Annotated in this window: 56 protein-coding genes, 1 pseudogene, 1 riboswitch and 1 other annotated feature (2 of these 59 running past the window's edge); of the genes and pseudogenes, 34 read left to right on the top strand and 23 right to left on the bottom strand. The window is 45.1% G+C overall.

Features of this window, described 5'->3' with window-relative positions; translation table 11 throughout:
- From NL646_RS07470 to NL646_RS07440, 7 genes and pseudogenes are all read left to right on the top strand, one after another.
- Positions 1–425: the 3' portion of an SDR family oxidoreductase gene (locus NL646_RS07470; RefSeq protein WP_020840375.1), read on the top strand. It extends 301 nt beyond the left edge of the window; only the last 425 of its 726 coding nucleotides appear in the window; its start codon lies beyond the left edge, outside the window; its stop codon occupies positions 423–425.
- Between the two features lie 11 nt (positions 426–436).
- Positions 437–1729: an NAD(P)/FAD-dependent oxidoreductase gene (locus NL646_RS07465; RefSeq protein ID WP_063517350.1), complete on the top strand. Its 1293-nt coding sequence runs from the start codon at positions 437–439 to the stop codon at positions 1727–1729.
- 1 nt (position 1730) lies between these two features.
- Entirely contained in the window at positions 1731–2549 is an 819-nt protein-coding gene (locus tag NL646_RS07460; RefSeq protein WP_253664045.1) for a DUF1365 domain-containing protein, read from the top strand.
- Positions 2543–3799, top strand: coding sequence for a cyclopropane-fatty-acyl-phospholipid synthase family protein (locus tag NL646_RS07455; RefSeq protein WP_140079276.1), 1257 nt, complete (start codon positions 2543–2545; stop codon positions 3797–3799). The genes NL646_RS07460 and NL646_RS07455 overlap by 7 nt, the downstream gene beginning before the upstream one ends.
- Before the next feature lie 5 nt (positions 3800–3804).
- Positions 3805–4317, top strand: a complete 513-nt coding sequence (locus NL646_RS07450; protein WP_069546099.1) for a DUF2878 domain-containing protein — start codon at positions 3805–3807, stop codon at positions 4315–4317.
- The gene (locus NL646_RS07445) at positions 4277–4870 is read left to right on the top strand and encodes a chalcone isomerase family protein (protein WP_023585434.1); all 594 of its coding nucleotides are present in this window, start codon (positions 4277–4279) and stop codon (positions 4868–4870) included. The genes NL646_RS07450 and NL646_RS07445 overlap by 41 nt, the downstream gene beginning before the upstream one ends.
- Positions 4867–5406, top strand: a pseudogene (locus NL646_RS07440) (DUF3833 domain-containing protein). The gene NL646_RS07445 and the pseudogene NL646_RS07440 overlap by 4 nt, the downstream one beginning before the upstream one ends.
- 126 nt (positions 5407–5532) lie before the next feature.
- Here NL646_RS07440 and purB read toward each other — a convergent pair.
- From purB to mnmA, 3 genes are all read right to left on the bottom strand, one after another.
- Complete coding sequence (gene purB / locus NL646_RS07435) at positions 5533–6903, bottom strand: adenylosuccinate lyase (RefSeq protein WP_005460028.1); 1371 nt, start codon at positions 6901–6903, stop codon at positions 5533–5535.
- A gap of 141 nt (positions 6904–7044) precedes the next feature.
- Positions 7045–7662 carry a high frequency lysogenization protein HflD gene (hflD, locus tag NL646_RS07430; RefSeq protein WP_005459996.1) on the bottom strand — a complete coding sequence of 206 codons (618 nt, stop codon included), beginning with the start codon at positions 7660–7662 and terminating at the stop codon, positions 7045–7047.
- A 10-nt stretch (positions 7663–7672) separates the two neighbouring features.
- Positions 7673–8797 (bottom strand): tRNA 2-thiouridine(34) synthase MnmA, encoded by a 1125-nt coding sequence (gene mnmA, locus NL646_RS07425; RefSeq protein WP_005459992.1) that lies wholly within the window; start codon positions 8795–8797, stop codon positions 7673–7675.
- A gap of 189 nt (positions 8798–8986) precedes the next feature.
- Between mnmA and NL646_RS07420 the strand changes: the two genes are divergently transcribed.
- On the top strand, positions 8987–9256 hold the full coding sequence (locus NL646_RS07420) for a hypothetical protein (protein WP_005459999.1): 270 nt from the start codon (positions 8987–8989) through the stop codon (positions 9254–9256).
- 117 nt (positions 9257–9373) lie between these two features.
- Positions 9374–10678 carry an inosine/guanosine kinase gene (locus NL646_RS07415; protein ID WP_005459989.1) on the top strand — a complete coding sequence of 435 codons (1305 nt, stop codon included), beginning with the start codon at positions 9374–9376 and terminating at the stop codon, positions 10676–10678.
- A gap of 125 nt (positions 10679–10803) precedes the next feature.
- On the opposite strand, the gene NL646_RS07410 is transcribed toward NL646_RS07415, so the two are convergent.
- Complete coding sequence (locus tag NL646_RS07410; RefSeq protein ID WP_005460020.1) at positions 10804–11211, bottom strand: DNA-binding protein H-NS; 408 nt, start codon at positions 11209–11211, stop codon at positions 10804–10806.
- A gap of 597 nt (positions 11212–11808) precedes the next feature.
- A riboswitch (Lysine riboswitch) is annotated at positions 11809–11989 on the top strand.
- Positions 11990–12102: 113 nt separating this feature from the next.
- Between NL646_RS07410 and tet(35) the strand changes: the two genes are divergently transcribed.
- Positions 12103–13704, top strand: coding sequence for a tetracycline efflux Na+/H+ antiporter family transporter Tet(35) (tet(35), locus tag NL646_RS07405; RefSeq protein WP_005495724.1), 1602 nt, complete (start codon positions 12103–12105; stop codon positions 13702–13704).
- Between the two features lie 105 nt (positions 13705–13809).
- Here tet(35) and NL646_RS07400 read toward each other — a convergent pair whose 3' ends face one another.
- Both NL646_RS07400 and NL646_RS07395 read right to left on the bottom strand, forming a co-directional pair.
- Positions 13810–16182, bottom strand: coding sequence for a hypothetical protein (locus NL646_RS07400; protein WP_076664264.1), 2373 nt, complete (start codon positions 16180–16182; stop codon positions 13810–13812).
- A gap of 176 nt (positions 16183–16358) precedes the next feature.
- Positions 16359–17312 carry a sigma-54-dependent Fis family transcriptional regulator gene (locus NL646_RS07395; protein WP_023585438.1) on the bottom strand — a complete coding sequence of 318 codons (954 nt, stop codon included), beginning with the start codon at positions 17310–17312 and terminating at the stop codon, positions 16359–16361.
- A gap of 364 nt (positions 17313–17676) precedes the next feature.
- Positions 17677–17814 (top strand) — a sequence feature (His leader region).
- Between the two features lie 54 nt (positions 17815–17868).
- Between NL646_RS07395 and hisG the strand changes: the two genes are divergently transcribed.
- The 8 genes from hisG (at position 17869) to hisIE (ending at position 25039) form a co-directional block, all read left to right on the top strand.
- Positions 17869–18765 (top strand): ATP phosphoribosyltransferase, encoded by an 897-nt coding sequence (gene hisG / locus NL646_RS07390; protein WP_005480403.1) that lies wholly within the window; start codon positions 17869–17871, stop codon positions 18763–18765.
- 5 nt (positions 18766–18770) lie between these two features.
- Positions 18771–20066 (top strand): histidinol dehydrogenase, encoded by a 1296-nt coding sequence (hisD, locus tag NL646_RS07385; protein WP_025516359.1) that lies wholly within the window; start codon positions 18771–18773, stop codon positions 20064–20066.
- 15 nt (positions 20067–20081) lie between these two features.
- Positions 20082–21122 carry a histidinol-phosphate transaminase gene (gene hisC, locus NL646_RS07380; protein WP_253664044.1) on the top strand — a complete coding sequence of 347 codons (1041 nt, stop codon included), beginning with the start codon at positions 20082–20084 and terminating at the stop codon, positions 21120–21122.
- Between the two features lie 65 nt (positions 21123–21187).
- The gene (hisB, locus tag NL646_RS07375) at positions 21188–22261 is read left to right on the top strand and encodes a bifunctional histidinol-phosphatase/imidazoleglycerol-phosphate dehydratase HisB (protein ID WP_005460048.1); all 1074 of its coding nucleotides are present in this window, start codon (positions 21188–21190) and stop codon (positions 22259–22261) included.
- 26 nt (positions 22262–22287) lie between these two features.
- The gene (gene hisH / locus NL646_RS07370) at positions 22288–22902 is read left to right on the top strand and encodes an imidazole glycerol phosphate synthase subunit HisH (protein ID WP_021453955.1); all 615 of its coding nucleotides are present in this window, start codon (positions 22288–22290) and stop codon (positions 22900–22902) included.
- 12 nt (positions 22903–22914) lie between these two features.
- Positions 22915–23652: a 1-(5-phosphoribosyl)-5-[(5-phosphoribosylamino)methylideneamino]imidazole-4-carboxamide isomerase gene (hisA, locus tag NL646_RS07365; protein WP_005495717.1), complete on the top strand. Its 738-nt coding sequence runs from the start codon at positions 22915–22917 to the stop codon at positions 23650–23652.
- Entirely contained in the window at positions 23634–24407 is a 774-nt protein-coding gene (hisF, locus tag NL646_RS07360; RefSeq protein ID WP_020840389.1) for an imidazole glycerol phosphate synthase subunit HisF, read from the top strand. The genes hisA and hisF overlap by 19 nt, the downstream gene beginning before the upstream one ends.
- Positions 24404–25039 carry a bifunctional phosphoribosyl-AMP cyclohydrolase/phosphoribosyl-ATP diphosphatase HisIE gene (gene hisIE, locus NL646_RS07355; protein ID WP_005460001.1) on the top strand — a complete coding sequence of 212 codons (636 nt, stop codon included), beginning with the start codon at positions 24404–24406 and terminating at the stop codon, positions 25037–25039. The genes hisF and hisIE overlap by 4 nt, the downstream gene beginning before the upstream one ends.
- A gap of 67 nt (positions 25040–25106) precedes the next feature.
- Here the strand turns inward: hisIE and NL646_RS07350 are convergent, their stop codons facing one another.
- The 4 genes from NL646_RS07350 to NL646_RS07335 form a co-directional block, all read right to left on the bottom strand.
- The gene (locus NL646_RS07350; RefSeq protein WP_033904930.1) at positions 25107–25610 is read right to left on the bottom strand and encodes a YchJ family protein; all 504 of its coding nucleotides are present in this window, start codon (positions 25608–25610) and stop codon (positions 25107–25109) included.
- A gap of 73 nt (positions 25611–25683) precedes the next feature.
- Entirely contained in the window at positions 25684–26898 is a 1215-nt protein-coding gene (locus NL646_RS07345) for an EAL and HDOD domain-containing protein (RefSeq protein ID WP_005459985.1), read from the bottom strand.
- A gap of 108 nt (positions 26899–27006) precedes the next feature.
- Entirely contained in the window at positions 27007–27735 is a 729-nt protein-coding gene (gene lpxH / locus NL646_RS07340) for a UDP-2,3-diacylglucosamine diphosphatase (RefSeq protein ID WP_025522418.1), read from the bottom strand.
- A gap of 60 nt (positions 27736–27795) precedes the next feature.
- The gene (locus NL646_RS07335) at positions 27796–28290 is read right to left on the bottom strand and encodes a peptidylprolyl isomerase (RefSeq protein WP_005487618.1); all 495 of its coding nucleotides are present in this window, start codon (positions 28288–28290) and stop codon (positions 27796–27798) included.
- 203 nt (positions 28291–28493) lie between these two features.
- Here NL646_RS07335 and cysS point away from each other — a divergent pair, with 203 nt between their 5' ends.
- Together cysS and NL646_RS07325 are read left to right on the top strand one after the other, a co-directional pair.
- On the top strand, positions 28494–29876 hold the full coding sequence (gene cysS / locus NL646_RS07330; RefSeq protein WP_005478905.1) for a cysteine--tRNA ligase: 1383 nt from the start codon (positions 28494–28496) through the stop codon (positions 29874–29876).
- Between the two features lie 82 nt (positions 29877–29958).
- Positions 29959–30537, top strand: a complete 579-nt coding sequence (locus NL646_RS07325; protein WP_005450744.1) for a thymidine kinase — start codon at positions 29959–29961, stop codon at positions 30535–30537.
- A 72-nt stretch (positions 30538–30609) separates the two neighbouring features.
- Here NL646_RS07325 and NL646_RS07320 read toward each other — a convergent pair whose 3' ends face one another.
- Genes NL646_RS07320 through NL646_RS07310 form a run of 3 tightly spaced genes read right to left on the bottom strand, consistent with a single transcriptional unit; the run spans position 30610 to position 32965 of the window.
- Positions 30610–31248, bottom strand: coding sequence for a YdcF family protein (locus NL646_RS07320; protein WP_020903966.1), 639 nt, complete (start codon positions 31246–31248; stop codon positions 30610–30612).
- A complete protein-coding gene (locus tag NL646_RS07315) occupies positions 31245–32072 on the bottom strand; it encodes an NAD(P)H-binding protein (RefSeq protein ID WP_069503256.1) in 828 nt (275 codons plus the stop codon). The genes NL646_RS07320 and NL646_RS07315 overlap by 4 nt, the downstream gene beginning before the upstream one ends.
- 8 nt (positions 32073–32080) lie before the next feature.
- Complete coding sequence (locus NL646_RS07310; RefSeq protein ID WP_161607568.1) at positions 32081–32965, bottom strand: LysR family transcriptional regulator; 885 nt, start codon at positions 32963–32965, stop codon at positions 32081–32083.
- Between the two features lie 88 nt (positions 32966–33053).
- Here NL646_RS07310 and NL646_RS07305 point away from each other — a divergent pair, with 88 nt between their 5' ends.
- Positions 33054–33476 (top strand): PACE efflux transporter, encoded by a 423-nt coding sequence (locus tag NL646_RS07305; protein ID WP_253664043.1) that lies wholly within the window; start codon positions 33054–33056, stop codon positions 33474–33476.
- Positions 33477–33560: 84 nt separating this feature from the next.
- On the opposite strand, the gene NL646_RS07300 is transcribed toward NL646_RS07305, so the two are convergent.
- The gene (locus NL646_RS07300; RefSeq protein ID WP_005462432.1) at positions 33561–33797 is read right to left on the bottom strand and encodes a TIGR02647 family protein; all 237 of its coding nucleotides are present in this window, start codon (positions 33795–33797) and stop codon (positions 33561–33563) included.
- Positions 33798–34096: 299 nt separating this feature from the next.
- On the opposite strand from NL646_RS07300, the gene focA reads away from it, so the two are divergent.
- Positions 34097–34957 (top strand): formate transporter FocA, encoded by an 861-nt coding sequence (focA, locus tag NL646_RS07295; RefSeq protein WP_005462425.1) that lies wholly within the window; start codon positions 34097–34099, stop codon positions 34955–34957.
- 72 nt (positions 34958–35029) lie between these two features.
- Here focA and NL646_RS07290 read toward each other — a convergent pair whose 3' ends face one another.
- Both NL646_RS07290 and NL646_RS07285 read right to left on the bottom strand, forming a co-directional pair.
- Positions 35030–35167 carry a hypothetical protein gene (locus tag NL646_RS07290; RefSeq protein WP_005462421.1) on the bottom strand — a complete coding sequence of 46 codons (138 nt, stop codon included), beginning with the start codon at positions 35165–35167 and terminating at the stop codon, positions 35030–35032.
- 237 nt (positions 35168–35404) lie between these two features.
- Positions 35405–36217 (bottom strand): ABC transporter permease, encoded by an 813-nt coding sequence (locus tag NL646_RS07285; RefSeq protein ID WP_005495697.1) that lies wholly within the window; start codon positions 36215–36217, stop codon positions 35405–35407.
- A 461-nt stretch (positions 36218–36678) separates the two neighbouring features.
- Between NL646_RS07285 and torE the strand changes: the two genes are divergently transcribed.
- From torE to NL646_RS07265, 4 genes are all read left to right on the top strand, one after another.
- Positions 36679–36858: a trimethylamine N-oxide reductase system protein TorE gene (torE, locus tag NL646_RS07280; RefSeq protein ID WP_253664042.1), complete on the top strand. Its 180-nt coding sequence runs from the start codon at positions 36679–36681 to the stop codon at positions 36856–36858.
- Between the two features lie 50 nt (positions 36859–36908).
- A complete protein-coding gene (gene torC, locus NL646_RS07275; RefSeq protein WP_005462368.1) occupies positions 36909–38093 on the top strand; it encodes a pentaheme c-type cytochrome TorC in 1185 nt (394 codons plus the stop codon).
- 24 nt (positions 38094–38117) lie between these two features.
- Complete coding sequence (gene torA / locus NL646_RS07270) at positions 38118–40580, top strand: trimethylamine-N-oxide reductase TorA (protein WP_005462326.1); 2463 nt, start codon at positions 38118–38120, stop codon at positions 40578–40580.
- A gap of 244 nt (positions 40581–40824) precedes the next feature.
- Entirely contained in the window at positions 40825–42564 is a 1740-nt protein-coding gene (locus tag NL646_RS07265; protein ID WP_021453812.1) for a glycoside hydrolase family 36 protein, read from the top strand.
- Positions 42565–42649: 85 nt separating this feature from the next.
- Here the strand turns inward: NL646_RS07265 and NL646_RS07260 are convergent, their stop codons facing one another.
- Positions 42650–43864: a putative manganese transporter gene (locus NL646_RS07260; protein ID WP_025635830.1), complete on the bottom strand. Its 1215-nt coding sequence runs from the start codon at positions 43862–43864 to the stop codon at positions 42650–42652.
- Positions 43865–44058: 194 nt separating this feature from the next.
- On the opposite strand from NL646_RS07260, the gene NL646_RS07255 reads away from it, so the two are divergent.
- A complete protein-coding gene (locus tag NL646_RS07255) occupies positions 44059–44964 on the top strand; it encodes a manganese-dependent inorganic pyrophosphatase (protein WP_005462364.1) in 906 nt (301 codons plus the stop codon).
- Positions 44965–45039: 75 nt separating this feature from the next.
- Entirely contained in the window at positions 45040–45429 is a 390-nt protein-coding gene (locus NL646_RS07250; RefSeq protein ID WP_005478908.1) for a DUF2750 domain-containing protein, read from the top strand.
- Between the two features lie 75 nt (positions 45430–45504).
- Here NL646_RS07250 and NL646_RS07245 read toward each other — a convergent pair whose 3' ends face one another.
- The 6 genes from NL646_RS07245 to pspF form a co-directional block, all read right to left on the bottom strand.
- The gene (locus NL646_RS07245) at positions 45505–46287 is read right to left on the bottom strand and encodes an ATP-binding cassette domain-containing protein (protein WP_005462331.1); all 783 of its coding nucleotides are present in this window, start codon (positions 46285–46287) and stop codon (positions 45505–45507) included.
- A complete protein-coding gene (locus NL646_RS07240; protein ID WP_005462378.1) occupies positions 46284–47279 on the bottom strand; it encodes an oligopeptide/dipeptide ABC transporter ATP-binding protein in 996 nt (331 codons plus the stop codon). Before NL646_RS07240 ends, NL646_RS07245 begins: the two co-directional genes overlap by 4 nt.
- Positions 47279–48166, bottom strand: a complete 888-nt coding sequence (locus NL646_RS07235) for an ABC transporter permease subunit (RefSeq protein WP_005462338.1) — start codon at positions 48164–48166, stop codon at positions 47279–47281. The genes NL646_RS07240 and NL646_RS07235 overlap by 1 nt, the downstream gene beginning before the upstream one ends.
- Positions 48153–49115 carry an ABC transporter permease subunit gene (locus NL646_RS07230; protein ID WP_005478933.1) on the bottom strand — a complete coding sequence of 321 codons (963 nt, stop codon included), beginning with the start codon at positions 49113–49115 and terminating at the stop codon, positions 48153–48155. Before NL646_RS07230 ends, NL646_RS07235 begins: the two co-directional genes overlap by 14 nt.
- Complete coding sequence (sapA, locus tag NL646_RS07225) at positions 49115–50734, bottom strand: ABC transporter substrate-binding protein SapA (RefSeq protein WP_193240676.1); 1620 nt, start codon at positions 50732–50734, stop codon at positions 49115–49117. Before sapA ends, NL646_RS07230 begins: the two co-directional genes overlap by 1 nt.
- Before the next feature lie 226 nt (positions 50735–50960).
- Positions 50961–51971, bottom strand: coding sequence for a phage shock protein operon transcriptional activator (pspF, locus tag NL646_RS07220; RefSeq protein ID WP_005495684.1), 1011 nt, complete (start codon positions 51969–51971; stop codon positions 50961–50963).
- 233 nt (positions 51972–52204) lie between these two features.
- Between pspF and pspA the strand changes: the two genes are divergently transcribed.
- From pspA to vmeI, 6 genes are all read left to right on the top strand, one after another.
- Positions 52205–52876 carry a phage shock protein PspA gene (gene pspA / locus NL646_RS07215; RefSeq protein WP_005462360.1) on the top strand — a complete coding sequence of 224 codons (672 nt, stop codon included), beginning with the start codon at positions 52205–52207 and terminating at the stop codon, positions 52874–52876.
- A 14-nt stretch (positions 52877–52890) separates the two neighbouring features.
- A complete protein-coding gene (pspB, locus tag NL646_RS07210) occupies positions 52891–53124 on the top strand; it encodes an envelope stress response membrane protein PspB (protein WP_005495682.1) in 234 nt (77 codons plus the stop codon).
- Entirely contained in the window at positions 53117–53506 is a 390-nt protein-coding gene (gene pspC, locus NL646_RS07205) for an envelope stress response membrane protein PspC (protein WP_025498752.1), read from the top strand. The genes pspB and pspC overlap by 8 nt, the downstream gene beginning before the upstream one ends.
- 161 nt (positions 53507–53667) lie before the next feature.
- On the top strand, positions 53668–54699 hold the full coding sequence (vmeG, locus tag NL646_RS07200) for an efflux RND transporter periplasmic adaptor subunit VmeG (protein ID WP_031854080.1): 1032 nt from the start codon (positions 53668–53670) through the stop codon (positions 54697–54699).
- A 1-nt stretch (position 54700) separates the two neighbouring features.
- Positions 54701–55786, top strand: a complete 1086-nt coding sequence (gene vmeH / locus NL646_RS07195; RefSeq protein ID WP_253664041.1) for an efflux RND transporter periplasmic adaptor subunit VmeH — start codon at positions 54701–54703, stop codon at positions 55784–55786.
- Positions 55783–57373, top strand: partial view of an efflux RND transporter permease subunit VmeI gene (gene vmeI, locus NL646_RS07190; protein ID WP_005462306.1) — the 5' portion only. 1511 nt of this gene lie beyond the right edge of the window; only the first 1591 of its 3102 coding nucleotides appear in the window; its start codon is at positions 55783–55785; its stop codon lies off the right edge, out of view. Before vmeH ends, vmeI begins: the two co-directional genes overlap by 4 nt.

The raw sequence follows: 57373 nt of genomic DNA, 5'->3' as shown, positions 1-57373 counted from the left end.
ATGTTAATGTCGTAGGTGTAGCTAACTGTATAGAAGCTTGCCAACCGTATTTTCAGCGAGGGCACCGCGTTGTCATTGTTGGCTCCATTGCCTCCGAAGTCGCGCTGCCAAGAGCGGAAGCGTACGGCGCGTCAAAAGCGGCAGTGAGCTACTTTGCGCGCACGCTCGCTGTGGATCTTAAGAAGAAAGGCATCAAAGTGATTACTGTGTTTCCTGGGTTTGTTGAAACGCCCCTAACGGATAAAAACACCTTTGAGATGCCTATGATCATTTCAACCAAGCAAGCGTCTCAACTATTGAGAAAGCAGCTAGCGGCGAATAAAAGCCACATTTATTTTCCGGCGAGATTTACAGGCATTCTCCGCTTTATCTCGTTGCTTCCATACAGTTGGCAAGCAAGGCTGACAGCTAAACTCGTATCTTAAAAGGAAGAAGCATGAAAATCGCTATTGTAGGCACTGGAATTTCTGGACTGACATGTGGGTACTATCTGCACCAACAACACGATATCACTTTGTTCGAAGCCAACGATTATATTGGTGGTCATACGGCGACGGTTGATGTACGCGTCGGGAATGAGGATTATGCGATTGATACAGGGTTCATTGTATACAACGACCGTACATATCCAAACTTTATCAAAATGATGAACGAAATTGGCGTGGAAGGTATTCCGACGCAAATGAGTTTCAGCGTGAGAAACGATGGCAACGGTTTGGAATATAATGGCCACACATTAACAACATTGTTCGCTCAAAAGCGAAATTGGCTTAATCCAAAATTCTATCGCTTTATTCTTGAGATTTTACGCTTCAATAAACTAGCAAAAGCGTCTGCTACTGAGCAAATATCGAGTTCTCAAACGCTGGGTGCATTTTTGGATGAGCACCAGTTTAGTGATTTCTTTTCTGACAACTATATTCTGCCAATGGGCGCGGCGATTTGGTCATCTTCCCTCGCTGACATGCGTGCATTTCCATTGATGTTCTTCTTACGCTTTTTCCTCAATCACGGTTTGTTAGACGTGACGAATCGTCCGCAATGGTACGTTATCAAGGGTGGTTCACGTGCTTATATTCCACCTTTAACGCAAGGATTTGCAGACAAGATTCGATTGAATAGTCCGGTTGAAAAAGTTGTTCGCAGTGAACAAGGTGTAGCGATATATGCAAATGGGCAGTGTGAGTGGTTTGATGAAGTCATTTTTGCTTGCCATAGCGACCAAGCTTTAGCGATGCTCAGTGATGCCTCGTCATGTGAAAACGACATTTTGTCTAATATGGCTTACCAAGCAAATGATGTGGTTCTTCACACTGACACGAGTGTATTACCGAAACGAAAATCTGCATGGGCATCGTGGAACTATTTGCTGGAAGGAGGCGAAGATGAGCTGAAACGATTGCCGTCCCTGACGTACAACATGAACATTTTGCAGCATATCGACTCTTCACACACATTCTGCGTCACCTTAAACCGTACTGAAGATATCGACGAGAACAAGATTCTGCGTCAGTTCACCTACCATCACCCTGTCTTTACGATGGAGTCTATCGCTGCCCAGCAACGCAAAGAAGAAATACAAGGAGCTCAACATACGTGGTTTTGTGGCGCTTATTGGTACAACGGATTCCATGAAGATGGCGTGCGCAGTGCTTTGGATGTTGTGAAAGGAATTGCCGCTAAACATAACGAGAAAAGTGACACACTTTATGAACAAGGTGCTGCGTAATATGAGTATCCCTTCTCACAGTCAGTTATTTATAGGCAATGTAAGACATCGTCGTTTTACGCCCGTTAAGCACGAGCTGAATTATTCAATGTTTATGCCAGCGATTGATTTGGATGAAATTGGCTTACTTGAGAAAAAAGTTTGGGGCTTTGGGACTCGCTGGTGGCATTGGGCTCGATTCAAACGCGATGATTACCTCGGTGAAGGGAGTTTGAAAAAAGCGGTGCAAGATAAAGTCGCAGAACTTACGGGCGTACGTTGCAGCGGCAAAGTGCTGGCTGTCTGTCATTTGCGTTATCTCGGGCTCTATTTTAGTCCAGTGAATTTTTACTACCTGTATGACCAAAAAGGTGAATGGCAATATCTTCTCGCCGAAGTCAGCAATACACCTTGGAATGAGCGCCATTATTACGCGATAGCTGCTGACCCAAAGGATGAAGATTTTGGTTGGGAGCAAGACAAAGCATTCCACGTGTCACCGTTCAACCCGATAGACCAATTGTACCGCTGGAAAATAAAGCCGCTTACAGACAAGTTAAATATCCATCTTGAATGCCATAAAGGTGAAAAACACTTCGACGCCACAATGGCTATGAAAGCACAGCCATTTTCCAGTGGTTCTTTATTGAAGTGCTTGATCGGAACACCAATTCAAACAGTAAAAGTGATGGTAGGAATCTACTGGCATGCGTTGAAGTTATGGGTTAAAGGTGCGCCATTTTACTCCCACCCTAAATATTCGACGTCCAATGAACGTCAAGCCTCTAGCGACGAATCAGATAAGAAAAATAATAAGCACAAGGAGAATTCTGCATGTTAAATACGACTTCTATAACATTGCCGCGCAAACTGACGACGACTCAGAAAGCGGCTCGCGGAGTTATTTTTCAATGTCTGCAAAAGATGGAAATGGGTTGCTTAACCATTATTGAATCGTTTCATACCGAGACAAAGGAGCGCAGTGAACGTTTTACTGCGCCAAACGGAGAATACAGTGGCCAACCTGTCGTTGCGACCATTGAGGTTAAGCACCCAGGTTTTTACTCCAGAATATTGCAAGGCGGTAGCATCGCTGCTGGTGAGGCGTACATGGATGGCTGGTGGGACAGTCCAGATTTAACGGCATTGATGAAGCTCATGGCGCTCAATATGCGAGCCCTTGATAAGCTTGAGGAGCAGGGTAGTTGGCTTACCAAGTTACTTTACAAGTTTAGCCATTGGACGAATCGAAACTCGCAAGAAAACTCTCGGAAGAACATCCATGCTCATTACGATTTAGGCAATGATTTGTATGAAGCTTTTTTAGATACCAACATGCTGTACTCATCAGCGCTTTACCACACAAGTGCGGACTCCTTAGAGCAAGCTCAAATCAATAAAATGGAACGCTTGTGCCAGCAGTTGGACCTTCAATCTACCGACCATGTGATTGAGATTGGCACAGGGTGGGGGGCGATGGCGATATACATGGCTGAGCAATACGGTTGCCGCGTGACAACAACGACCATTTCGGAAGAGCAGTATGAGTATGCTCGACAGCAAATCGTACAACGAGGTTTAGCCGATCGAATTACTTTACTTAAAGAAGACTACCGCAACCTTACTGGGACGTACGATAAATTGGTTTCTATCGAGATGATTGAAGCCGTGGGGAAACAGTTCTTAGCTTCCTACATCAAAAAATGCGAGTCGTTATTAAAACCTCGCGGCCTGATGGCTATCCAAGCGATTACGATTGCGGACCAGCGTTACGACTATTACAGCAACAATGTCGATTTTATTCAGAAATACATTTTCCCTGGCGGTTTCTTGCCGTCGGTGACGTCTTTGACACAAGCGACCACTAAGCACAGTGATTTGGTAGTTCGTGATTTGTTTGACATCGGCCTAGACTACGCAAAAACACTGAATGAGTGGCATCGCCGTTTTAACCGCGCAGAGAATGCTGTGCGAGGGTTTGGGTACGATGACCGGTTTGTCCGCATGTGGCGTTATTACCTTAGTTATTGTGAAGGCGGTTTTCTTGCACGTACGATCAGCGCCGTTCACATGACTTTCCAGCGCCCATAACAATTATGAGAGTGTTGATTGCGTCCACTTGGTTTCAACTGTGCTGGTTTATTGCTGTGCTTGGTACTTTTGAGTGGCAATGGTTGATGATGATACTGGCGTTGGCGACCTTGGTGTATTCCATTCTGACGGAATTCCACTCGGTGAAAGCGATCGCCTTTGTCACCATTTTCGGGCTAGTTCTCGATACGCTAAATCAACACTTTTCGCTTTTGGTTTTCCCTACCCCTTGGCTCCCTGTGTGGTTGATTGGTCTATGGGTATTGTTTGCATGGTATGCCTACCAACTGAAAGTGCTTTTGCACCGCTTCGCCAAAATCTACGTATCAATATTAGGTGGGCTTGGAGGAATGCTCAGCTACTTCGCTGGCTACAAGCTTCAAGCGGTAGAGTTTGGATTCGATACAAGTATTACGTTACTGGCCTTGTTTGTTGAGTGGTTGGTGTTAATGCTGGTGATTCTCAAGGTGTATGACAATGGCAAGCTTAAAGAGAAAACTCCTAAGGGGTATGGGTAGCGGTATCTTGTTTGTGTTTGCAATGGGCGCAATACCTTCGCAGGCACAAGATATAGGAAGCACTGACAGACTTAATGTAGAAAACTGGCAGGAATGGGAAACAGTTGGCGAAGCGCAGCTCACTTGGTTTGTGTTTGATATTTATCGATCTCGCCTAAAAGCACCCAATGGACAATACCTTGTTTCTACGGATGTTTCTCCGCATCCATTTGCTTTAGAGATAAACTATCAACGAGACATAAGCAAGCAGCAGTTGCTTGAGGTGACGGAGGAACAGTGGCAAAAACTGGGCTTCCCTAAGTCGAGCCGCCAACAATGGATTACCCAATTGAGCTTTATCTTCCCAAGTATCAAAAATGGCGATGAACTGACCTACGTCACTGATGGAGATAAGGGACAGATCATCTATCGCCAAGCAGGAACTAAAACGCAAAAAATGGTTGGCGAAATAACGGACGAACGTATGAATGATGCATTCCTGTCCATTTGGTTGTCACCAAAAACGGAATTTCCAAAGCTGCGTAAACAACTTATAGGACAAGTCAGACCGTGAACATCTTTAAAACATTATTGCGATACTTTGCTGTGTGCGTTGTTATTACGTTGAATGCTTGCTCGGCGGATATAGACAATTACCAAGCATCTACGCCGCCATTTAATTTATTTGAATATTTTGATGGCAATGTGAAGGCATGGGGAATGGTGCAAGATTATTCCGAGAAACAAACACGCCGCTTTGAGGTTGATATTGTCGGTACGATAACGGGTGATGAATTGGTTCTTGTTGAGGACTTTGTTTTTGACGATGGTGAAACCGACCAGCGTGTTTGGACTATTTCTCGTTCAGAGGATGGCAGGTATACAGGCAAAGCAGATGACATTATTGGTTTCGCAAACGGAAAAGAGCAGGGTAACGCTCTGTAATGGCAATATGACTTTGAGTTAAAAATGGACGACTCGACAGTGACCGTTGCCTTTGATGATTGGCTTTACCGACAAGATGACAAACACGTATTCAACCTGACCAAAATTAAAAGATTTGGCGTGGAGGTGGGGACAATAACCTTATTTTTCCACAAACAACCCTAAATCCGCGATGCTCTACACCTATTGGGCGAAAATGCTCTATTGGAATGCCTCGGTTGGTAAGCTTCCAAACAAAAAGGTTGACGCTTTCACGTCAACCTTTTTAGTTATTCGCTCATTATTGAGAGATTATAGCTTGTCAGTTAGCTCGATTGCTTGACCGATATAGTTCGCTGGCGTCATCTCTTTTAGACGTGCTTTTTCGTGTTCAGGAAGCTCAAGGCCGTCAATGAAGTTACGCATTGCTTCACCGTCTACGCGCTTACCGCGAGTTAGCTCTTTCAACTTCTCGTATGGCTTCTCGATACCGTAGCGACGCATTACCGTTTGTACTGGCTCTGCTAGAACTTCCCAGTTTTTGTCTAGTTCAGCAAGAAGCGCGTCACGGTTCACTTCCAGTTTGCTGATGCCTTTTAGCGTAGAAGTGTAGGCGATGATTGCGTAGCCAACACCAACACCTAGGTTACGTAGAACCGTTGAGTCAGTTAGGTCACGTTGCCAGCGAGAGATAGGCAGTTTCTGTGCTAGGTGACCGAACACGGCGTTCGCAAGACCTAGGTTACCTTCAGAGTTTTCAAAGTCGATTGGGTTAACTTTGTGTGGCATTGTCGAAGAACCGATCTCGCCAGCAATGGTTTTTTGCTTGAAGTGGCCTAGTGCAATGTAACCCCAAACGTCACGGTCGAAATCGATCAGAATAGTGTTGAAACGTGCCACAGCATCGAACAGCTCAGCGATGTAATCGTGTGGTTCGATTTGTGTTGTGTAAGGGTTCCAAGTTACGCCTAGAGATTCAGTGATGAACTCTTCAGAGAACTTGTGCCAATCTAGTTCCGGGTAAGCAGATAGGTGCGCGTTGTAGTTACCTACCGCGCCGTTGATTTTCGCTAGGATTTCAACGTTTTCGATTTGCTTGTATTGACGCTCCATGCGGTACGCCACGTTTGCCATTTCTTTACCCATTGTTGATGGAGAAGCTGGCTGACCGTGTGTACGAGATAGAAGAGGGATGTCGCGGTACTCAACAGCAAGTGCTTTGATAGCGTCAATAAGGTTGCGGATTTCTGGAAGAATCACGGTTTCACGCGCTTCTTTTAGCATTAGAGCGTGTGATGTGTTGTTGATGTCTTCAGAAGTACATGCAAAGTGGAAGAACTCGTTTACTGCGTGCAGTTCAGGAACGTCTGCGACTTTCTCTTTTAGGAAGTACTCAACCGCTTTTACGTCGTGGTTAGTTGTGCGCTCGATCTCTTTGATACGTAGTGCGTCTGCTTCAGAGAAGTTTGCAGCAAGGTCGTCTAGGAATTGGTTTGCTTCTGCGCTAAACGCTGGCACTTCTGCAATTTCAGCAGTAGCAGCAAGCTTTTGTAGCCAGCGGATTTCAACGATAGTACGGTATTTTAAAAGACCGTATTCACTGAAGATTTCGCGTAACGCAATTGTCTTGCTTCCGTAGCGGCCGTCTACTGGTGAAACAGCAGTCAATGCTGACAGTTCCATGATGTTCTCCTGAATTGGGTTTCTAAATTTCGTGAGCTTTATACCAATAACTGTGGCAATTGTCACGAATATTGCGCAAACGTTTGCGCGAGATTTGTTTTAGTCAAAAAAATTAGCTCGCGATGAACGCGAGCTATGGAATTACATTCTGGCTAACAGGATTTGAGCCTGTTCAACCATCTTCTTGCGTCCGAAGATTAAGTGGCGACGTTTGCCACCCACTTGACGCCAAAGTACCGCGCTACGGATGCCTGATAACAACAAAGCGCGAACTTTGTGTTGGTTGGCGGTTTGCTGCAATACCGATGGGGTGCCAGTTACTTGAATACGAGGGCCGATTGGGCTCACTACATCAAGATAAATGCTTGCTAGGTTGCTGATCATTTGATCTTCTAGCAATTCAAAGTGTTCTGTTTGGCGTTTCGCCATTTGGATGCGATCACCAAGCTGAGACATGGCATCAGTGCGTGCGGTTAGTTTACGCTCTAATGCCATAAGGCTAATGATGTAGCGGGTGATTTCACTGCCAGATGGGGTGCTATCAATCCCTTTCACCAAACACTCAAGGCCAAGTTTTAGGTCGGCTTCGCGACCGAATACGCCAATAGTATTGGCTGGGTTTGTGTTCAAAATGGCGTTCATGGATGTTTCAAAAGCATCTTGATCACAATGTCCGTTTCTCGCAACTTGTTGAACCAAAGCAACAGCTTGGCAAATACCAGCGAAAGCGATAGTACGGTCATAAAGTGTATTCGCCACGTAACAACTCCTAAGCTTGAGAATATTTAATGCGTTGCTCGATGATACCACCACCTAAGCAAACGTCATCTTTGTAGAACACGGCTGATTGACCTGGAGTCACGGCAATTTGTGGCTCATCAAAGATCACTTTAATGTTCTCGTCGTCGATAGGAATGATTGTACAAGGAATATCTTGTTGACGGTAACGAGTTTTCACTGTGCACTTCATAACATCGCGAATTGGTTCACGATCTACCCAGTGAAGTTGTGATGCAAGTAGACCTTCTGATTTTAGCATCGGGTGGTCTTTACCTTGAACGGCGATAAGCACGTTGCGGTCGAGATCTTTCTCACCTACGAACCATGGATCTTCATTACCACCGCCGCCTTTACGACCACCGATATGAAGGCCTTTACGTTGACCTAGTGTGTGGTACATCAAGCCTTGGTGCTGCCCGATAACTTCGCCTTCTGGCGTTTCGATGTTGCCTGGCTGAGCAGGAAGGTAACGGCCTAGGAACTCAGTAAATTTACGCTCACCGATGAAACAGATGCCTGTTGAATCTTTTTTCTTCGCTGTGATTAGACCTTGTTCTTCCGCGATACGGCGAACTTCTGGTTTTTCCAAATCACCCACAGGGAATAGGCTACGAGCAACTTGTTCGTGGCTTAGTGTGTACAAGAAGTAGCTTTGGTCTTTGTTGCTATCTAGGCCACGCAGCATTTGTGGCTTTTCGCCGTTTTCAGGGAAAGAACGACGCACATAATGACCCATGGCAATGTAGTCTGCCTCAAGCACTTCATCAGCGAATTCAAGGAATGCTTTGAACTTGATTTCTTTGTTACAAAGGATGTCTGGGTTTGGAGTACGACCTGCTTTGTATTCTGCAAGGAAGTATTCGAATACGTTATCCCAGTATTCTGCTGCAAAGTTGATGGTGTGTAGGTGGATGCCTAGCTTGTCACATACTGCTTGAGCATCGGCTAAATCTTCTGCTGCTGTGCAATATTCTTCGTTGTCATCTTCTTCCCAGTTCTTCATGAACAGGCCTTCTACTTGGTAGCCTTGTTGCTTTAGAAGATACGCAGAAACAGATGAATCAACGCCGCCGGACATACCGACGATGACTTTCTTTTGGCTGTTATCAGACATTACTAAACACCACTAAAATAAACGGGACGCAGATTCTAACAGAATCCACAGACCGGTGACAGATCCGAGATCGAAATCACAATTCGTTTTTGCTGCCTTTTTCCGCAACAGCATCACTAAATAGTAATTTCATAAGTATAGAGAGAATATATATGGCATAGTTGGCGAAAATCCAAGAGGACAATATAAATGAGTGACGAAAACCAATTTATGCAAGAAGCTGAGTTGATTGAAATTGTTGAGAATCAGCTTGAAGATGGGAACCCTATCAAAGTTAAAGAAACATTGATGCGTTTGATGATGACGGGTACACCAAGAGAAGAAGCGGTAGCTATGATGGCATGTGCTATGTCGATTGAAATCTTTGATGTAATGAAAAATGAAGGGGAGTTCAATTTAAAGCGTTACACTGAACACCTAAATCAGCTGCCTGATTTGAGCTTCATGGAAGGCGAATAAGTAACCCGGAAGAAAAAAGCATCCAGCAAACGTTTGCTATAATTGCTTTTATTGCCGCTTTATTATTAGCGGTATAGAATCCGTTCTCCTTTTCATCCCCTTACTCAGACTAACAATATGAAATTTCCTGGACAACGCAAATCGAAGCACTATTTTCCTGTTCATGCTCGTGATCCTTTGGTGAGCCAAGCACAAGAAAGCAAGAAGATGACGCGCACTCACATCATCGGTATTGACCAAACTTTGGTGGATATCGAGGCAAAAGTAACGTCAGATGTGATTGAAAAGTACGGTTTGAGTAAAGGTCACTCGCTGGTTATTGATGATGTAAAAGCAGAAGAGCTATACCAGCAACTAAAAGAAGAGAATCTGATCACTAACGAATACGCTGGTGGTACGATTGGCAATACACTTCATAACTACTCGGTTCTTGCAGACGATCGTTCTACGCTGCTTGGTGTGATGAGCCAGGATATCAAAATCGGCAGCTACGGCTATCGTTACCTTTGTAATACATCGAGCCGCATGGATCTGAATTACCTGCAAGGTGTTGATGGTGCTATCGGTCGTTGTTTTGCTTTGATCACTGAAGACGGTGAACGTACTTTTGCGATCAGCGAAGGTCAAATGAACCAGCTTCATCCAGACAGCATTCCTGAGAAAATTTTCAAAAATGCTTCTGCACTAGTACTGACATCTTACTTAGTTCGTTGTAAAGAAGGCGATCCAATGCCTGAAGCAACAATGAAAGCCATTGAGTTTGCGAAGAAGAACGACGTTCCTGTTGTATTAACGCTAGGTACTAAGTTTGTTATTCAAGATGATCCTAAATACTGGCAAGACTTTATTCGTGAACACGTTTCTGTTGTCGCAATGAACGAAGACGAAGCAGAAGCGCTAACAGGCGAAACTGATCCGCTAGCCGCTTCTGATAAGACGCTAGAGTGGGCTGATATGGTGTTATGTACCGCAGGTCCTGTTGGTCTGTTTATGGCGGGTTACACTGAAGACAGTGCGAAGCGTGAAACCACGTTGCCATTACTTCCTGGCTCGATTGCTGAATTTAATCGTTACGAGTTCAGCCGTCCGGCTAAAAAAGATGCTTGTCAGAATCCAATTCGAGTTTATTCGCATATTTCTCCTTACATGGGTGGTCCAGAGAAAATTAAGAACACAAACGGTGCGGGTGATGCTGCGTTGTCTGCTGTTCTTCATGACATGGCGGCGAATAAATACCATAAAGAAAATGTGCCTAACTCTAGCAAGCACAGCAATGAGTATTTAACTTACTCATCTTTTTCTCAGGTTTGTAAATATGCGAACCGTGCGAGCTACGAAGTTCTCGTGCAACATTCTCCTCGTCTGTCTCGTGGCTTACCAGAGCGAGAAGACAGTTTGGAAGAAGCATACTGGGAACGTTAATTCATATCGAATTAACCACTTTATAACTAATGTTAAAATGGCGTGTTTGAAAAAATACGCCATTTTTTATTTGCGCAAGACAAATAAAAAAGGCTCCCAACGGGAGCCTTTTTAAACAAGAACGATTAGATTAGGAAATCGTCTAGTGATTTACCTGCGTCAAGTTGCTCTTGAATTGCAGAAGGTGTACGACCTTGGCCTGTCCAAGTTTTTTCTTGGCCATTTGTGTCGATGTACTTGTACTTAGCTGGGCGAGGAGCGCGCTTAGATTTTGCTTTAGTCTTAGTTTCGCCAGATAGTGCGCTAATTAGTGCTTCAACGTCGATACCGTCTTGAGCAATTTTTTCTGCAATCTCTGCTAGCTTAGCTTCTTGTTGTGCTAGTGCTTCACGCTCTGCTTCTTCAGCTTCACGACGCTCTTCAACAACAGTAGTTAGTTTATCTAGAGCTTCTTCCAATTGTTCTAGAGTCAGCTCACGAGAAAATGCACGAAGGCTACGGATATTTAGAAGTGTTTTAGTCAGCTCTGACATAACGATTCCTATTAATAGGTTAACGTGTTTGGCATTTTTAATCGTTACGATTAAATAATACCAATCTACAAATAAAGATAAGTCCTTATATTTAACTTTATCTTTTCCTTATGTGCAAATGCTAAATCATGATTTTGTTTAAATTGAGCTATTTTTTGACTGAAAACTAATATTAATTAACTCGAAATAAATCTTAATAGATAGTGAATTCAAGTTTTACGTGATTATTCTAATCAAGCGAGTTATTGAATGGTGTTTTTTATAAAAGGCACGCTTTGTATTTGCGCAACAGAAAACGAAAGCTGTAATGTGTACGGTATTTGTTATTCATATTTCTTTAAATTATCGATATTAGATAATCCATGATATTTTTATGGTAGTAATAAAGTTTCATAAACAACCCAATTAACGTGATTTCAGTTGCACAATACTCAATTTGTTTGTTCGACGTTTATAAATTGAGTTGGCGATTATTTATTAGTTTAATTTAGTTTGATGTGTTGCATTGGTTCTCATCATAAGTACAATGGCTGCTACCTGATGCAATATTGCAGACAATTTGTTGTTAATTTGTACAATTAACGGTTAATTGTTTGTTGTTGCCGTAGAGGCGCAGTCTCGAAGAGTAGCTATTATTGGGGTGATGCCAATGAATAATAGTGGAAGGCGAAGATTGCCGAAGTAAGTCGTATATCAAAACGCCTTGCTGGGGTTGTATCTGAAAGGAACAACACTGCCATAGTATATTTACATTAAACTATGGAGCGCTACTGTAGGGTTGGGTGGAGTGTTCGCTTCCCTGTCGCTAAGTTCAACATGAGCACGTTTCTTATAAAGAAGGCGTGACTTGTCTGCAGTAGATCTCTAGCCAAACTTTGGTTTTTGAAGATCATGAATTTAATAGATTTTTCTCATTCTCCTGTTTCATTATTGCCTCCTATTGTTGCTCTGACATTGGCGATTCTGACTCGACGTGTATTAGTTTCTCTTGGTGTAGGTATCGCGCTTGGTGCGGTTCTACTTAACAGCTGGTCAATTGGTGGTACTGCAAGCTATGTAGGTACTCAAGTGTCTTCTGTCTTCATTGAAGATGGTGGAATTAACACTTGGAACATGAGCATTGTTGGTTTCCTAATTCTATTAGGCATGACAACGGCTCTATTGACACTTTCTGGCGGTACTCGCGCATTCGCTGAATGGGCACAGTCTCGTGTGAAAAGTAAACGCGGCTCTAAACTTCTTGCAGCCTTTTTAGGCGTATTCATTTTTGTCGACGATTACTTTAACAGTCTTGCTGTAGGTGCGATTTCACGCCCAGTAACGGATCGCTTCTATGTATCTCGTGCGAAACTGGCTTACATCCTAGATTCAACCGCTGCACCTATGTGTGTCATCATGCCAGCTTCTAGTTGGGGTGCTTACATCATTACTATCATCGGCGGTATTTTAGTATCACATGGTATTACTGAGTATTCAGCGCTTGGGGCGTATGTGCGTCTTATACCAATGAACTTTTACGCTGTATTTGCGCTGTTAATGGTGTTTGCAGTAGCGTGGTTTGGTCTGGATATCGGCAAGATGCGCGAGCATGAAATTGCAGCGTCTCAAGGTCGTGGTTTTGACAAAGACAAAGAGAACGACACTCAAGAAGCGCATGAGCTTAACGAAGAGTTGGACATTCGTGAGAGCGAAAAAGGTAAAGTCTCTGACTTAATCCTACCGATTGTTACGCTTATCATTGCGACAATTGCTTCGATGATGTACACCGGTGGTCAAGCGTTGGCTGCTGACGGTAAAGAGTTTGCATTGTTAGGTGCATTCGAGAATACCGATGTGGGTACGTCTCTGATTTACGGTAGCTTGCTTGGTTTGGCCGTTGCTCTGTTTACTGTTCTAAAACAAGGTCTACCACTGACTGAGATTACTCGTACACTGTGGATTGGTGCTAAATCGATGTTTGGTGCGATTCTTATCCTTGTGTTTGCGTGGACAATCGGTTCTGTTATCGGTGACATGAAGACGGGTTCGTACCTATCGACTATGGCTCAAGGTAACATTAATCCGCATTGGTTACCTGTAATCCTGTTCTTGTTGTCGGGTCTAATGGCGTTCTCAACCGGTACTTCATGGGGTACATTCGGTATCATGTTACCAATCGCTGGTGATATGGCGGGTGCAACTGACATCGCACTAATGCTTCCTATGCTAAGTGCAGTTTTGGCCGGTGCAGTATTCGGTGACCACTGTTCACCAATCTCGGACACGACTATTTTGTCTTCGACAGGCGCTCGTTGTAATCACATTGACCACGTATCAACTCAGTTACCTTATGCGCTGTCTGTTGCTTTGGTTTCATGTGTCGGCTTTATTGCACTTGGTATGACAACGTCAATCGCGTTCTCTTTCATTGCAGCGTCGATTACATTCGTTATCGTCTGTGCTGTTCTATCCTGGTTGTCGAAATCGAAAATAGCATCATGTCAGAGTGCTTAATGGCAATATGATTTGTTGAAAAGAGGAAGCTCCGCTAGTAACTAGCGGAGCTTTTTTTTAACGCGATTTAGGTGAGGGGGGCAATCGCGTTTTTGGGGATAACCTTTAAGATTCTGGCTGTGTGAAGTCAGGTGTTGGACAGTCTTCATACGACGATGGCAGAATTGGAACATCATCGTTGTTATTCAAACCATCCAAAACCGTCTTGATCTGATCAATTTGATTGATGTCTGAACCTTCCCAAGCACTGACCGCGTTACTAATGATATCTCCAATAGACATCCACTGATCGCCAAACCAAATAACGGTAGTTTGGGTTAAACCTTCAGAGGTTGGACGATGTCGAGTGTTAAAGATAAATGCGAGTAGTTGCTGAGCTAGCTGCTCTTTATGCTCGTTAAGGTCCGCGTTGCCATTGCTATCGACCAAGAATTGTGACACTTCGGATTGCCAAGTCCCGGCCATCCAAATAGCAGAATCGCCGCTAAATGCTGCTTCAACTGGCTCTCCACCAGTAAATTTACCGTCAAATGGCTCGTCACCAGCTCCAAAGTAGTTACTTGGAGAGGCGTAAGGGGCTAATCCATTCACATATACTCTGTCGGCTTCAGTTAGTTCACTTAAGCCATTTTTGTTGTGCCAGTAACCTTTGGTGTCAAAGTCTGCAGTGATTTCACAAATGTTATTGAAGTGCACTTCATTACCATTAAGTGCGTCACTGCGGTTGTAAACTTCACCGATAATGAGAGGGACGCCATTTTCCATTTTCATGACAGATTTTACGTCGAACGAAATGGTGTGATCACTGGTATTGTTCCATGCAGCAGAAAGGCTTTCGCTCACTTCATAAGGCGCGGGATCTTCACCGCGAACATTTGGAACGAGAACGAAGAATGTGGCACAGCCATCCTCTCCTGTCATCCGCTGTACGTAACCATTGGCATCGACTTCCGCTAAATTCTCGCCTTCTGGAAGAACACCGGCATCAAGAAGAAGTTGTTCTATCACTAAGAATTCACCATTTTCTGGATACCCAGGGTTGAATGGTTTAGGAACGGGTACACTGTCAGGTATGTAAAGGTTGACCGGCCAATTCGGAATCAAGCCTTCGCCTTCATCATGAATACCGTTACCGTTCATATCGAACGACTTACACACTTTAAGATTGGCAATACCGATAGAACCAAAACGGATGGTTAACACGGGATCATCATCAAAGGTTGGTTGAGCCCAAGCACTAGGCATGAAACCAACGTCATTCTCCTCATTACCGCTGGCTTCATCTGTGTCCTCACCAGCAGAACGTTTGATGGTTTCGTCGAAGTTGGTTTGACATGCTAGAGCGTTTGCAAAGCCTATATGCAGATCGCCATCTTCGAACGTCGGTGCAAAGTCTCTTAAATCTGCGAAGGTTGTGAAGTGAGTGAATGGGGTGTTCATTGCGGTAAAGCCAACTTTTTTCGCCCACCACATGAATTGGTCTAAGCTCCATTGATGGTCTTCAACCCCAAAAACACTAAACGTAATTGGCTCGTCAGGAGAATCATTGGAAAGTTTAGTATTACGCATACCACCCATTTCCATCGCTAAGTCACGAATACCGAACTCCCAATTAGGAATAACTTCATCGATGATAGGATCATATTGGCAGTTCAGGTTTCTGTCGTGGAACGCACGAAAAGCAATATCAAAGTTTGGCGGTTCTGGCTCTGCAGTCTTCGCTTTGAAGTTATCTGTTTTCGAGAATCGAGGGATAAATCCAAAGAACCCGGCACAGTTTTCACCAGTTTCTTCGCCATACAGGTCAGTACCTTCACAAGCGGCTTCTACGCTCGCTGCTGTGGATACCCAAGCTTTGTAAACCCCACCGGAGTTAGGTGTGTTGGCAAATGGAAATAGCTGTATGGTTTCTCCATCAGGCAGAGAAGTTGGGTCGACATCTAAATACTCACTTCCCAATTGATGTCGACATTCTATGTCTATCGATTGGGTGACCATTTTGCCGCGAACTTTAACTTCTTGAGTGATGGTGACGACGTCATTCATATATGTCACACCACCTTCACCGTCGAAATAGAAAAGACGACAGGCTAATGGTTCTGCGTAAAACTCTTCGGCGTTTCTAGCGTTCTTGCCTTTGATTTTTACATCTTGATAGCAGGTACCACCGTTGGTGTCTGCGCTATCTAAAGTACTTGATAACAAACATTTACCTGATGGATCGGTAACTTGAAAATAATACAAACCAGCAGGCAGTGCTGCGGCTGTTCTTGGGGCGTTAGGCCCTGGGCCTCCATCTAAAAATACTTCTTGTTTAGACTCGTAGCGGACATTTTCATTGACGATATCACCAGCAGGTGTCGTCGTGAATATTGCGCCGTCTAATCTAGCGAAAGCTGGTACAGCAAACATGATAGCTAACGAAGATATCGCAAGAGTTGTTGTCCTTAATTTGGATAAAAACCTGTTGATATTCATTTTTTGCTCCTGTGTCATCATGAGTGACGACACAGGATACAAAGGCAAAGAGTATGCCTATTTTAACTTATTGATTTAAAAGAGCCTTACATGACGTGTTTTATATGAAAAAGCTAAGTAAATGATATGCCGTGATTTCGTTGTTACACTGTGTTGCGTTACACATGTACACATTGTCAGATGTTGATATTGTACTTCTTAATCAGCCGATAAAGTGTTGTTCTAGAAATACCTAGATGGCGTGCGGCTGCGCTCATATTGTGTTTATTTTCTTCGATGGCCTGTAACAAATAGTCGAGGTCAATTTGATCAACAGAAGGGAGTAATTGCCTTTCACTGTTCTCAAGCCCTAAATCAGCAACGAGTAGGGTATTGTCTTCACACATGACAATTGCTCGCTGAATCACATTACGCAGCTCACGCACATTTCCAGGCCAACGATGTTTAAGCAGTTTTGCTTTCACTTCGTCGGACATGTTGTGTACTTGACCATGAGATAAATCTGTTAAAAAGTGCTCAGAAAGCATCAAAATGTCTTTGCCTCTTTTTCGAAGTGGAGGAATGGTCAGCGGTAATATATTGAGTCGATAAAATAGATCCTCCCTAAATTCTCCTTGTACGACTTCGCTTTTTAAATCCACGTGGCTGGCGGCAATCACACGACAATCAACATCGATAAATTTATCCGCACCTACTTTGTGTATTTGTTTGCTTTCTAAAAAGTGAAGGAGATGTATTTGAAGATCCGAAGGCATATCTCCAATCTCATCGAGAAATAAAGTGCCTTTGTGTGCTTTTTGAATAAAACCAATCCGGTCAGAAATGGCACCTGTAAATGCACCTTTTTCGTGGCCAAAAAGTTCGGAAGCAATCAGGCCACTTGGAATCGCACCGCAGTTAACCTCTACAAAGGGTGATGAGCGTCGACTAGATAACTGATGGATGAGTCGAGCACACAACCCTTTACCCACACCAGTTTCACCTTGTATGAGTACTTCAGCGTCACATTGCGCGTACTTTTTAATGGCATTTCGAAGCTCGTGGATACAAGCGCTATTCCCAATAAGAGGATATAGCTCCGCCTCGCTGAATTGCACCGTTGGTTTGGTACTACCTTTTCGCAGTTTCATCATTAATCACTATTTTTGCCCCACTGAAATAATAGTTTTGAATTAGCCGTCTCAATCGTGAGTGAATGTCTCTTTATTGAGAAGTTTGTTAATTACTGTGGATGGTAAAGTCTAAATGTTTGTTTCGGGGAAAATTTATACTAGGGACTTTTTTTGCTAGGAAAATCGTTGTATAGCAACTTCATTTCTTGCACTCTATCGCAATGAAACTAAAAATAAATACTTAAAAAACATAGACTTGAAAAAATAGTTAAGAAAAGTTCAATTTCGGTATTGAAAAATTAAGAATCCTTGGTTAGTGTGGTTACTAACGAAGCAACTAACTAAAGTCTTAAATAAGTATGCGTAATTTTGTAATGAACATTCATCACCATCATCACCCAGCCTAGTCTTTCGGGAGATGTACGCATACCCGGGAGGCAGGAAACTCCCGGAGGTGAAAATCAAAGTAAGAACAGATTTTAAACCCTCGGGAGACGCCAATCTCTCGAGGGTTTTTTAGTTTTACTGGTTTAAAAATTACTTAGATATCAAAATCTTGCACAGGGATAAAGCAATGCAAACACAACGCTTGAGAATCGCAATTCAGAAAAAAGGTCGTCTTAGCAAAGAGAGCCAAGCTCTACTAAAGCAATGCGGCGTGAAATTTAACGTAATGGGTGAGCGTCTTGTTGTTCACTCAGAGAACATGCCAATTGACTTGCTTTTGGTTCGTGACGACGACATCCCTGGCTTGATCATGGATGGCGTGGTTGACCTTGGTTTCATCGGAGAAAACGAACTAGAAGAAGTTCGTCTTGATCGCAAAGCTTTGGGTGAGCCATGTGAGTTTGTTCAACTTCGTCGACTGGATTTTGGTGGCTGCCGTTTGTCCATCGCCATCGATAAAGATGAAGAATACAACGGTCCACAAGATCTCGCAGGCAAACGCATCGCAACGACTTACCCTCAACTTCTTAAAGCGTACATGGATGAAGCCGGCGTGCCATTCTCAACCTGTATGCTCACTGGTTCTGTGGAAGTTGCGCCACGAGCGGGCTTAGCGGATGCGATTGCAGATTTGGTTTCTACAGGTGCAACATTAGAAGCAAACGGCCTGAAAGAAGCCGAAGTCATCTTCAGATCCAAAGCGACGCTTATCCAACGCATTGGTGAGTTCGACGCAGACAAAGCAGAGTTGATCAATAAATTGCTAACTCGCATGCAAGGCGTTCAACAGGCAAAAGAGTCAAAATACATCATGCTGCACGCACCAGCTGGAAAGTTGGAGCAAATTAAAGCATTACTGCCGGGCGCAGAAGATCCAACTGTTTTACCACTATCAGCAGACAAACAGAAAGTTGCCGTTCATTTGGTGAGTACAGAGAATTTGTTCTGGGAAACCATGGAACAGCTAAAAGAACTGGGTGCGAGCTCAATTCTAGTACTACCAATTGAAAAAATGATGGAGTAACGGCAATGAGAACTGTTGTATGGCAATCACTGAGTGAAGAGCAACAAGATGCAATTTTAGAGCGTCCTGCCATTGCGGAAGGCGCGAATATTACCGCTGCAGTTGCGGATGTGATCGCAAAGGTGCGTACTCAAGGTGACGCAGCGCTATTAGAACTTACAGAAAAGTTTGACCGTGTAAAACCGGAATCAATCCGAGTTCCATCCAAAGAAATTAATGCGGCTTCAGAGCGCCTTTCTGCGGAAATGAAACAAGCACTAGAGCAGGCTTACAGCAACATTGCTAAATTTCATAAAGCGCAAAAGCCACAACCAATTAAAGTGGAAACACAACCTGGTGTGATGTGTGAGCAAGTGACACGTCCCATTCAAAAAGTAGGGTTGTATATTCCTGGTGGTAGCGCACCATTGCCATCGACAGTATTGATGCTGGGCGTGCCTGCAAAAATCGCTGGTTGTCGTAAAGTGGTGCTTTGTTCTCCTCCGCCGATTGCAGATGAAATTTTGTACGTTGCCAAGTTGTGCGGCATTGATGAAGTTTACAATGTCGGTGGTGGACAGGCGGTCGCTGCTATGGCTTACGGTACGAAAAGCGTCGCCAAAGTGGATAAAATTTTTGGCCCGGGTAACGCCTATGTGACGGAAGCAAAACGTCAAGTAAGCAATGACTTCCGTGGTGCTGCGATTGACATGCCGGCTGGCCCTTCTGAAGTTCTTGTGATTGCAGACGAAACCGCAGATCCAGACTTCATCGCAGCAGACTTGTTAAGCCAAGCTGAGCACGGCCCTGATTCACAGGTGGTTCTTGTGACACCATCACCAATTGTCGCGGATCAAGTAACGGATGCTGTTCAGCGTCAACTAAAAGCCTTGTCTCGAGCAGACATCGCGCAGAAGGCGTTGGCTTCAAGTCTGATTATTATTTCTGAGTCAATCACACAAGCGGTTTCTATCTCTAACTACTACGGCCCTGAGCACTTAATTGTGCAAACGAAGAACCCGCGTGAGCTACTTCCACTACTAGATAATGCGGGTTCAATCTTTCTTGGCGATTGGTCTCCTGAATCTGCAGGTGATTATGCGTCGGGAACTAACCACGTGCTTCCAACTTACGGGTATACTCGTACTTACTCAAGCCTTGGCCTTGCCGACTTTTCTAAACGAATGACAGTGCAAGAGTTATCGGCTGAAGGTTTACAGAATCTCGCTCCGACTGTGGTTACGATGGCGGAGGCGGAAGGTCTCGACGCTCACAAACGTGCAGTCACCATCCGAGTAGAAAAGCTGACCAAAAATAGATAATAAGAGAGTAAAGAGATGGAAAAGCTAGCACGCAAACAAGTTCAAGAATTAACCCCGTATTTATCTGCTCGCCGAATTGGCGGCACGGGTGACGTTTGGCTCAACGCCAATGAATCTCCATTTAATAATGAGTATAAAACGGATTTTGCTCGCCTAAACCGCTACAGCGAATGCCAGCCAAAAGCGCTTATTTCTGCTTACGCTGCCTACGCGGGTGTAAAGCCAGAACAGACGCTTACTTCTCGTGGTGCTGACGAAGGTATCGAGCTGTTAGTTCGCGCTTTCTGTGAGCCAGGACAAGACGCGATTTTGTACTGCCCCCCGACTTACGGTATGTACGCAATCAGTGCTGAAACCATTGGTGTTGAACGTAAGATTGTACCGCTAACATCGGATTGGCAGCTTGACCTTGCTGGCATCGAATCCAATCTCGATAACGTCAAGCTGGTTTTTGTTTGTTCGCCAAACAACCCAACCGGTAACCTCGTTAAGCGTGAAGATATTGTCTCTCTGCTTGAGATGACAAAAGACCGAGCAATCGTGGTCATGGATGAAGCGTACATCGATTTTTGCCCTGAGGCGTCAACGGTGGATTTGTTAGCTCAATATCCAAATCTCGCTATTCTACGTACGTTATCAAAAGCGTTCGCGCTTGCAGGCTTACGTTGTGGTTTCACGCTTGCAAACGAGGAGCTAATCAACGTCCTACTTAAAGTCATCGCGCCGTACCCAGTACCAGTGCCTGTTGCTGAAATTGCGGTTCAAGCCTTGTCAGAAGCAGGTTTGGCTCGAGCGAAATTCCAAGTCCTCGACCTTAATGCAAACCGCGCTTATCTGCAGGTTGGTTTGTCGATGATTCCAGGATTGCAAGTTTTCGAAGGGTGGGGCAATTATCTATTGGTTAAATTCCCAGATGGTGATGCGCTGTTTAAAGCGGCGTGGGATACCGGAATCATTCTACGTAACTCACCAATTGAAAACTGCGTGCGTATCAGCGTTGGTAACCGCGACGAGTGTGAAAAGACACTGGGTTTCATTAGAAACTACTATTCATAAATAGAATTCTCAACGTTCTCGGTTTATGCCGAGAACGAAACAAGATTAGTAATAAGGAAGTTCGAGTGAGCAAGCAACAAAAAATCCTATTTATCGACCGAGATGGCACGCTGATTGTCGAGCCACCGATTGATTTCCAAGTTGACCGCTTGGATAAGTTAAAACTAGAACCGTTTGTTATTCCAAGCCTGTTGTCGTTGCAGGATGCGGGATACCGTCTAGTGATGGTGACAAACCAAGATGGTCTAGGCACAGACAGCTACCCTCAAGAAGACTTCGATGCGCCACACAACATGATGATGGAGATCTTCGAGTCTCAAGGTGTGAAGTTCGATGATGTGCTGATTTGTCCGCACTTTGAAGAAGACAACTGCTCTTGTCGTAAGCCTAAATTAGGCATGGTGAAAGAGTATCTTCAAGGCGGTAAAGTGGATTTCCAAAACTCTGTCGTGATTGGTGACCGTCAGACGGATCTGCAATTGGCGGAAAACATGGCGATTCGCGGCATTCAATACAATCCAGAAACCATGGGTTGGAAGCAGATCTTGAAAGATCTAACGGTAAAAGCACGGGTTGCCGAAGTGATTCGTACTACTAAAGAAACCGACATTAAAGTTGCCGTTAATCTGGATGAGCAAGGTGGCAATGATATCTCAACAGGTCTTGGTTTCTTTGACCACATGCTGGATCAAATTGCCACTCACGGTGGTTTCCAAATGGTGTGCAAAGTCGACGGTGATTTACACATTGATGATCACCACACGATTGAAGATACCGCATTAGCCCTTGGTCAGGCATTAAAAGAGGCGTTGGGCGATAAGCGCGGCATTGGTCGCTTTGGTTTCAGCCTGCCGATGGATGAGTGCTTGGCGCAATGTGCGTTGGATTTGTCTGGTCGTCCTTACCTGAAATTTGACGCGAAATTTAGCCGTGATCAAGTTGGAGACTTGTCGACAGAGATGGTGGTTCACTTCTTCCGTTCTTTAACTGACACACTAGCGTGTACGCTGCACCTTTCTTCTGCTGGCGATAATGATCACCACATCATTGAGAGCCTATTCAAAGCGTTTGGTCGAACGTTACGCCAAGCAATCAAGGTGGAAGGTACGGAGCTGCCAAGCAGCAAAGGCGTGCTTTAAGGCTCACGTGAGCAAGGAGAAAAACAGTGACAGAACAAAAAGTTGTCATTATCGATACGGGCTGTGCCAACGTTTCTTCGGTGAAGTTTGCCATTGAACGCTTAGGCTATGGCGTAACGATTTCCAAAGATCCTCAAGTGGTGTTGTCAGCAGACAAGTTGTTCCTACCTGGTGTGGGTACAGCAAGCGAAGCGATGAAAAACCTTGAAGAGCGTGATCTTATCAATCTCGTTAAGCAAGTTGAAAAGCCATTGCTTGGTATCTGTTTAGGTATGCAGTTATTGGGTAAGTTTTCTCAAGAGAAAGGGCAGAAAGCCGACGAGTTAGTTGAGTGTCTTGGACTTTGTGATGGCGAAGTGAAGCTGCTACAAACTGGCGATTTGCCACTGCCACACATGGGGTGGAATACCGTTTCTGCAAAAGCAGGCAATCCGTTGTTCAAAGACATTGAAGAGGGTGAGTACTTCTATTTTGTGCACAGCTTTGCGATGCCTGTTGGAGACTACACCATTGCAGAATGTGATTACGGAAATCCATTCACTGCTGCGGTTCAAAGTGGTAACTATTATGGTGTGCAATTCCACCCAGAGCGTTCTTCAAAGGCGGGCGCGAAGCTTATTCAAAACTTCTTAGAATTATAAAAGGGATTTAGTGTGATTATTCCAGCTCTTGATTTAATTGAAGGACAGGTGGTTCGCCTTTATCAAGGTGATTACGGCCAAGTAACCGAGTACAAAGTCGACCCAGCAGAGCAGTTCAACTTGTATCACCAAGCAGGGGCTAACTGGCTGCACTTGGTGGATCTGACGGGCGCGAAAGATACATCTGCGCGCCAACTTGATTTGATTGCAAAGCTATTAGCAAGCACGCCTGCGAACATCCAAATCGGTGGCGGTGTGCGTACCGAACAAGACGTTGTGGACTTATTAGAAGCGGGTGCACAGCGCGTTGTGGTTGGTTCAACCGCAGTAAAACAGCCTGAGTTAGTAAAAGGTTGGATGGAAAAATACGGTGCAGAGAAAATCGTTCTCGCGTTGGACATCAACATCGACCAAGACGGCACGCGTAAAGTGGCGATCTCTGGTTGGCAAGAAGATTCAGGCGTGACTATTGAAGCTCTGATCAATGATTACTTAACGGTAGGTCTACAGCACGTGCTGTGTACTGACATTTCTCGTGACGGTACGTTAGAAGGCTCAAACGTAGAGCTTTACGTCGACCTATGTAAACAGTACCCACAAGTGCAGTTCCAATCTTCAGGTGGTATCGGCTCATTAGCGGATATCGAAGCGCTAAAAGGCAGCGGTGTTGCAGGCGTGATCGTTGGTCGCGCGTTGTTAGATGGCAAGTTCACAGCAGAGGAGGCATTTGCATGCTGGCAAAGCGAATAATTCCATGTCTTGATGTTCGTGATGGACAAGTGGTGAAGGGCGTTCAGTTTCGCAACCACGAGATCATCGGTGACATTGTTCCTCTCGCTAAACGCTACGCTGAAGAAGGTGCTGATGAGCTGGTATTTTACGACATCACTGCATCAAGCGATGGTCGTGTAGTAGATAAAAGTTGGGTGGCTCGTGTCGCGGAAGTGATCGACATTCCTTTTTGTGTGGCTGGTGGTATTAAATCCGCAGAGGATGCTGCACGTATTCTGGAGTTTGGTGCAGACAAAGTCTCTATCAACTCGCCTGCGTTGGCTAACCCGCAGCTTATTACTGATTTAGCAGATAAATTTGGCGTTCAGTGTATTGTTGTTGGTATCGATTCCTACTACGACAAAGATACTGGTAAATATCAGGTTTACCAGTTTACTGGCGACGAAGAACGTACAAAGGCGACGAAGTGGGAAACGCGCGATTGGGTACAAGAAGTGCAAAAGCGCGGCGCTGGTGAAATCGTACTCAACATGATGAACCAAGACGGCGTGCGTAACGGTTACGATATTGAACAGCTCAATATGGTACGCGAAGTGTGTAAAGTTCCTCTGATCGCTTCCGGTGGTGCAGGTGCCATGGAGCATTTTGCAGAAGCATACCAAAAAGCAAACGTGGATGGTGCGCTGGCCGCTTCGGTATTCCACAAACAAGTCATCAATATTGGTGAACTAAAGCAGTATTTGAAACAACAAGGCATTGAGGTACGACTATGAGTTTTAAAGCCGCCGAAGTCAGTTCGCTGTCGGAGCGAATCAATTGGGAAAAGGTGGATGGCTTGGTACCAGCCATCGTACAAGACTTCCAATCGAGCCAAGTTCTTATGATGGGTTACATGAACCAAGACGCGCTAGCAAAAACGGGTGAAACGGGGCAGGTGACATTTTTCTCACGCACTAAAGAGCGTTTATGGACTAAAGGTGAAACGTCTGGCAATGTTCTTCAACTCGTGAATATCTCTCTAGATTGTGACAATGATACTTTGCTGGTTCGAGTGAATCCGATTGGGCCAACTTGCCACACAGGCACAACAACGTGTTGGGACGGCGATGCGCAAGAGGAATCACAAATGGTGTGGCTTCATCAACTTGAGCAGCTACTGGCTGCCCGCAAGAGTGCCGATCCAGACTCCTCTTATACAGCCAGCCTTTATGCCCGTGGTACCAAGCGTATTTCGCAGAAAGTGGGCGAAGAAGGCGTTGAAGTCGCGCTTGCGGCGACGTCGGGCGATAAGGCGGAGTTAGTGTGTGAATCTGCAGATTTGATCTATCACTTGTTGGTGCTATTACAAGACCAAGGTTTATCAATGAACGATGTGGTGAATAAGCTTAAAGAGCGTCACAAGTAGTTCAAATCAAAGAAATAAAACAAAGGCTTCCATTTGGAAGCCTTTGTTTTTTCTTGATAGTGCGATTTTATCCGCAGCACTTTTTAAATTTCTTACCGCTGCCACAAATACATGGATCGTTACGGCCTACTTTTAAGCTGCTGATGGATTGATTAAGTCGTGGATCTTGCTCTGGTTCTTCTTTAGGGAAGGTGCCATCAATGTAATACCACAACCCATCTTCTTTCACGAAGCGTGAACGCTCGCTCAGGCAGTAGCGTTGGCCGTCTTCATTGAAATAGGCGTTGAACTCAACAAAGCCTTCATTTTCATGGCTGCCAGCTTCTGCTTTGACGACTTCCAGTTTGCACCAATCGCTGTCGATCGATTGTGCGATACCTTCACGTTGTTCTTCTGCGTTACAACTTGGGTGATATGTTTTCACAACGTAGTCAACGAGGCCTAGCACATGAGCGCTATAGCGAGAGCGCATTAACTGTTCTGGTGTTTTGACGTCAGCGTGATTGTTGTGCGCAATTTCGCAACACTGTTGGTAGGTACGGTTAGCGCCGCAAGGACAAGAAGAAGCCATAAGATGAAATCTCGTTAGGTAAAGCGATGAAACAAATAATCCCAATAGAGTGGGAGAGAAGCATTATAGCGAGTTAAGGTGTTTGAGAAAGCAGTTCTTGAGCCCACTCTGTCGATTCATTGAACGCATCAGCTAGCTGAGTTTCCGTTAACTTCAATACAGAGCAGTATCTTTCAGCCAGTTCCCAATCTGCTTGTTCGTAAGCAATACACATAGAAAGGAGATACCCAAGCACACCTTTTCGACTTGTCAGGGCGAGCTTGATGTCTTCATCGACGGGAATGTCTTCAATCACATCCGACAGAGGCTGATCGAGAAGCGAGCCTAATAATGAGAACATACCAGTCAGAAAGGCTTGTCCAGGATCGTACTTGGTTTTCATTTGGCTAAGCAAAATTTCACACATACGAGCGCGTTGAATAGCAAGCGAGTAGAGTGAATCGGGCTTGTCCTCTTGCACAGAAGCGATTGCAACCAGTGAAATAAAGCGTCGTAAACGTTCTTCGCCCAGATAAATCAGCGCCTGTCTAAACGATTTGATTTTGGTTGTGAGCGTGTAACCCGAGTTGACGTAAGTGAGCAACTTATAGGAAAGCGTCACATCAATAGAGAACAGACGCTCCACTTCATTGAAGTCGATGGGCTTATCAGCAATCTCTTTACACAACTGGATGACGGTTAAAAACGCCGGGTTGAGGCGCTTCTTTTGGATCATTTCTGGTTTACTAAAGAAGTAACCTTGAAAGTAGTTAAAACCAGCGTCAAGCGCTTGTTCAAACTCTTCATAGGTTTCGACTTTTTCAGCCAAAAAATCGATATTAAACTGGCTCAATGCTTGGATGAAAATTGCCGCTTTTTCAATTGGTACTAAACGAATATCAAATTTGATCATCGATACGTACGGAAGAAAGCGTTTCCAAGCCTTAGTTGGTACAAAGTCGTCGAGTGCAATTCGGTAGCCGCATTCGTGCAGATGTTTTATTGCATCGAGAAGCTCTTGCGTAGGCTCACAATCTTCGAGCACTTCAATGACCAGAGAATCTTTCGGAAACAGTGTCGGAACAAGGTTGACCAAGCTTTGGTGGGGAAAGTTAACAAAACCGAGTTTGTTACCTAAGGTGTTGTAATGCGTCGACAAAAAATGATCAGATAGCAGTCGACTAGTAGCAAGCTCAGGTTCTACTTCAGGGAAGGTATTTTTGGGGCCGTCTCGAAAGAGAAGTTCGTAACCTATGGTTCGCTTTTCTCTGTCTAGAATCGGTTGGCGAGCTACGTAAGAATACTTCAATTAGGTACTTCGTTCTGTTTAACTTAGTAATATGATAATAGCGATTTTTTACAAAATATCTACGCTTTGAATGCGAATCTTCTACATGTTCGACATGCTTAGCGTAAATTATGTGTTGAAAGGCCGGTTTTGCAGTTCAAAACCATCAGAATTCACTTGTAAAACTGAGCCTTGCGTATACCAGTCCCCTAAGACGATGCGCGTGTTTTTAGCACCATTTGCGTCAAAAAAATGTGTATTTGGGCGATGAGTGTGACCATGAATCATCAAGTTGACGCAATTCTGAGACATCACTTTTTCAACTTCGCTTTGATTCACGTCCATGATATCTAAAGACTTCATCTGTTTATCGTCGCGAATGTCTGATTGAACTTTAGAGACAATTTTTTTCTTTAAACACCATGGGATGCGTTTAAAGATCCATTGTAACCAAGGTTGATGCACAGTTTTACGAAATTTCTGATATTCCACGTCATCAATACACAGGGTATCGCCGTGTAAAATCACCGCTTTTGTGCCATATAAGTCGACGGTGCAAACGTCATCAAGCAAAGTGATGCCCGTCTCTTTACAAAAGCGTTCGCCCAACAAGAAGTCACGATTGCCTTGAATAAAGAAAACCGGGACACCTTGGTCGGTGAGCGTTTTGAACTCGGTACGAATTTGGTTTGCAAACGGTGTTTTGTCATCATCACCGACCCAAAACTCGAAAAGATCGCCTAATACATAAAGAGCTTCGGCATTTTTGGCTTCCGTACGCATAAATGTAATGAAACATTCTGTGATGTCAGGACGTGACGGCGTAAGGTGCAAGTCTGATATAAATAATGTCGTCATAGAAATAAGGGGAGGCGAAGCCTCCCCAATTACTTATCTCTTGGGAATAATTCGCAAGAATTACTCTGCGATTGTAGTACCAGTGATTACCACGTCTTCTAGTGGTACGTCTTGGTGCATGCCGTAAGAGCCAGTGCTAACGCCCTTGATCTTGTTTACAACGTCCATACCTTCTACAACTTCACCGAATACACAGTAACCCCAACCATCTAGGCTTTCGCTACGGAAATCTAGGAAAGTGTTGTTGTTTACGTTGATGAAGAACTGAGAGCTTGCAGAATGTGGTTCCATCGTACGAGCCATAGCAATCGTACCTACTTTGTTGCTTAGGCCGTTGTTTGCTTCGTTCTTGATAGGTGCACGTGTTGATTTTTCACGTAGACCTGATTCCATGCCGCCGCCTTGGATCATGAAACCGTCAATAACACGGTGGAAAAGAGTGTTGTCGTAAAAGCCGTCGCGGCAGTACTGAAGGAAGTTTGCGCTTGTCTCTGGCGCTTTCTCTTCGTTTAGTTGAATCTTGATGTCACCAAAATTAGTGTGAAGGGTGATCATGCTACTTTCCTTTACTGTGTTGTGTTGAGTCCGAGATTCTAGCCTAAGTTATAACGCATTAAAAACTCGAGAAGAGTAAATTCTTCGTTTTGTGCTTGAAGTTTAGCCGATTATCGTTTTATCGGTTAATTGCTATTACCTAATAAGGTCGGACTTGATATACTCGACGTTCTTGTATTCATTCACAATCATAGATAGAGATCATGTTAAAGATATATAACACACTCACAAGACAGAAAGAGGAATTCAAACCAATTACAGCCGGTAAAGTTGGCATGTATGTCTGTGGGGTAACCATCTACGATCTCTGTCATATCGGCCACGGCCGCACCTTCGTTTCTTTTGACGTAGTATCACGTTACCTGCGCTACCTTGGTTACGACCTAACGTTTGTTCGCAATATCACAGATATTGATGACAAAATCATCAAGCGTGCAGCAGAAAACGGCGAATCTTGTGAATCACTTACAGAACGTTTGATTGGCGACATGCACGCAGACTTTGATGCGTTGAACATGAAGCGTCCTGACGTTGAGCCGCGCGCAACGCAATTTATCGCAGAAATCATCGAATTGGTTGAAAAGCTTATCGAACGTGGTTTCGCATACGTTGCAGACAACGGCGACGTCATGTTTGAAGTAGGTAAGTTTGACGAGTACGGCAAGCTTTCTAAGCAAGATCTTGATCAGCTTCAAGCTGGTGCGCGCGTTGATATCGAAACAGCAAAACGTAGCCCACTAGACTTCGTTCTTTGGAAAATGTCTAAACCAGGCGAGCCAACATGGGAATCTCCATGGGGTCCAGGTCGTCCAGGTTGGCACATTGAATGTTCAGCAATGAACTCTACGATCCTAGGCGATCATTTCGATATTCACGGCGGTGGCTCTGATCTACAGTTCCCACACCACGAAAACGAAATCGCACAATCTTGCTGTGCTCACGACACTAAGTACGTAAATACTTGGATGCACAGTGGCATGGTGATGGTAGATCGCGAAAAGATGTCTAAATCTTTAGGCAACTTCTTCACTATTCGTGACGTTCTTGGTCACTACGATGCTGAAACCGTGCGTTACTTCCTAATGTCTGGTCACTACCGTAGCCAATTGAACTACAGTGAAGATAACCTAAACCAAGCACGCGCTTCTCTTGAGCGTCTATACACTTCTCTGCGTGGTCTGGATTTAAATGCAGCACCAGCGGGTGGTGAGGAGTATGTATCTCGCTTTACTGCTGCGATGAACGACGATTTCAACACACCAGAAGCATACTCAGTTCTGTTTGATATGGCGCGCGAAGTTAACCGCCTTAAGACTGAAAGCGTAGAGAAAGCGAGTGAACTTGGTGCGCTAATGCGCGAACTAGCAGACGTGATTGGTATTCTTTATCAAGATCCTGAAGCTTTCCTAAAAGGTAATGCTGGCAACGATGATGAAGTCGCTGAAATTGAAGCGCTAATCAAACTGCGTAACGACTCGCGTGCTTCGAAAGATTGGGCAAACGCCGACATGGCACGTGATAAGCTGACGGAAATGGGCATCGTCCTTGAGGATGGCCCAGAAGGCACAACGTGGCGTCGTAAGTAATTGAATCTTTTAAAAGGGCTGATGATTCAGCCCTTTTATTTTCCAATTTCATCAATAAAATTTTAACTTTAGGTAATGCTCTGTGGCTCAGATGTATTTCTATTACTCAGCAATGAATGCGGGTAAATCGACAACTCTTCTTCAATCTTCATTTAACTACCAAGAACGCGGTATGACGCCAGTGATTTTCACTGCGGCGTTGGACGACCGCTATGGTGTAGGCAAAGTAAGTTCTCGTATTGGTTTACAGTCGGACGCGCATTTGTTCCGTCCAGATACGAACCTATACCAAGAGATTGCAGCCCTGCATGAAGTCGAAAAACGTCACTGTATTCTTATTGACGAGTGTCAGTTCCTATCGAAAGAGCAGGTTTACCAACTTACAGAGGTAGTGGATAAGCTGCATATTCCAGTACTTTGCTATGGTCTTCGTACCGATTTTCTTGGCGAACTTTTTGAAGGCAGTAAGTACCTACTCTCTTGGGCTGATAAGCTGGTTGAGTTGAAGACGATTTGCCACTGTGGCCGAAAAGCAAACATGGTTATCCGCACCGACGAACACGGAGTCGCAATCAAAGAAGGTGACCAAGTGGCAATTGGTGGCAACGACCGTTATGTCTCGGTTTGCCGTCAGCACTACAAAGAAGCCCTAGGTAAATAAACCTATCCATTCAGCTTCAAAGCAATACAGAAAAGCCACCGAATTCGGTGGCTTTTTAATTGTTCATTTCGCTCAGACGAGATCAAAACCGAATCGCTCTAACAAGACTTGATAAGATGAATCCACTTGATTTGGAATGTCTTGCTTAGTTTGAAATCCTTTTTCGGGATAGCTTTTGACGCGGGAAAAATCTTCCATCAGCGCTTCTAACACCATCATTAGCGGCATGTCTTCGTTGATGTATTCGAAGAATGGATGAGCGGTAGAACTGACTTGCACTCGCGAGTAGGGCGATTGCCATTGCTTCTCAAACGTAGCGATGGCGCGGCGTTCCATAAATGGCTTTTGCACTAAAATAATAGATTCGCATTGGATGCCTTTCTCTTTTAATAACTGCTCGGTGAAACGGACGTTTTCTCCACTATTGGTTGAACGTGTTTCTACTAAAATGGCATCGCTTGGTACGCCAGCTAAACGCGCAATGTCTGCAAATGTTTCGGCTTCACTTTTTTCAAACAACCCATCCGTAAAACGGCCTTCACCACCGGAGAACACAATCAATGGTGCGAGTTTTTGGTGGTAAAGCGCAGCGGCGTGCTCAGCAACTCGCACGTCGTTACTGCACATAACAAACAAGCAGTCGGCAGGCTTTAAATCCTGTTTTAGCTGCATGTAATCCCAAAGCGTTTCTATATGTTGATATAACTTCATAGTGCATCCAGCGTTGAATTGAATCGGAATTGATACCCAAGTGAAACCAGTTTGTCCGTTAAAATGCGTTTATCGGCATCTTCTGTAACGGGAGGTAGCGAAATCTCTGCGCCACTTTTGGTGATTGCTGCTTGGTAAAACTCAGCTTTGCTCACGGTGTGAGGCGTTGTGACATTAATGATCTGATTACTCAGGTGATCCAATGCAAATTGTGCCACAGCGACTGCGTCACTTTGATGAAGCATGTTGGCTGGGGCTTTACGGCTGACTTGTTTTAGGCGCATGGCAAAGCGAGCGGGGTGTCTGTCTGGGCCAATCAAACCACTGCAACGTAAGATGGCGTAGTTTATGCCAGAGTCGATGACGGATTGCTCCGCTTCGAGCATGATTTTCGCATTGTCAGAAAAGTGAGGGTGGGTTTGCGCGAGAGCGAGCGATGCGGATTCTTCTTTCATATCCGTTGGTAAATTAGGGTAGACCGTTGTAGAGCTGATCATGACGAGCTTTTCAATCGCATGCTGTTTTGCTGCTTTAACTAACGTTGACCATTGCTGCGCATACTCTCGACCAGACCCTCGACGAAACCCAGGTGGAAACGCACCAACAATACGCTCAATATGATTCGACTGAATTATTTCATCCAGTTTTTGCGCTGCGTTTTCATCGTTGAGATCAAGCAGGGCGGCGTTAGCAATAGTGGATGGCCGTTCATCTAACCGAGCTTGGCTACGACGTGTAATAACTACATCATGTCCCTCGACTAACAAGGCTTGCGCTAGTGGAGTACCAAGCCAACCTGCACCTACAATCAATGTGTTTGCCATTATTTATCCTACTTAACTGTTTGCTCAAAGAGAGTAATGAGCTCTGCTTTGGCTTGTTGATGGAGGGGATCAGAATGCCATTTTTGATGCTGAATCAGGTCAACATTGACTTGCCAAGCCAGCTTTGTGAAATCATCCCCAACTTTTTTTAACGTGTTTGGTGAGTCTGCGACTAAGTGCTCCGGTAGGAAGCACCATCCAAACCCTTTGTTCGCTAATTCCAACAAAATGTAGTAGTTATCAGCGTACCAGATATCTGGGCTCAATGCTTGGTTGAGGCTACCTGGCTCTGCACTCTTTGAGCGTATCACCAGTTGGCGATATTGTTTGAGTTGATCGATATGGGTAATTCGCTGAGCCGCTAATGGGTGATCGGAAGAGACATACACATCGAATGCGATATTACCAAGATTGGTGAAATCGATATGCCTAGGCATTTGCAGATCGCTCAGAATAATTCCGGTGGTCGCACGTTCAGATTTCACCAGTTCAATAATGTCTGGGCTAGATGCCGTTAAACATTCGACTTGTAGTTGCGGAAATTGTTGCTCTAGGCTTTTAAGCACATCCGGTAATCGAGTCAGCGGAATCCCTTCATCAATCGCGAGAACAAGCTCGCTCGCCTGCGCAGAAAAGAGCTGAGTTGCTTTATTGTTTAATCGGTCGAGTTGACTGATCGCCGCTTGCGCGTAAGGCATCAGAGCATGGCCGTTCTCAGTCAGTTTGGGATAACGGCCGGAGCGATCAAACAGATCGACACCACAGTCGAGTTCCATGTTCATAATGTGTTGGCTTATCACGGATTGGGCTCGACCTAACTTTCTCGCTGCTGCGGAAAATGAGCCGGATTCGGATGTGGCAACAAACGCCTGCAATTGTTCGATAGTAAACATATCGCTTTTACCGATGGTATCTAACTTTTTATTATCTCAATCATAGATAAAATTTCAGTCATTGAGTAGAACAAATGGGTAGATAATCATGACTCGTAACGAACGAATTTTCCACGCAGTACTTTTTGAATTGATGGCGTTAGCGATCATTGTGCCTGCAGCTGCGTTGATTACAGGCAAAGGTTCAAGTGATTTGGCGCTAGTAGGGATCGGTTTGAGTTTGTACACCGTAGTTTGGAACTACATTTACAACTTGTACTTCGATAAGTGGTTTGGCAGCAACCGAGCAGACAGAAGTTTAGCGATGCGCCTTGGTCACACCGTTGGGTTTGAAGGTGGGTTGATCTTTATTTCTATACCTGTGATCGCATGGTTCTTGGAGATTACGTTTCTTCAAGCATTGATGCTCGAAGCGGGATTTCTAGTCTTATTCTTGTTTTACGCCACAGGCTTTAACTGGTTGTACGATAAAGTTCAACCGTTTGGGAAAATGAGAAAGTTACTGGTGTAGCCGAGTGAGATTCCCCAAATGCGATTGGCGTAACTAGAAAAAAGCCACCGTATTTCGGTGGCTTTATTGGTCAGTGGGCGGTAGTTATTCTGCAGAAAGTACGCGTAAGATTTTGTCTGCGTGTTCTGCAACTTCAATGCCTTCGTCGGTTAGATAACCACCATCAGGTTGCGTACACAATTGCTTTTGGTAAAGACGCGCAACTGCTGCTTGCATCTCTTCTGAGGCATCTGAATGGACTTTAATGCCTGTCGCTGCACTGCTTAAATCGAATTGAAGAAGAAGGTTCAGTTCGGCGATGTGTTCAGCTGAATATTTCATAGATAATTCCTTTGCGCTTTTTTATCCAAGCTAGTCTTAAAACCAGTGTTGAGCAACACAAAACAACAAGAAGTGTTAACTGCATTGCTATCAGACTGATATAACGTGGAATTTTTGTTCGAACGCTGAGTATCTTGTTTAATATCAATGATAGTTAAGACAACAAACTATAGTTGAGTTTTATCGATTCCTGTCTCACCAACAACATTTTTAGTAAACATGAGAAATAGCCCTTGAAAAAGTCAGGAAATGGAGCGATTATCCGCGCCTCTTTAATTGTTTCTAAATGTTACACTTCCATGAACTTCAATCAGTTTGACTCTTTATTGCCACCTCAGGCTGCTGAACGTGCCGCCGAAGTAGGTGTAGGCAAAGCAACGAAAGCTCCAATCAAATCTTTTCTGCTCGCCATTTCTGCGGGGCTTCATATTGGTATTGCTTTCATTTTCTATACCACAGTAACGACAGGTGCGGGTGATCTGCCTTGGGGCATCACACGACTCATTGGCGGTCTAGCATTTAGCCTTGGTTTGATTTTGGTGGTGGTTACTGGCGGCGAGCTTTTTACCAGTTCGGTTCTGACTCTGGTTGCGCGTGCGAGTGGCAAAATTTCATGGAAAACGCTGGTTAAAAACTGGTTTGTGGTTTATTTCGGCAATATGGTTGGCGCTATTTTGCTGGTGGCGTGTATGTTGGTGACAAAGCAATACATGTTCGATCACGGTCAAGTTGGTTTGAATGCCATGGCCATTTCACAACATAAATTGCACCATGGTTTTTTTGCGGCGGTTGCACTTGGCATCATGTGTAACGTGTTAGTTTGTATTGCGGTTTGGATGACATTCAGTGGCCGTACATTAACAGACAAAATCGCGGTAATGATTTTGCCAGTAGCGATGTTCGTCTCCGCTGGTTTTGAGCACTGTATTGCGAACATGTTCCAAGTTCCAATGGCTATTGGTATCAAATACTTTGCGCCAGAAGCCTTCTGGCAAATGACAGGTGCTGATATCGCAAATTATGCGGACTTGAACATGATGGGCTTTATCGTTAACAACCTTATCCCAGTCACGATCGGTAACATCATCGGCGGCGGTGTGTTCGTCGGTATGTGGTACTGGATGATCTATCTACGTGATGAAGACAAGCATCTGCGATAGAGCCCAAAGAAAGAGAAAGGCGAGCTAGGTAGCTCGCCTTTTTTGTACGTCGTATTTGGGTGAAAGTGCTTTCTAAATCAGCTCTTCATTGATTCCAAATTCGTTTGGCAACCAGTGAGATGTTATCTCTTGTGGCTCTTGCACAAGCCATTCAACCGGCAAGTCAGACAGTAACTCATCGTGTTTTTCCGCCATGATCAATACGTCCATGATATCTGCTCCATTTTGTATCTAAGCACAATGTAGAAGCCGAAGATGTCAGTGAGTTGACTGAAATATGACCATTGCATGTTGATAAGACAGGAGACTCAGAAATGTGGCTATGTTTCTGGTTGCGTATATCTTTTGGTGGCTTATCCACATTTTCTGTGGATAACCTGTATCAAAGATCGTGAGTATCTCTGAAGATCCAGAAAATTTCATAAAATTAGGGGGTTATGTGGCCAATTACTGACCTCGCTTCATTCCATCAACTGGGCGTACTTTGACCGTAACACGGCCTTCTTTTGTTTGTACAAAGCTCAATGTCATTTCAAGTGTGATGGCAACAGAGACGCTCATCATGACAAAAATAGCTAGCATGATGACCAGTTGATATTTAATGGCAACCAATGGGCTTGCGCCCCCTAGGATTTGCCCCGTCATCATACCAGGAAGTGTGACAAGGCCCATCGTGGTCATTGAGGCTAGCGTTGGCGCTAACGATTTTCTCAGAGCCTCCTGAACGAAAGGAAAGGAAGCGTATTTAGGGGCGGCACCCAGTGAGATGGCAGCTTCGTACTCAGATTTACGCTCTTCAAAAGCAGAGAATAAGTTTTGTAGCGCGATGATATTACTGCTCAGACTATTGCCTAACAGCATGCCTGCCAATGGGATCATATATTGTGCATTGTAAAGCGGAGTAGGACGCACCAAGCCAGCGGTGATCGCAATTAGTAGTGGAAACAAGCCACATACAAGCCCAGTTAGAAGTGGCAGCATGAGCGGCTTTTTCGGTAAACGTGCTTTCCCTGCAATGGAACTTGCTCCTACGACGAGCATAATCGCAAGCCAAAGTAAGTTGATGATCAAACTGTTTAATTGAAAGAGATATTCAAGATAAACCCCGATCAGAACGAGCTGTAAAGTCATACGCACAACGCTGACTGATGCATCTTTCGCGATGCCTAATCTATAGCGTGCATTGATCGCAAGTGGCACTAACAGAATCAAACTGAAAGCCGCTAATTTTGCCCAACTAATGTCCACCACACTGTTCATAATCACTCCTTGAAATTGCCGCTTAGAATTGTAACCAACCCCATTCTCTATATGAATCTCAATGGGTAATTTTTGCTTTTTTCATGGTGGAAATTGCGAGAGGTTTTATAAAATGTTTTTTATCATTTTGTTTACAAGTCATTATCTTTCTCAGGAGTTTGAGTAATTTTTCGGCACGAATTTTACCGCTCAAATGTAATTTATGTTTTGTAAATGTTGTAAGTTTAACAAGGTTTTAAAAGACTTATTTTTTCATATCTGTTCATGTTTTTTAATAAATAATATCAATCCCACACAACTCTGGATGAGCTCAAAAAAGTGTTGAATTACAAGGCTTGAAGGGAGTTATTTGATTGAACCTTACTATTAGTATGGTCTAACATTTTCAATTAGAGATTGTAAAAACTTAAGCTTGGTTACACGGGCTTTTCAATAACACTAGATACAAAATAGGCAAATGTATGACTGATGTTAATAAAATTGAGAGTGGCGAAAAACGCTCACTGGAGTGGAAGTCTTTCCTCTTCATTGCAGTTGTTCTCTTCCCAATTCTGAGTGTGGCTTTCGTAGGCGGCTACGGATTTATCGTTTGGGCACTACAAGTGTTCTTCTTTGGTCCTCCAGGCGCACACGGCATGTAAGCCAGTGAGCTCACAACCACACTTTTGAAAAGATTTTAAGAGAGCAAATAATGAAATCATTAATCATTAAACTGTGGCGTACGATGACGCGCCCGGCAGTTCATATCAGCCTTGGCGTGCTGACTATGGGCGGTTTCATCGCTGGTGTTATTTTCTGGGGTGGCTTTAACACCGCGCTAGAAGCAACCAACACTGAAGAATTCTGTATTAGCTGTCACACCATGCGTGACAACGTATACGTTGAGCTGCAAGACACGGTTCACTGGAAAAACCACTCTGGTGTTCGTGCTACTTGTCCTGACTGTCACGTTCCTCACAACTGGACTGACAAAATCGCTCGTAAAATGCAGGCTTCTAAAGAAGTATTTGCGCAAGTTTTTGGCAACTACTCTGAACCTGGCGTTTTCGAAGAGCGTCGTATCGAACTTGCTAAACACGAATGGGATCGTTTCTCTGCAAACAAATCTCTAGAGTGTAAAAACTGTCACAACTACGAGTCTATGGACTTCGAGCAAATGTCTCCAACAGCTCGTATCCAGATGAAGCAAGCGGCAGAAAAAGATCAAAGCTGTGTTGACTGTCACAAAGGTATCGCGCACAACCTACCAGCAGGTATGGATAGCATCGGCGGCATCGTGGGTGATCTAGAGCAAATGACATCAGGTACTGACTACGCAGTAGGTCAAGAGCTCGTAAGTATTCGTCACCTTCCAATTTACTTTGACGCGCAAGGCGCGAAAGAAGCGGGTCTTCTAAACCCTGCATCAACAGTAAAAGTTCTGGAAGATAAAGGTGACTTCATCGAAATCGAAATTGACGGCTGGCGTAAAGCGAAAGGCTTTGGTCGCGTAATTCAAGAAGATTTCGGTAAGAACATTGCAACTGCGTCTCTACTTAAAGAAGCGTCTACAGACAGCAACATCGTTACGACTGGTGAAAAACGAGTGGACGAGCTGACTGGTCTTCCTTGGGAGAAAGTGGCAGCGAAAGTATGGATCAAGAAAGAGTCTATGCTGAACGACATCAACCCTGTATGGGAAAAATCGAAAGAAGCATACAAAACAAACTGTTCTGTATGTCATACACAACCAGCTGAAGCGCACTTCGATGCGAACACCTGGCCAGGTATGTTCGACGGCATGCTTGCGTTCGTTAACCTAGATACAGACAGTGAAGCACTGATCTTGAAATATCTACAGAAGCACTCTTCAGATTATGCTGAAGGCCACCACTAATAAGCGCGGATTGGAGTAATTTAAATGGCTATTACACGAAGAAGTTTTCTTAAAGGTGTAGCAACCACAAGTGCAGCGTCAGTTATCGGTCCAAGCTTATTGGCGTCAGCTTCTGCAAACGCAGCTGAGTCGACTGGTACTTGGAAAGTAACAGGCTCACACTGGGGCGCGTTCCGCGCCCACATCTACGCGGGTAAAGTTCAAGAGATCAAACCGCTAGAACTAGACAAAAACCCAACAGAAATGTTGAACGGCATCAAGGGTATTATCTACAGCCCTTCACGTGTTCGTTACCCAATGGTTCGTCTAGATTGGTTGAAGAAACACAAATACAGCGCGGATACTCGCGGTAACAACCGTTTCATCCGTGTGACTTGGGATGAAGCTCTAGACTTGTTCTACCGTGAGCTAGAACGTGTTCAAAAAGAATACGGTCCTTGGGCTCTGCATGCTGGTCAAACTGGTTGGAACCAAACAGGTTCATTCAACAACTGTACCGCGCACATGCAACGTGCAGTAGGTATGCACGGTAACTTCATCACTAAAGTAGGCGACTACTCGACTGGTGCAGGTCAAACCATCATGCCTTACGTACTTGGTTCAACCGAAGTTTACGCACAAGGTACGTCTTGGTCTGAAATTCTAGAGAACTCAGACAACATCATTCTGTGGGCAAACGACCCAGTGAAAAACCTACAAGTAGGTTGGAACTGTGAAACTCACGAATCATTCAAGTACCTTGCAGAGCTAAAAGAAAAAGTAGCGAAAGGCGAGATCAACGTTCTGTCTGTTGACCCAGTTAAGAACAAAACGCAACGCTACCTAGAGAACGATCACCTGTACATCAACCCGATGACAGACGTAGCATTCATGCTGGCTGTGGCTCATGTTCTGTACAACGAAAACCTGTACGACAAGAAGTTCATTGATACTTACTGTCTAGGCTTTGAAGAGTTCATCCAATACGTTCAAGGTAAGACAAAAGACAAAGTAGAGAAGACACCAGAATGGGCAGCGGCTATCTGTGGCGTGAAAGCGGACAAGATTCGTGAATTCGCACGCATGCTAGTAAGCGGCCGTACACAGATCCTGATGGGTTGGTGTATCCAGCGCCAAGAGCACGGTGAGCAGCCATACTGGGCGGCGGCTGTGGTTGCGGCAATGGTTGGTCAAATCGGTCTACCTGGCGGTGGTATCTCTTACGGTCACCACTACTCAAGTATCGGTGTGCCTTCTACTGGTTTCGCGGGCCCTGGTGGTTTCCCTCGTAACCTTGACCAAGGTATGAAGCCGAAGTGGGACAACAACGACTTTAACGGTTACAGCCGTACTATCCCAGTTGCACGTTGGATCGACTGTCTGCTTGAGCCAGGCAAAGAGATCAACTACAACGGCGGTAAAGTGAAACTGCCAGACTTCAAGATGATGGTTATCTCGGGTTGTAACCCATGGCACCACCATCAAGATCGTAACCGCATGAAGAAAGCGTTCCGCAAACTTCAAACGGTTGTAACGATCGAGTTTGCTTGGACTGCAACATGTCGTTTCTCTGACATCGTTCTACCTGCGTGTACGCAATGGGAACGTAACGACATCGACGTGTACGGTTCATACTCGAACAAAGGTCTGATCGCGATGCATCGTCTCGTCGATCCATTGTTCCAATCTAAGCCTGACTTCCAAATCATGAGTGAACTCACTCAGCGTTTTGGTCGCCGCGAAGAATACACTCGTGGTATGAGCGAGATGGAGTGGATCGAAAGCCTATACAACGATTGTAAGAAAGCGAACGAAGGTAAGTTCGAAATGCCAGAATTCAATGAGTTCTGGGAGAAGAGCGTACTAGACTTCGGTGAAGGTAAACCTTGGGTTCGTCACGCAGACTTCCGTAAAGACCCTGAGCTTAACCCTCTAGGTACACCGTCTGGCTTCATCGAGATTACATCACGTAAGATCGGCCGTTACGGTTACGAACACTGTCAAGAGCACCCAATGTGGTTCGAAAAATCAGAGCGTTCACACGGTGGCCCTGGTTCAGACAAATACCCATTCTGGTTGCAGTCTTGTCACCCAGACAAGCGTCTGCACTCTCAAATGTGTGAGTCTGAAGAGTTCCGCGCGACATACGCGGTGCAAGGTCGTGAGCCTGTTTACATCAACCCAATCGATGCAAAAGCAAAAGGCATTAAAGACGGTGACTTGGTACGCGTATTCAACGGCCGCGGTCAGCTACTAGCTGGTGCTGTTCTAACTGACAGCTACCCACGTGGCGTTATCCGTATCGAAGAAGGTGCATGGTACGGCCCTCTAAACGAGAAAGAAGGCGCAATCTGTACTTACGGTGACCCTAATACGCTAACGCAGGACATCGGCTCTTCTGAGCTTGCTCAAGCGACTTCTGCGAACACATGTATCGTAGACTTCGAGAAGTTCACAGGCAAAGTACCGCCAGTAACTTCATTCGGTGGTCCAATCGAAGTTGCTTAATTAGTGCAATTTGCATAAATAGAAATACCAGCCTTCGGGTTGGTATTTTTTTAACCAAAATTTCAGTGAGCGTTATCTCAATAACCGTTTTTGAGCGTCAGAGTGCATGGATTCGTGACGAAAATAACGAATTGCTCGCATCATTCACAGGATAATGAAGTCATATTCAAAAGGCTTCACGCGCAACCAAGCATCGTGGGGTCAATTGGACACAAAACAATAATAATCAGTGAGTAGATGCAATATGGCTCAGACCATTCAGTTAGCCAACCATTCCGAAATGACGATCATCGATAACGATCTGCACGTGGATGTGATTGGTAATCAAGCCCATTTCTCTTTCTCTGGGCTTCACAATAAGACCTTTACTGACCGTGAAGTGTTGTTCGAAATGCCGTTTCTATACGAGCACGAAGCCAACGTGATTGGTGATGGTTTTCAAATGTTAGCGCAAACGTCAGGAACGATCACGCATCCTATTGAAATAGGTCGATGCCCCGACAACATTCCCCCATACCGTGTGTACTCGCAACATGCACCTAAGCGTTACTACAACTATCTAGTGATTGAGGATTCTGCTGGTTACACCTTGTTTGGCTTCACGACGTGCCGTCGATTTGCTGGTTACTTTGATATACAACAGCGAAATGGGCAGTGGATACTGACCGCTGCAATCGATGGCGAACACACGCAAGTGGCGGATTGGGAACACAATCAACTTGAGTCCATTACGATTTTAACTGGCAACTCGCTATCCGATCTGTATCAAGAGTTCAGCGAGATGATTGCCGCGCATCATCCTATTCGCAATGGTGTTACGCAGGATGCACCGATAGGCTGGTGTTCTTGGTATGCGTACTATGCCGATGTGACCGAGCAAAATGTTTTAGAAAATGTTGATTGCATGCAAGACAAGCTCGAAGACCTAGAATGGGTACTTCTGGATGATGGCTATCAAGCGTTCATGGGGGATTGGCTTACGCCGTCGGATAAATTCTCTGGCGGTGTGAAGGAGTTGATTCAAAACATTCGCGCAAAAGGCAAAAAGCCTGCGATTTGGATGGCTCCTTTCATAGCGCAGCCAGAATCTGAGGTCTTTAAGCAACATCCTGAATGGTTTGTTCGTCATCCTGACGGTCAGCTCCTTAAAGCTGAAGATGTTACCTACGGTGGCTGGCGTTGCACGCCTTGGTATATTCTCGATACGTCTAACCCCGAAGTGCAAGATCATCTAACGCACGTGGTGTCAGTGATGAGGCTAGAGTGGGGCGTAGAGCTGTTTAAGCTCGATGCAAACTACTGGGGAACACTAAAAGGAAAACGTAGTCAGTCTGGTATTACGGGTGTTGAAGCGTATCGATTAGGGATGGAGGCGATCGCCAGAGGCGCAGGAGACGCGTGGTTGCTTGGCTGCAACGCGCCAATGTGGCCATCTTTGGGGCTGGTGGATGCGATGCGTGTGTCTGATGACGTCGAGCGCCATAGCCACCGTTTTGAACAGATCGCTAAAGAGACGTTTTTTCGTAGCTGGCAGCATCGTAAGTTGTGGCAAATTGACCCAGACTGCGCGACGTTTACTTCTCTTGCTAATCAAGCGGCATCACGTGAAGACTACGAGTTTCACCGTACCGTATTATTGGCGTCTGGCGGCTTGCTTTTGTCTGGCGACCCTCTCCCGGAAATCACGCCATTTGCGAGTAAAACCTTGGCGAAGCTGATGTTGCGACAACGACGCAGCCAAGAATCTGCTAAGTTCACGGCGTTAAGTTTGAGCCATGCTTTTTTGAAACTGACGGACAAGAATGATCTACATTGTTTGTTCAATTACGCGAATCACAATGCGACTGAATTTACTCTCACAGCGGATCAGCCCGTTGATTGGTATGACTACTGGACCGGAGAAAAGCTCAACCAAGATCCTTGTCAGTTGCTTCTAGTGAGTGTCGATAGAGGTCTGAATGCCAAAGCAATAGTGACCGCGTAAAGGTCATTGAAAACGACGTATTAAACGAAAAGAGCCACTTGGGCTCTTTTCTTGTTTTTACGCGTTCTTTTTGAGAACGGAATAACTAAAACTCAAACATAAAGTAATAGCCATAGCCCACAATGAACGCAGGGATAGAAGAATAGACCGTTGCCATCAATGCCGCTTTGGGAGCCATGGCAATCGCGGGGAACAGTGCATCTCCATCGTTAGAAATCGCATTCGCAATCTGCGCGGATAATGGTGCGGCACCAGTAATGTACAAACTGGTGACGAGAATCTGTGGGCCGCAGCCTGGTAGCATACCGATGGCTAAACCAGCCAATGGCATCCAGATGCCCCAATTTGAGAAGGTAGCAGCCAAATCGAGGCCTGAAAAATAGGTCGTTAATTCAAACGCAAGAAACGCCACGATAACCCACGCGCTGACAAAGTTGGTGTCTTGAGCTGCTTTTTGAATCGGGTGTGAATCAACGATTTTTTCATCTTCTGACACCGTCGATTGATAATCTCCCAACTCTTTTGTCATTGCCCACAACGACATGGAGACCACCGCAAATATCGCTCCTAACCATTCAATGCTACTTGGACTCAAATTCAGTAGCTGATTGATATCCACTTGGAATGAGGTCATTACGGCCACCATGCTCGCAGGGATTATCAACCACTTCCAGAATGCGCCTTGAAGATTAATCGCACGTTGCTCTAAAGGCGTGTATCGCTCGCTTTGATGCTGACAACAATGGTGGTGGGCGCTCGCTTGCTTTGGCTCGGGGCGTAGAAAATCATCAGGATGAAATGCGTTGACGATCAAACCCGAAACCGTACCTACCACAATGCCAAGTGCGACGACGCCAACGCCGACGGACGGTTTTGCCGCGAGTAACAAGAATGCCGCATCGCCCATGGTTGATGTCAGTACGGCTACGATTGCGCCAAATCCTACTCGTCCACTAATAAATTGAGTCGTAACAACAATAGCGCCGCCACAGCCCGGAAGCGCACCGAGTAGGGCTGCAAAAAACACCTGATGATGACGAGAGCGATGATAGAGCTGAGTGATGCGATTCGTCTTCGACATAAAGTTGGAGAGGTAATGATAAATCGCCAAGGTTGCTGCGACATAACAAGATACTGCCCAGAAAGAATCGGAAAGCGTGGTCACTGTGATCTCTCGGGTGTTCTCATTCGCTAATAAGACAAGCATGATAATGGGGATAAGCAGTCGCTTATAAGCTAACTGGAACTGAGTTGGCTGAAATAGCTGCTGTGCGGAGTGCAAAAATCGGGTCGCGTTCATCGTTAACTCAAATGCAAATGGTAATAGTTATCATTATATGTAAATGAGATTTATTCGCAATAGGGTTGTGAACTTTTCTTCGTGTCAAATTCCCTCAAATCAGGTAAAGTATCGGCCTTTGTGAGCAAACAGCTTCCACGGCACACCGTGCCATTGTTCGGAAGCGTATCAAATTGACTTGGATAGGAAGAAACATGATTCTAGTTGTAGGTCATAAGAACCCAGACAGTGACAGTATTTGTAGTGCACTAGTTGCAACAGAACTTCTAAAGGCGCGTGGCGTTGAAGCAATGCCAATTCGTCAGGGCGAAATCAACCGTGAAACTCAGCACATTCTTGAAGTAGCTGGCGCAGAAGTTCCAGAACTTCGCACTTCAGTAGCGGGTGAAACCGTTTGGCTAGTAGACTACTCAGATCTAGCGCAAGCACCAGACGACATCGCTGAAGCTGAAATCGCGGGTATCGTTGACCACCACCGTCTAGGTGACGTGATGACAGTGAACCCAATGGAAGCATGGATCTGGCCTGTTGGCTGTACTAACACAGTACTATTCAACATGTTCAAGATTGAAGGTCACGAGATCAAGCCTCAAATCGCTAAGCTAATGATGTCAGCAATCCTATCTGACACAGTAGGCTTCGCTTCTCCAACTTGTACACAAAAAGACAAAGATGCTGTTGCTGAGCTAGCTGCAATCGCTGACGTACAAGATGTGGATGCATTCACGAAAGATCTTCTAATTGCTAAGACAAATATCGAAGGTCTATCTGCGGCTCAACTCGTTGAAAAGGACCTTAAAGGTTACCCATTCAACGGTCGTGACGTAGTGGTTGGTCAGGTTGAACTTGCAACTCTTGAGCAAGTTGACGGTATGATCGAAGCACTAGAAGCAGACCTAGAATCTCGTTGTGAGAAAGATAACCTAGCGTTCGCTGCTGTTATGCTAACAGACATCACAACTGCTCAAACTCGTCTTCTATACAAAGGTGAGTGGGCTGAGAAACTTGTTAAGCACGAGAAAGACGGCATGCTAATGATGGAAAATACACTAAGCCGTAAGAAGCAAGGTTGGCCTTGGCTTCAAACTGAGCTAGCGTAATTTCACTATTACCAGCATATACTGTAAATGCCCGCTTAGCTGCGGGCATTTTTCTATGGGAAACAGGAGACTGATATGTCTGAGCAACTCACCCAAGAACAAATCGATACGATTAATCGCTATAACGAAGAGCAGCGCCTAAAGTATTGTGTCAAAGAGATTGTCGCGAATCGTAAAGTTTGGATTCTTAAAGACGAGCACGGCTGTGTCATGTTAAACACAGAAGACGATGATTGCGTTCCTGTGTGGCCAAATGAAGAATTTGCCAAGCAGTGGGCAACGGGTGACTGGGAAGAGTGTGAACCAGAAGCGATCTCTCTTAACAAATGGCATAGCCGTTGGACTACTGGCCTAGAAGATGATGAGCTATCGGTTGTTGTATTCCCGAATCAAAACGAAGAAGGCGTGGTGTTGTTTCCTGACGAGTTTGATTTCGAACTGCGCAAACAAGCAAGCCGTCGTTAATCTGACTTTACTCGCTTCACCCAATAGAAAAAGCCTGCATGAAAGCAGGCTTTTTGTTTTTCGTGAGTCGTCTGTTTAGTGGCTTGGCGCTTTGTAGAAATGGCTTTCTACCAAGCGCTGGGTAATCGCATGTTCTGGATTAGTAAGGACTTGGTTTGTCTCTCCAAACTCAACCACTTCGCCTTCGTGCATTACCATCACTTTGTCGGTGATGTGTTTTACGATACCGATATGCTGAGACACGTACACAAACGACAAGCCCATCTCTTCTTGCAGCTCCAAGAACAGGTTGATGATCTGCGAGCGCATCGCCATATCCAAACCATTTAGCGCTTCATCCGCCACAATGATTGATGGCTGAAGGATGAGTGCACGAGCCAAACACACACGCTGTTTTTGACCCGCAGCAAGCATTTGAGGATAGAAGTAGGCGTGCTCCGGCAGAAGCCCCACGCGAAGCAACGTCTCTTTTACACGCTTCATTCGTGCATCTGGCGGCATGTTGGTGTTTCGTTTCAACGGACCTTCCAAGATTCGTCCAATTTGAATCCGAGGATTCAATGACGTGTTTGGGTCTTGGAAAATCATGCGAATCAACTTGCATCGCGTTGCGTAATCTTTGTGTTCTAAACGCTCACCATTGACTCGGATCTCACCAGAACTCGGTTCAACAACGCCTGCGAGCATACGTGCAAGTGTTGATTTACCGGAGCCATTCTGGCCAATAAAGCCAATAGTTTGCCCCGGTTCTAGCGTAAAGCTCACGGGTTTAACTGCTTCATTAACTTGACGTCTGAACAGTCGAGAACGCGTGACAAACTGCTTCGATAAGTTATCGACTTCGAGTAACGCACTCATGACTTCTTCTCCGTGTTCAATGGAAAGTGGCAGTTAAACTTATGGTTTTTAATGCGTCGCGTGTGTGGAATTTCAACACACTGTTTTTGCGCGTACGGACAACGCGGCCCTAATCGACAACCAATTGGCAGGTGCTGCAAAGGAGGGATAGACCCAGGTAGCGATTGCAGTTTCTGCTTGTGCGGTACCCAATCATTAAAATCTGGCATCGCTTTTAGCAGCGCGTCAGTGTAAGGGTGTTTGGGTGCTTCGATGATTTTGTCTGTGTCGGCAGACTCAACCGACTGACCACAGTACATGACGGTAATTCGGCTTGCCCATTGCGTGATGGTAGCCAAGTCGTGACCGATCAGCAAAATCGTGGTGTTGTTGAGCTGGTTCATTCGGCTCAACAAACGCAGAATCTGCGATTGAGTGATGGGGTCCAAGTCGTTAGTTGGTTCATCGGCAATCAACAATTTAGGTTTGGTTGCGATGGCCATGGCGATCATGACTTTTTGACATTCACCATCTGTTAGCTCGTACGGGTAGCTGCCCATCAAGCGTTTGTGATCTTTGATACCAACTTTGTGCAGTAGCGCAATGGCCTGTTTTTTACGCCATTTGAATCGCTCCCACCACTTGCCTTCAAAGGCGCGAGAGGGGATAGACTCAATTAACTGACGTCCTACTTCTTCGGAAGGGTCCAAACAGGTTGAGGGTTCTTGGAAGATCATCGCGATATCGCGGGCAATGACGCGTCGACGCTCTTTCGGCGTAAGCTGTAAAAGGTCGATGTTACCCAAGCGCATTCGGTCCGCGGTGATTCGCCAGTTGTCCTTACAAACCCCCACGATCGCTTTCGCAACTAAGCTTTTACCTGAGCCAGACTCGCCCACCAAGCCTCGAATTTCACCTTCGTTGAGCGTTAGGCTCATTCGGTCGACGGCTTTCACCATCCCTTGTGGTGTTTCGATCTCGATAGTCAGATGTCGAATATCTAATAACGGCATTATTCGATCCCCGCATTCAGCGCTTGGCGTACACCTTCACCTACTAAGTTTAAGATAATTACGGTGAACATGATGGTCAGACCCGGAAGCGTCACGGTCCATGGTGCGATGTAAATCAGCTCGACGGAATCACCCAAAATGGCACCCCATTCGGTACTCGGTGCTTGAGCACCCAAGCCAAGAAATCCAAGAGCTGTAATATCCAAAATGGCCGCAGACAGAGCGAGAGTAATCTCTGCTGCAATGACGGTTAAAATGTTTGGAAGAATCGAGCTCCACAGTAAGTAGAAGTCATTTGCGCCATCTAGGCGGGCTGCCATGATGTAATCTTTTTCTACCTCAGTATGTACGGCAATATACACCGAGCGAATAAAGCGTGGGATCAGGGCCAAACAAATCGCCAGCAAGATATTAAATTCACCAAAGCCAAGGAATGCCACAAAAATGATCGCGAGCAATAGCGATGGAATCGACATAACGGTGTCGAGAAGGTGGTTCAAAGTACTGGAAAGCAGACCTTTCGTCATCCCCGCCAGCACTCCGATAAAGCAACCTACGATGGTCGCAATCGCAGTAATGCCAACTGCTGCGCCAAAAGTCAGTTGAGAGCCCATGATCAAGCGCGACAGAATATCACGACCTAAGTCATCGGTTCCTAAAAAGTAATCGACGGTGCCCGCTGGTGCCCATGAAGGGGGAACGAGTAACTCACCAGATTGTGCTTGTGGATCAAACGGGGCAAGCCACGGAGCTAAAATAGTGATCAATACAATCAAGCCTAAACACCACAAGCCAAACATCGCTAACCCGTTAGCGCGGTAACTACGCCAAAATCGCTCGAACTGAGTTGGAATGCGTTCTTCCTGATAAACGTTATTTGTTAGCATACCATTCCTTTCTCACCAGAGGGTTGATCATGGCGCCAATCAAGTCCGAAAGGATATTGGCAGTTAATACGAGAGTCGCAAGCACCATTACTCCTGCTTGGATTGAGGCGTAATCTTGATTGGCAAGCGCATCCAGCAACCAGCGACCAATTCCCGGCCAGTTAAAGATCGACTCGGTGATGATCGCTAAAGTGATCATGCTAGATAGCTGAACACCAACTTTTGGAATGATGGGCGGAATGGCGTTACGCATTACGTGCTGAGTGACGATCTCACGATTCGATAAACCTTTGATTCGGGCTGCGCGGATGTAGTTTTGGCTCATAACTTCTGCAACAGAAGCACGCATCAAACCAACAACTTGAGTCGTAGGTGCTAACGCCAGAACCAAACACGGCAGAACCATGTGCTCGATGACACTTTGCAGTGCGTGAGCTCGGTATTCACCTTTCGCCATAAAGGCGTCAATAATGGCAAACCCAGTCACATGGTCGATTTCGTACAGCAAGTCATAGCGTCCAGCAACAGGGAAGATATGGTATTCCAACGAGAAGACCATGATCAGCAGTAGTGCCACCCAGAAAATCGGAGCAGAGTAACCCGACATCGAAAGAAACGAGATACCAGTGTCTAGCCACTTACCCTGTTTCATCCCTGCAATCGTACCAAGCGGGATACCGATTAAGAGCGAAACCAGGAAGGCGAAAAAGCACAATTCTAATGTGGCAGGAAAAACAACCGCGAGTTCGTCGTAAATCGCATTGCCGTTTTTGCTCAAACCAAAATCGAGCTGAGAAAGGTTAATCAAGTAGCTTTGCCAGCCAGACCAGAACTCAACATTTGCCCAATGTGAAAGCGGGTCAAGGCGCAGCAGAGAAAAGCCCACCAAAGTGAGAATCATCAAAGTGATGAAAAAGAGGTTAAATCGTCGAACGGTGTACCAAAACATCAGTGGATTCTCTCAACTCTATCAAACGGTTGGGCATTGAAAGGGCTCGATTTGAAGCCAGTTAATGACTTGTCGTGCACACGGAATTGAACCCCATGTGCCAACGGAATAACTGGAAACTCTTCATTCAAAATATTTTGCGCCTGACGATACAGGTTTAGGCGGTAACGTTGCTCTTGCGTCTCTAGCGCGAGATCCAGCAAAAAATCGAAATCATCGTTACACCACATCGAAACGTTAAGGCCCACTCGGTCTGATTCGCACGATAGTAAAGGACGGAAGAAGTTATCCGGATCGCCAGTATCGCCAATCCAGCCAGTAAGGAGCAAGTCGATATCGTTGATGTTTTCAAGATCCACTCGTTCGAAACGGTCGTCGGTGAGCAGAGTCAGCTTGATGCCGATATCGGCGAAGTTCGCCTGAATGAGCTCAGCAGTTTTGCGTGGACTTGGGTTGAATGCTCTTGGCTCTAGCGGCACCCACATCGACAGTTTTAGACCATCTTCGTATCCCGCTTCACGAAGTAGAGCGAGAGCGTAATTTCGGTCATAACGAATTTTCGCACTGTCTTTTTGATACGCCCAAGAGTTCGGCGGCAGCAATGTATAAGCTAGGGTTCCTGTACCGTAATAAACCGAATCCAAGATATTTTGACGATTGATCGCAAGGTTCAAAGCTTGGCGGACTCTTGGGTCGCGAAGTGCTGGAGTCTCGGTATTAATCGCAATAAAGGAAACGTTATTTGCTGGTGTTGCCGTCAACTCAAGGTTTTCATCTTCTTGAATGATTGGGATCTGGCTAGAGATAGGTGAAGACAAAACATCGCATTCATTGCGCAGCAACTTAGCTAACGTGCCAGTACCACGGTGTGAAATGTCGAACACTACTTGTTCCATTTTCGCTGGCGAGTTCCAGTAGTTCGGATGACGTTCCAAGCGAATCAAATCGTTTACTTGATACTCTTTGAGCTGGTAAGGCCCTGAACCAATAGGGAGTTGGTCGATTTGCTCTTTGTTGTCTTTTGCCGCCAATTGTTGACCGTATTCTGCTGACAGTATTACCGCATGGCTGGTGGCGATGTTTGCCAAGAATGAAAAGTTTGGTTGCGCGAGTTTAAACGTCACTGTGTAATCATCGACAGCAATCACATCTTGCAATAGATTTTGAAAATCTAAACCAGCAAACCATGGATAAAAACCACCACCAACTTGATGAAAAGGATGGTCTACATCAATGATTCTCTTAAAGCTGAATACCACGTCTTTTGAATTTAACGGGCGAGTCGGAGAAAACCACGGTGTCGTTTGGAACTGAACGCCATGTTTGAGCTTGAATGTGTACTCAGTACCTTCCTTGTTCACAGACCAACTTTCCGCAATGCTTGCAATAGGTTGGTGTGTTTTAGGATCAAGCGTGAGTAAGGTGTCGTACAACTGAGGGCTTAACGCCTCGGCTGTAATACCACTGTCTACAAGCTGAGGGTTAAATGTTGTTGGTTTACCTTGCCCACAAAACACAAAACCTGCTTGGCGAATATCGTTGTGATCGATTTCTTCACCACAGGCAGTCAGTAAGCTAATACCAATAAGGCTCAGCGATAATCTTATAAAAGCATTCATAATATGAAATGTTCATTGGATTTTGCTTGTTTCATTTGATCTTACTCGTCCGGAGCTCACAAGCGAAAATGATCTCGCTAATTTAACACCTTTGTGAACTCGCTCCAAACACAAAATCTTTTGCTGGTAGGGTGTTAGATCAAAATACGATGTCTATTTAACACTGTAGCCCGAATTTTGCAGACATGAGTTGCGTTATCTATGGCTAGTGGTGTTTTTGGTTTTGTTAACTTTGTCCGACTAAACCGTACTTTCTGACCATACCTCGTAGCTGGTGATAGCTTAATCCCAACAATTCGGCTGCTTGTCGTTGGTTGAATTTTGCTTCTTCCAAGGCACGATTGAGAAGATTGATATCTTGCTCCTCTTGCCACTGTTTGTAGTCGAGAGGGAAGTGGATCGAAGTCGTTTGAGACGAAGCTTCTTCCTGAGGATCTTCGTTTGCCGCAGTATGACCAAGCGCATTGTTCCAACCAGTGGCAAAAGGGTTAAAAATCAGCTCATCAATCGGTTCTGCATTTAGTCCGTGTTGATAGATAGCGCGCTCAATTACGTTTTTTAGCTCACGCACATTACCTGGCCACGAGTAATCGAGCAGGGCTTGTTGCGCTTGATGAGTGAAACCAACGAAGTATTCGAGTTGCAACTCTCGACACATTTTCATTGCATAATGTTCGGCAAGCGACAGGATATCTTCTTTGCGTTCTCGCAATGGTGGCAACATGATAACGTCAAAGGCTAGACGATCGAGTAAGTCGGCCCGGAAATCACCTTGCTCAGCCAGTCGTGGCAAATCTGCATTGGTAGCACACACTAAGCGTACATCCGCGTTAAGAGCGGTATGGCCACCGACGCGTTCGTATTCACCGTATTCAATCACTCGCAGCAGCTTCTCTTGCACAAGTAACGGCGCAGTTGCCAACTCATCCAAGAACAAAGTGCCACCTTCCGCACGTTCAAAACGGCCTTTATGCTTGCCTTTTGAACCAGTGAACGAGCCGGATTCATGGCCGAACAACTCGGAGTCAATCAAACCTTCGCTTAAGGTCGCACAGTTGAGAGAAAGAAGTGGCTTATCCCAACGTTTTGATAAGTAATGCAAACGTTGAGCGATCAGTTCTTTACCGGTACCTCGCTCACCAATAATGAGGACGGGACGTTCAATTGGGGCGAGTTGTGATACTTTATCCAATACAGCGAGAAAAGCGGGAGATTCACCAATAAGGTTTTGCTTCATAAAATCCTTCTTATTTTTGCTACCTAGCCTAATTTAAGCGCAGAGTTGGTGAATTTTACCAACTGTTGGTGAAAAACATCATAGCATAACGGTGCATAACAACAAGGTGACTGATAACTTGTTGATTTTAATAGATTATAAAAGTTGGCATGGTACTTGTTATATATTCAGGGAGACACAAGGTGAATCACCACTTTGTCGAGTTTTAATAGGAAAAAAAGAGGAGTTCCGTTATGGGTATTTTTTCTCGTTTTGCAGATATCGTTAACTCAAACATCAGTGCATTGCTAGACAAGGCGGAAGATCCTGAAAAAATGATCCGTCTTATCATTCAAGAAATGGAAGACACACTTGTAGAAGTGCGTACTAACTCGGCTAAAGCGATTGCAGACAAAAAAGAGCTGGCTCGTAAAGTTGAGATGCTAGAAGAGCAAATTGGCGAATGGGGTCAAAAAGCGAGCCTAGCGTTGGTTAAAGAGCGCGAAGATTTGGCGCGTGCAGCCCTAATTGAAAAGCAAAAACTTGAGCAAGTCGTAAAAGGTTTGCACACAGAGCAAACGCTGGTGGAAGAAACGATCAACAAGTTGACGGGTGAAATCGGTAAGCTTGAGAACAAAATCGCAGAAACACGTGCAAAGCAACAAGCGCTAGCGATTCGTAATCAAACAGCGTCTAACCGTCGCGATGTTCAAAAGCATCTGCATACTAGCCGCACAAATGAAGCAATGGCGAAGTTCGATCAATATTCTCGTAAAATTGACGAAATGGAAGCGGAAGCCGATTTGTACGCTCAAACTGGGAATGCAAAATCGCTAGAGCAAGAGTTTGCAGAGCTTCAGGCACAAGACGAAATTGAAAAAGAGTTGGCAAAACTGAAAGAACAGATGTCATCGCAAGATAAATAAGAGAGGAGCCATTTATGTTGGCATTTTTGATAGTAGGACCAGTGATTGTCTTTTTAATCTTTGTCGCTCCACTATGGCTCTTCTTACACTATCGCAGCAAACGCAAAACGGATAGTGCACTGTCGAGCCAAGACTTAGAGCGCCTTCAGGTACTGTCTGAAAAAGCGGAAGCGATGCAGTCTCGAGTTGATACATTGGAGCGCATCTTAGATGCTGAGTCACCAACGTGGAGACGTAAGTATGAATAATCGAGAACTGTATCGTGATCCAGTAAATGGCAAAATCTCCGGTGTTTGTGCCGGATTTGCCAACTACTTTGGTGCAGAAGTTTGGTTGATTCGTATTGTAGTGATTTCTGCTGCCCTATTAGGTGGTACATTCTTAGTGGTGTTAGCGTATATCGCGATGGCATTTATGCTCGAAAAGCAACCCGTGAGATATTCTGAAAACATAAGAGAGCAGCAAGAGCATACGCTTAAAAGTAAGCCTTGGCAGAAAGGACAAAGTCCGGATCAACTGCTCTGTGTTTTGGAAAGAGATTTTGACCGTCTTGATGGTAAAATTCGTAACATGGAAGCGTATGTGACGTCCGATACATTTAGGGTGAACCGAGAGTTCAGCAAACTCTAAACTTGATGCATCTATCAATGATTTAAATAAAGCAGGCGACAAGCCTGCTTTTTTATCACAAATTACTAATTTTTAAGCATAATTAATCTTTTGTGCTCTGGAAGTTAATTCATAATTCATCTACTTTAAATGTAATCACTTACTTTTTATGGATGAATGTGATGAGAAAACTGCTCATTCCGATAGCCGTCACGGCTGCATTGTCGGGTTGTGGTAAAGAGCTTCCACCAGTTCCTGAGCCAGAATCTCGCCCCGCAAAACTTTTTACTGTTTCTGTTGGCAACGCACAATTTGAACGCCATTTCCCCGCCACCACAGAAGCCGGTGACAGAGCTGTACTCGCATTTCGTGTCCCAGGGTTGCTTCAATCGATCGAAGTTAATGAAGGGCAAGTCGTTAAAAAAGGCGATGTGCTAGCAGTTCTTAACCCAGATGAATATTCCTTACTGGAAAAGCAAGCAAGAGCGAATTTTGCGTTAGCTGATGTTCAGTACAAGCGCTATAAAAAGCTGCGGAAAGACCAAGTGGTCTCTGAACAAGATTTTGATGAAGCGAAAGCTAATCATAACTCCGCTAAAGCGCAATGGGATCAAGCCAAAGCGAACTTGCGCTACACCCAACTTGTTGCTCCTTACGATGGCACCATTTCTTATCTTCCTGCCGAAAATCATGAATACGTTGCCGCCAAAGAAGGAGTGATGAACATTCAAACCAATCAGGTAATGAAGGTTATTTTTCAACTGCCTGACTATTTGCTCAACCGCTATACGCAAGGCGTGAATGTTTCAGCAAAAATGATATTCGACGCGTTTCCCGAACGCTCTTTCGATCTGACTTTCCAAGAAATTGACACCGAAGCCGACCCAAAAACGGGCAGCTATAAAGTGACGATGGTGATGGAAAGACCGCCAGAGCTAGGCATTCTTCCAGGTATGTCAGGCAATGCGTATCTCGTGTCACAAAACTCCGGAGCGACCAAAATTCCAGATTCTGCGCTCTTTGAAGAAAATGGAAAAACTTACGTTTGGCGCGTCGATGACCAAGGTGTGGTTGCGAGAGCCGACATTACGATGAATGACAACGGACAGATCTTGCAAGGGTTAGCGGATGGCGATCAAATCATTATCTCAGGCATTAATGTCATTGAGCCGGGAATCAAAGTCCGGGCTTGGGTGAAGGAGCGAGGGTTGTAGTATGAAAGGAATCATAACCTTAACCACGATTTTCGCGGCGCTTACTTTGACTGGTTGTGGTGAAAAAGGGCCAGAAAGAACCGTCGAAACTCCCAAAGTAAGAGTGGTTTCGCTGGAAGGTAATCGAGTTGATGACAATCTGTATTTTCCTGCTGTTGCGAACGCCGCGGACCGCTCTCATTTGAGTTTCCGTGTGGCGGGCGAAGTGAGTCGCGTGATGGTGCGAGAAGGGGATAAAGTGCAAAAAGGCGCTGTTATCGCCACCCTAGACCCAACGGATTATCAACTGGATGTCGATAATGCCACGGCGAGATTTTCTGTGGTCGACAGTCAATATCGCCGCTCTCGGCCTTTGGTGGATAAAGGTTTGTTGGCGAAGTCGCAGTTTGATGAAATTGCTGCGCAGCGCCAAATCGCGTTGGCGGAGTTGGAACTCGCTAAGTTGCGTTTATCGTTCACCACATTAAAAGCGCCGGTTGATGGCATCATTTCTCGGGTCAATATTGATCAATTTGAGAATGTTCAAGTTGGGCAACACATTGTCAATATCCACAGTCTGGATCGCGTAGAAGTTCTGATTCAATTGCCAGATCGCTTGTACGTCAAACAGCCTCCTACAGAAGAAAGATTAACGGCAATTAATGCGGTGGTTCGTGTTCCTAGTGGCAACGAGTACAAGGCGACGGTTAAAGAGTTCACCACTGAGCCTGACCCAACCACGGGAACGTTTACCGTGACGCTTTCTTTACCGATGCCAAAAGAGGAATACATCCTTGATGGCATGGCCGTTGAAGTGACCTCGAAAGATGAAAAAGTGGGTTTAGAGCTGAACGTTGGGATCAATGTGCCGATTGAGGCAATTTTCAATGCCGATGGAGACGAGCTTGGACGTGAGAACAAGTTTGTTTGGGTGCTGAATGACGACAGTACCATTTCACGAAAACAAATCCGAACCGGCAAAGCCTCTAAAACGTCGATTCAAGTGCTTGATGGATTAGCGCTTAACGGCAAAGTGGTGGTTGCTGGCGTTTCGCGACTCAGAGATGGAATGAAAGTGGAAGTGGTTAAGCAGGAGGCTGGTTTATGAGCGAGCAAAACAAAGTGCCTCAAAGTGATGATGACGTAACGGGCATTGCGGCTTATTTCATTCGAAATCGCGTGATTAGCTGGATGGTGTCTTTGATCTTCTTGATTGGTGGTATTGCTGCCTTCTTCGGGTTGGGACGTTTAGAAGATCCGGCCTTTACCATCAAAGATGCGATGGTAGTGACGTCATACCCAGGAGCGACGCCGCAACAAGTGGAAGAAGAAGTGACGTACCCGCTGGAAAAAGCCATCCAGCAACTGACTTACGTTGACGAAGTGAACTCCATTTCCAACCGTGGTTTATCTCAGATCACCGTGACGATGAAAAACAACTATGGTCCCGATGATTTACCACAAATTTGGGATGAATTGCGTCGAAAAGTGAACGACTTAAAAGTCACGTTACCACCGGGTGTTAATGAGCCTCAGGTTATTGATGACTTCGGTGATGTGTACGGCATCTTGTTGGCAGTGACAGGGGATGGCTACAGCTATAAAGAGTTGCTGGATTATGTCGACTACTTACGCCGTGAGCTTGAACTGGTCGATGGCGTCAGCAAGGTTTCTGTCTCTGGTCAGCAGCAAGAGCAAGTCTTTATTGAAGTTTCGATGAAGAAGCTCAGCAGTATTGGTTTGTCGCCAAATACGGTTTTTAACTTGCTGTCCACGCAAAATATTGTGTCTGATGCTGGCGCTATTCGTATTGGTGATGAGTACATTCGAATTCAGCCTACGGGTGAGTTCCAAAGCGTTGATGAGTTAGGGGATCTGTTGATCACCGAATCTGGTGCGCAAGGGCTTATTTTCCTCAAAGATGTAGCGGAAATTAAACGTGGCTATGTTGAAGTGCCGAGTAACATCATCAACTTTAATGGCAGCTTAGCGCTGAACGTTGGCGTGTCGTTTGCTCAAGGTGTCAACGTGGTTGAAGTCGGTAAGGCCTTTGATCGTCGCCTTGCCGAGTTGAAGTATCAACAACCGGTTGGTGTCGAAATCTCAGAGATTTACAGCCAACCGAAAGAGGTAGATAAATCGGTCAGCGGCTTTGTGATCAGTTTGGCGCAGGCAGTTGGCATCGTAATTATCGTATTGCTGTTCTTTATGGGGCTGCGCTCGGGTCTATTGATAGGCCTGATCTTGCTACTCACGGTTTTAGGTACGTTCATCTTCATGAAATATCTCGCGATTGACTTGCAGCGCATCTCTCTGGGTGCGTTGGTTATCGCACTCGGTATGTTGGTGGATAATGCTATCGTGGTGGTGGAAGGGATATTAATCGGCACTCAAAAAGGGCGAACGCGATTACAAGCCGCGACGGATATCGTCACTCAAACCAAATGGCCGCTATTGGGTGCAACTGTAATTGCGGTAACGGCATTTGCGCCAATTGGTTTGTCTGAGGACTCCACGGGTGAGTACTGTGGCACCTTGTTTACGGTGCTGCTGATTTCCCTCATGCTGAGTTGGTTTACCGCTATTTCTCTAACGCCGTTCTTTGCCGATATTTTCTTTAAGGGACAGAAAATCAAGCAAGGTGAAGGTGAGGAAAACGACCCATATAACGGCATTATTTTTGTGGCATATAAAA

Source organism: Vibrio sp. Y20_XG_PY13 (assembly GCF_024181925.1).
Classification (GTDB): domain Bacteria; phylum Pseudomonadota; class Gammaproteobacteria; order Enterobacterales; family Vibrionaceae; genus Vibrio; species Vibrio parahaemolyticus.
The sequence above is the reverse complement of the archived record's forward strand: the minus strand, read 5'-3'. Positions and strand labels throughout refer to the sequence as shown.

What these genes read in the sequence shown, in the direction of transcription:
- NL646_RS07465 (WP_063517350.1), top strand. Translation starts at nt 437, where the DNA reads ATGAAAATCGCTATTGTAGGCACTGGAATTTCTGGACTGACATGTGGG.
- NL646_RS07460 (WP_253664045.1), top strand. Translation starts at nt 1,731, where the DNA reads ATGAGTATCCCTTCTCACAGTCAGTTATTTATAGGCAATGTAAGACAT.
- NL646_RS07455 (WP_140079276.1), top strand. Translation starts at nt 2,543, where the DNA reads ATGTTAAATACGACTTCTATAACATTGCCGCGCAAACTGACGACGACT.
- NL646_RS07450 (WP_069546099.1), top strand. Translation starts at nt 3,805, where the DNA reads ATGAGAGTGTTGATTGCGTCCACTTGGTTTCAACTGTGCTGGTTTATT.
- NL646_RS07445 (WP_023585434.1), top strand. Translation starts at nt 4,277, where the DNA reads ATGGCAAGCTTAAAGAGAAAACTCCTAAGGGGTATGGGTAGCGGTATC.
- purB (WP_005460028.1), bottom strand. Translation starts at nt 6,903, where the DNA reads ATGGAACTGTCAGCATTGACTGCTGTTTCACCAGTAGACGGCCGCTAC.
- mnmA (WP_005459992.1), bottom strand. Translation starts at nt 8,797, where the DNA reads ATGTCTGATAACAGCCAAAAGAAAGTCATCGTCGGTATGTCCGGCGGC.
- NL646_RS07420 (WP_005459999.1), top strand. Translation starts at nt 8,987, where the DNA reads ATGAGTGACGAAAACCAATTTATGCAAGAAGCTGAGTTGATTGAAATT.
- NL646_RS07415 (WP_005459989.1), top strand. Translation starts at nt 9,374, where the DNA reads ATGAAATTTCCTGGACAACGCAAATCGAAGCACTATTTTCCTGTTCAT.
- NL646_RS07410 (WP_005460020.1), bottom strand. Translation starts at nt 11,211, where the DNA reads ATGTCAGAGCTGACTAAAACACTTCTAAATATCCGTAGCCTTCGTGCA.
- NL646_RS07400 (WP_076664264.1), bottom strand. Translation starts at nt 16,182, where the DNA reads ATGAATATCAACAGGTTTTTATCCAAATTAAGGACAACAACTCTTGCG.
- NL646_RS07395 (WP_023585438.1), bottom strand. Translation starts at nt 17,312, where the DNA reads ATGAAACTGCGAAAAGGTAGTACCAAACCAACGGTGCAATTCAGCGAG.
- hisG (WP_005480403.1), top strand. Translation starts at nt 17,869, where the DNA reads ATGCAAACACAACGCTTGAGAATCGCAATTCAGAAAAAAGGTCGTCTT.
- hisD (WP_025516359.1), top strand. Translation starts at nt 18,771, where the DNA reads ATGAGAACTGTTGTATGGCAATCACTGAGTGAAGAGCAACAAGATGCA.
- hisC (WP_253664044.1), top strand. Translation starts at nt 20,082, where the DNA reads ATGGAAAAGCTAGCACGCAAACAAGTTCAAGAATTAACCCCGTATTTA.
- hisF (WP_020840389.1), top strand. Translation starts at nt 23,634, where the DNA reads ATGCTGGCAAAGCGAATAATTCCATGTCTTGATGTTCGTGATGGACAA.
- hisIE (WP_005460001.1), top strand. Translation starts at nt 24,404, where the DNA reads ATGAGTTTTAAAGCCGCCGAAGTCAGTTCGCTGTCGGAGCGAATCAAT.
- NL646_RS07350 (WP_033904930.1), bottom strand. Translation starts at nt 25,610, where the DNA reads ATGGCTTCTTCTTGTCCTTGCGGCGCTAACCGTACCTACCAACAGTGT.
- lpxH (WP_025522418.1), bottom strand. Translation starts at nt 27,735, where the DNA reads ATGACGACATTATTTATATCAGACTTGCACCTTACGCCGTCACGTCCT.
- NL646_RS07335 (WP_005487618.1), bottom strand. Translation starts at nt 28,290, where the DNA reads ATGATCACCCTTCACACTAATTTTGGTGACATCAAGATTCAACTAAAC.
- cysS (WP_005478905.1), top strand. Translation starts at nt 28,494, where the DNA reads ATGTTAAAGATATATAACACACTCACAAGACAGAAAGAGGAATTCAAA.
- NL646_RS07320 (WP_020903966.1), bottom strand. Translation starts at nt 31,248, where the DNA reads ATGAAGTTATATCAACATATAGAAACGCTTTGGGATTACATGCAGCTA.
- NL646_RS07315 (WP_069503256.1), bottom strand. Translation starts at nt 32,072, where the DNA reads ATGGCAAACACATTGATTGTAGGTGCAGGTTGGCTTGGTACTCCACTA.
- NL646_RS07310 (WP_161607568.1), bottom strand. Translation starts at nt 32,965, where the DNA reads ATGTTTACTATCGAACAATTGCAGGCGTTTGTTGCCACATCCGAATCC.
- NL646_RS07305 (WP_253664043.1), top strand. Translation starts at nt 33,054, where the DNA reads ATGACTCGTAACGAACGAATTTTCCACGCAGTACTTTTTGAATTGATG.
- NL646_RS07300 (WP_005462432.1), bottom strand. Translation starts at nt 33,797, where the DNA reads ATGAAATATTCAGCTGAACACATCGCCGAACTGAACCTTCTTCTTCAA.
- focA (WP_005462425.1), top strand. Translation starts at nt 34,097, where the DNA reads ATGAACTTCAATCAGTTTGACTCTTTATTGCCACCTCAGGCTGCTGAA.
- NL646_RS07290 (WP_005462421.1), bottom strand. Translation starts at nt 35,167, where the DNA reads ATGGACGTATTGATCATGGCGGAAAAACACGATGAGTTACTGTCTGAC.
- NL646_RS07285 (WP_005495697.1), bottom strand. Translation starts at nt 36,217, where the DNA reads ATGAACAGTGTGGTGGACATTAGTTGGGCAAAATTAGCGGCTTTCAGT.
- torE (WP_253664042.1), top strand. Translation starts at nt 36,679, where the DNA reads ATGACTGATGTTAATAAAATTGAGAGTGGCGAAAAACGCTCACTGGAG.
- torC (WP_005462368.1), top strand. Translation starts at nt 36,909, where the DNA reads ATGAAATCATTAATCATTAAACTGTGGCGTACGATGACGCGCCCGGCA.
- torA (WP_005462326.1), top strand. Translation starts at nt 38,118, where the DNA reads ATGGCTATTACACGAAGAAGTTTTCTTAAAGGTGTAGCAACCACAAGT.
- NL646_RS07265 (WP_021453812.1), top strand. Translation starts at nt 40,825, where the DNA reads ATGGCTCAGACCATTCAGTTAGCCAACCATTCCGAAATGACGATCATC.
- NL646_RS07260 (WP_025635830.1), bottom strand. Translation starts at nt 43,864, where the DNA reads ATGAACGCGACCCGATTTTTGCACTCCGCACAGCAGCTATTTCAGCCA.
- NL646_RS07255 (WP_005462364.1), top strand. Translation starts at nt 44,059, where the DNA reads ATGATTCTAGTTGTAGGTCATAAGAACCCAGACAGTGACAGTATTTGT.
- NL646_RS07250 (WP_005478908.1), top strand. Translation starts at nt 45,040, where the DNA reads ATGTCTGAGCAACTCACCCAAGAACAAATCGATACGATTAATCGCTAT.
- NL646_RS07245 (WP_005462331.1), bottom strand. Translation starts at nt 46,287, where the DNA reads ATGAGTGCGTTACTCGAAGTCGATAACTTATCGAAGCAGTTTGTCACG.
- NL646_RS07240 (WP_005462378.1), bottom strand. Translation starts at nt 47,279, where the DNA reads ATGCCGTTATTAGATATTCGACATCTGACTATCGAGATCGAAACACCA.
- NL646_RS07235 (WP_005462338.1), bottom strand. Translation starts at nt 48,166, where the DNA reads ATGCTAACAAATAACGTTTATCAGGAAGAACGCATTCCAACTCAGTTC.
- NL646_RS07230 (WP_005478933.1), bottom strand. Translation starts at nt 49,115, where the DNA reads ATGTTTTGGTACACCGTTCGACGATTTAACCTCTTTTTCATCACTTTG.
- sapA (WP_193240676.1), bottom strand. Translation starts at nt 50,734, where the DNA reads ATGAATGCTTTTATAAGATTATCGCTGAGCCTTATTGGTATTAGCTTA.
- pspF (WP_005495684.1), bottom strand. Translation starts at nt 51,971, where the DNA reads ATGAAGCAAAACCTTATTGGTGAATCTCCCGCTTTTCTCGCTGTATTG.
- pspA (WP_005462360.1), top strand. Translation starts at nt 52,205, where the DNA reads ATGGGTATTTTTTCTCGTTTTGCAGATATCGTTAACTCAAACATCAGT.
- pspB (WP_005495682.1), top strand. Translation starts at nt 52,891, where the DNA reads ATGTTGGCATTTTTGATAGTAGGACCAGTGATTGTCTTTTTAATCTTT.
- pspC (WP_025498752.1), top strand. Translation starts at nt 53,117, where the DNA reads ATGAATAATCGAGAACTGTATCGTGATCCAGTAAATGGCAAAATCTCC.
- vmeG (WP_031854080.1), top strand. Translation starts at nt 53,668, where the DNA reads ATGAGAAAACTGCTCATTCCGATAGCCGTCACGGCTGCATTGTCGGGT.
- vmeH (WP_253664041.1), top strand. Translation starts at nt 54,701, where the DNA reads ATGAAAGGAATCATAACCTTAACCACGATTTTCGCGGCGCTTACTTTG.